This is a genomic window from Priestia sp. FSL H7-0729 (assembly GCF_038005685.1).
Taxonomy (GTDB): domain Bacteria; phylum Bacillota; class Bacilli; order Paenibacillales; family Paenibacillaceae; genus Paenibacillus.
This window is the reverse complement of sequence record NZ_JBBOTQ010000002.1, coordinates 517,963-569,698: the sequence shown is the minus strand read 5'-3', so window position 1 is coordinate 569,698 and position 51,736 is coordinate 517,963. Positions and strand designations below refer to the sequence as shown.

At 45.5% G+C, this 51,736-nt stretch carries 47 protein-coding genes (1 of these 47 cut by a window edge); 18 read left to right on the top strand and 29 right to left on the bottom strand.

Going from position 1 to position 51,736, the window contains the following annotated elements:
• A partial coding sequence (locus tag MHH93_RS09065) for a DNA polymerase III subunit alpha (protein ID WP_500053752.1) occupies positions 1 to 3,522 on the bottom strand: 3,522 nt, incomplete at its 3' end.
• 231 nt (positions 3,523 to 3,753) lie between these two features.
• Between MHH93_RS09065 and MHH93_RS09060 the strand changes: the two genes are divergently transcribed.
• The 3 genes from MHH93_RS09060 to MHH93_RS09050 all read left to right on the top strand — a co-directional run bounded on the left by MHH93_RS09060 (position 3,754) and on the right by MHH93_RS09050 (position 5,017).
• Entirely contained in the window at positions 3,754 to 4,083 is a 330-nt protein-coding gene (locus MHH93_RS09060) for a YtrH family sporulation protein (protein ID WP_026081169.1), read from the top strand.
• Positions 4,084 to 4,104: 21 nt separating this feature from the next.
• Entirely contained in the window at positions 4,105 to 4,593 is a 489-nt protein-coding gene (locus tag MHH93_RS09055; RefSeq protein WP_017689500.1) for a sporulation membrane protein YtrI, read from the top strand.
• An 82-nt stretch (positions 4,594 to 4,675) separates the two neighbouring features.
• Positions 4,676 to 5,017, top strand: coding sequence for a YtpI family protein (locus MHH93_RS09050; protein WP_500053751.1), 342 nt, complete (start codon positions 4,676 to 4,678; stop codon positions 5,015 to 5,017).
• A gap of 144 nt (positions 5,018 to 5,161) precedes the next feature.
• Here the strand turns inward: MHH93_RS09050 and MHH93_RS09045 are convergent, their stop codons facing one another.
• The 3 genes from MHH93_RS09045 to MHH93_RS09035 form a co-directional block, all read right to left on the bottom strand.
• On the bottom strand, positions 5,162 to 6,496 hold the full coding sequence (locus tag MHH93_RS09045; protein ID WP_500053750.1) for a DRTGG domain-containing protein: 1,335 nt from the start codon (positions 6,494 to 6,496) through the stop codon (positions 5,162 to 5,164).
• 245 nt (positions 6,497 to 6,741) lie between these two features.
• Positions 6,742 to 7,026, bottom strand: coding sequence for a hypothetical protein (locus MHH93_RS09040; protein WP_278299293.1), 285 nt, complete (start codon positions 7,024 to 7,026; stop codon positions 6,742 to 6,744).
• Positions 7,027 to 7,177: 151 nt separating this feature from the next.
• Positions 7,178 to 7,525 carry a YlbF/YmcA family competence regulator gene (locus MHH93_RS09035; RefSeq protein ID WP_036609862.1) on the bottom strand — a complete coding sequence of 116 codons (348 nt, stop codon included), beginning with the start codon at positions 7,523 to 7,525 and terminating at the stop codon, positions 7,178 to 7,180.
• A 237-nt stretch (positions 7,526 to 7,762) separates the two neighbouring features.
• On the opposite strand from MHH93_RS09035, the gene MHH93_RS09030 reads away from it, so the two are divergent.
• The 5 genes from MHH93_RS09030 to MHH93_RS09010 are packed head-to-tail and all read left to right on the top strand — an operon-like array spanning position 7,763 to position 14,107.
• Positions 7,763 to 9,130, top strand: a complete 1,368-nt coding sequence (locus MHH93_RS09030) for a YheC/YheD family endospore coat-associated protein (RefSeq protein WP_500053749.1) — start codon at positions 7,763 to 7,765, stop codon at positions 9,128 to 9,130.
• A gap of 32 nt (positions 9,131 to 9,162) precedes the next feature.
• Entirely contained in the window at positions 9,163 to 10,353 is a 1,191-nt protein-coding gene (locus tag MHH93_RS09025) for a YheC/YheD family endospore coat-associated protein (RefSeq protein WP_500053748.1), read from the top strand.
• A gap of 60 nt (positions 10,354 to 10,413) precedes the next feature.
• Complete coding sequence (locus tag MHH93_RS09020) at positions 10,414 to 11,787, top strand: YheC/YheD family endospore coat-associated protein (protein ID WP_500053747.1); 1,374 nt, start codon at positions 10,414 to 10,416, stop codon at positions 11,785 to 11,787.
• Positions 11,787 to 12,893 carry a YheC/YheD family endospore coat-associated protein gene (locus MHH93_RS09015; RefSeq protein ID WP_500053746.1) on the top strand — a complete coding sequence of 369 codons (1,107 nt, stop codon included), beginning with the start codon at positions 11,787 to 11,789 and terminating at the stop codon, positions 12,891 to 12,893. The genes MHH93_RS09020 and MHH93_RS09015 overlap by 1 nt, the downstream gene beginning before the upstream one ends.
• A gap of 35 nt (positions 12,894 to 12,928) precedes the next feature.
• On the top strand, positions 12,929 to 14,107 hold the full coding sequence (locus MHH93_RS09010; RefSeq protein WP_500053745.1) for a YheC/YheD family endospore coat-associated protein: 1,179 nt from the start codon (positions 12,929 to 12,931) through the stop codon (positions 14,105 to 14,107).
• Positions 14,108 to 14,201: 94 nt separating this feature from the next.
• On the opposite strand, the gene MHH93_RS09005 is transcribed toward MHH93_RS09010, so the two are convergent.
• A complete protein-coding gene (locus tag MHH93_RS09005) occupies positions 14,202 to 14,888 on the bottom strand; it encodes an HAD family hydrolase (protein ID WP_341072819.1) in 687 nt (228 codons plus the stop codon).
• Positions 14,889 to 15,180: 292 nt separating this feature from the next.
• Between MHH93_RS09005 and MHH93_RS09000 the strand changes: the two genes are divergently transcribed.
• On the top strand, positions 15,181 to 16,899 hold the full coding sequence (locus MHH93_RS09000; protein ID WP_500053744.1) for a methyl-accepting chemotaxis protein: 1,719 nt from the start codon (positions 15,181 to 15,183) through the stop codon (positions 16,897 to 16,899).
• Between the two features lie 149 nt (positions 16,900 to 17,048).
• Here MHH93_RS09000 and MHH93_RS08995 read toward each other — a convergent pair whose 3' ends face one another.
• Both MHH93_RS08995 and MHH93_RS08990 read right to left on the bottom strand, forming a co-directional pair.
• On the bottom strand, positions 17,049 to 17,507 hold the full coding sequence (locus tag MHH93_RS08995; RefSeq protein WP_500053743.1) for a hypothetical protein: 459 nt from the start codon (positions 17,505 to 17,507) through the stop codon (positions 17,049 to 17,051).
• Positions 17,508 to 17,612: 105 nt separating this feature from the next.
• On the bottom strand, positions 17,613 to 18,581 hold the full coding sequence (locus MHH93_RS08990) for a Gfo/Idh/MocA family protein (protein WP_500053742.1): 969 nt from the start codon (positions 18,579 to 18,581) through the stop codon (positions 17,613 to 17,615).
• A 412-nt stretch (positions 18,582 to 18,993) separates the two neighbouring features.
• On the opposite strand from MHH93_RS08990, the gene MHH93_RS08985 reads away from it, so the two are divergent.
• From MHH93_RS08985 to MHH93_RS08965, 5 genes are all read left to right on the top strand, one after another.
• Entirely contained in the window at positions 18,994 to 20,625 is a 1,632-nt protein-coding gene (locus MHH93_RS08985; protein ID WP_500053741.1) for a thiamine pyrophosphate-binding protein, read from the top strand.
• A gap of 12 nt (positions 20,626 to 20,637) precedes the next feature.
• A complete protein-coding gene (locus tag MHH93_RS08980) occupies positions 20,638 to 21,006 on the top strand; it encodes a carboxymuconolactone decarboxylase family protein (protein WP_017689521.1) in 369 nt (122 codons plus the stop codon).
• 187 nt (positions 21,007 to 21,193) lie between these two features.
• Positions 21,194 to 21,544 carry a hypothetical protein gene (locus MHH93_RS08975; protein WP_500053740.1) on the top strand — a complete coding sequence of 117 codons (351 nt, stop codon included), beginning with the start codon at positions 21,194 to 21,196 and terminating at the stop codon, positions 21,542 to 21,544.
• 54 nt (positions 21,545 to 21,598) lie between these two features.
• On the top strand, positions 21,599 to 22,591 hold the full coding sequence (locus MHH93_RS08970; protein ID WP_500053739.1) for a 3-oxoacyl-[acyl-carrier-protein] synthase III C-terminal domain-containing protein: 993 nt from the start codon (positions 21,599 to 21,601) through the stop codon (positions 22,589 to 22,591).
• Positions 22,592 to 22,854: 263 nt separating this feature from the next.
• Positions 22,855 to 23,916, top strand: a complete 1,062-nt coding sequence (locus MHH93_RS08965; RefSeq protein WP_500053738.1) for a hypothetical protein — start codon at positions 22,855 to 22,857, stop codon at positions 23,914 to 23,916.
• 150 nt (positions 23,917 to 24,066) lie between these two features.
• On the opposite strand, the gene MHH93_RS08960 is transcribed toward MHH93_RS08965, so the two are convergent.
• The 7 genes from MHH93_RS08960 to MHH93_RS08930 form a co-directional block, all read right to left on the bottom strand.
• Entirely contained in the window at positions 24,067 to 24,636 is a 570-nt protein-coding gene (locus MHH93_RS08960; protein ID WP_433752356.1) for a manganese catalase family protein, read from the bottom strand.
• A 22-nt stretch (positions 24,637 to 24,658) separates the two neighbouring features.
• Positions 24,659 to 24,934: a spore coat protein CotJB gene (locus tag MHH93_RS08955; RefSeq protein WP_076209123.1), complete on the bottom strand. Its 276-nt coding sequence runs from the start codon at positions 24,932 to 24,934 to the stop codon at positions 24,659 to 24,661.
• Entirely contained in the window at positions 24,924 to 25,163 is a 240-nt protein-coding gene (locus MHH93_RS08950) for a spore coat associated protein CotJA (protein ID WP_500053737.1), read from the bottom strand. Before MHH93_RS08950 ends, MHH93_RS08955 begins: the two co-directional genes overlap by 11 nt.
• A 265-nt stretch (positions 25,164 to 25,428) precedes the next feature.
• Positions 25,429 to 26,781, bottom strand: a complete 1,353-nt coding sequence (locus MHH93_RS08945; protein ID WP_500053736.1) for a hemolysin family protein — start codon at positions 26,779 to 26,781, stop codon at positions 25,429 to 25,431.
• 46 nt (positions 26,782 to 26,827) lie between these two features.
• Positions 26,828 to 27,964 carry a radical SAM/CxCxxxxC motif protein YfkAB gene (yfkAB, locus tag MHH93_RS08940; RefSeq protein WP_500053735.1) on the bottom strand — a complete coding sequence of 379 codons (1,137 nt, stop codon included), beginning with the start codon at positions 27,962 to 27,964 and terminating at the stop codon, positions 26,828 to 26,830.
• A gap of 220 nt (positions 27,965 to 28,184) precedes the next feature.
• Positions 28,185 to 29,306, bottom strand: coding sequence for an HD-GYP domain-containing protein (locus tag MHH93_RS08935; RefSeq protein WP_500053734.1), 1,122 nt, complete (start codon positions 29,304 to 29,306; stop codon positions 28,185 to 28,187).
• Positions 29,307 to 29,379: 73 nt separating this feature from the next.
• A complete protein-coding gene (locus MHH93_RS08930; protein WP_500053733.1) occupies positions 29,380 to 30,810 on the bottom strand; it encodes a bifunctional metallophosphatase/5'-nucleotidase in 1,431 nt (476 codons plus the stop codon).
• Positions 30,811 to 30,930: 120 nt separating this feature from the next.
• Here MHH93_RS08930 and MHH93_RS08925 point away from each other — a divergent pair, with 120 nt between their 5' ends.
• Together MHH93_RS08925 and MHH93_RS08920 are read left to right on the top strand one after the other, a co-directional pair.
• Entirely contained in the window at positions 30,931 to 31,677 is a 747-nt protein-coding gene (locus MHH93_RS08925; RefSeq protein ID WP_500053732.1) for a molybdenum cofactor biosynthesis protein, read from the top strand.
• A 125-nt stretch (positions 31,678 to 31,802) separates the two neighbouring features.
• The gene (locus MHH93_RS08920; protein ID WP_500053731.1) at positions 31,803 to 32,852 is read left to right on the top strand and encodes an HD-GYP domain-containing protein; all 1,050 of its coding nucleotides are present in this window, start codon (positions 31,803 to 31,805) and stop codon (positions 32,850 to 32,852) included.
• A gap of 132 nt (positions 32,853 to 32,984) precedes the next feature.
• Here the strand turns inward: MHH93_RS08920 and MHH93_RS08915 are convergent, their stop codons facing one another.
• The 9 genes from MHH93_RS08915 to MHH93_RS08875 form a co-directional block, all read right to left on the bottom strand.
• Positions 32,985 to 33,125: a hypothetical protein gene (locus MHH93_RS08915; protein ID WP_017689533.1), complete on the bottom strand. Its 141-nt coding sequence runs from the start codon at positions 33,123 to 33,125 to the stop codon at positions 32,985 to 32,987.
• Positions 33,126 to 33,276: 151 nt separating this feature from the next.
• Positions 33,277 to 33,996, bottom strand: a complete 720-nt coding sequence (locus MHH93_RS08910; RefSeq protein WP_500053730.1) for a M23 family metallopeptidase — start codon at positions 33,994 to 33,996, stop codon at positions 33,277 to 33,279.
• A gap of 318 nt (positions 33,997 to 34,314) precedes the next feature.
• Complete coding sequence (gene sufB / locus MHH93_RS08905; protein WP_091032622.1) at positions 34,315 to 35,712, bottom strand: Fe-S cluster assembly protein SufB; 1,398 nt, start codon at positions 35,710 to 35,712, stop codon at positions 34,315 to 34,317.
• Between the two features lie 20 nt (positions 35,713 to 35,732).
• The gene (sufU, locus tag MHH93_RS08900) at positions 35,733 to 36,164 is read right to left on the bottom strand and encodes a Fe-S cluster assembly sulfur transfer protein SufU (RefSeq protein ID WP_017689537.1); all 432 of its coding nucleotides are present in this window, start codon (positions 36,162 to 36,164) and stop codon (positions 35,733 to 35,735) included.
• On the bottom strand, positions 36,154 to 37,374 hold the full coding sequence (locus MHH93_RS08895) for a cysteine desulfurase (protein ID WP_500053729.1): 1,221 nt from the start codon (positions 37,372 to 37,374) through the stop codon (positions 36,154 to 36,156). The genes sufU and MHH93_RS08895 overlap by 11 nt, the downstream gene beginning before the upstream one ends.
• Positions 37,371 to 38,675 (bottom strand): Fe-S cluster assembly protein SufD, encoded by a 1,305-nt coding sequence (gene sufD, locus MHH93_RS08890; RefSeq protein ID WP_500053728.1) that lies wholly within the window; start codon positions 38,673 to 38,675, stop codon positions 37,371 to 37,373. Before sufD ends, MHH93_RS08895 begins: the two co-directional genes overlap by 4 nt.
• A gap of 25 nt (positions 38,676 to 38,700) precedes the next feature.
• Positions 38,701 to 39,483, bottom strand: a complete 783-nt coding sequence (sufC, locus tag MHH93_RS08885) for a Fe-S cluster assembly ATPase SufC (protein WP_062833524.1) — start codon at positions 39,481 to 39,483, stop codon at positions 38,701 to 38,703.
• Positions 39,484 to 39,852: 369 nt separating this feature from the next.
• The gene (locus MHH93_RS08880) at positions 39,853 to 40,428 is read right to left on the bottom strand and encodes a DUF1802 family protein (RefSeq protein WP_500053727.1); all 576 of its coding nucleotides are present in this window, start codon (positions 40,426 to 40,428) and stop codon (positions 39,853 to 39,855) included.
• A 124-nt stretch (positions 40,429 to 40,552) separates the two neighbouring features.
• Positions 40,553 to 41,014 carry a Dps family protein gene (locus MHH93_RS08875; protein WP_017689542.1) on the bottom strand — a complete coding sequence of 154 codons (462 nt, stop codon included), beginning with the start codon at positions 41,012 to 41,014 and terminating at the stop codon, positions 40,553 to 40,555.
• A 298-nt stretch (positions 41,015 to 41,312) separates the two neighbouring features.
• Between MHH93_RS08875 and mtnK the strand changes: the two genes are divergently transcribed.
• Both mtnK and mtnA read left to right on the top strand, forming a co-directional pair.
• Positions 41,313 to 42,530, top strand: a complete 1,218-nt coding sequence (mtnK, locus tag MHH93_RS08870; protein ID WP_500053726.1) for an S-methyl-5-thioribose kinase — start codon at positions 41,313 to 41,315, stop codon at positions 42,528 to 42,530.
• A 23-nt stretch (positions 42,531 to 42,553) separates the two neighbouring features.
• Complete coding sequence (mtnA, locus tag MHH93_RS08865) at positions 42,554 to 43,627, top strand: S-methyl-5-thioribose-1-phosphate isomerase (RefSeq protein WP_500053725.1); 1,074 nt, start codon at positions 42,554 to 42,556, stop codon at positions 43,625 to 43,627.
• Positions 43,628 to 43,747: 120 nt separating this feature from the next.
• Here mtnA and MHH93_RS08860 read toward each other — a convergent pair whose 3' ends face one another.
• From MHH93_RS08860 to MHH93_RS08835, 6 genes are all read right to left on the bottom strand, one after another.
• Positions 43,748 to 44,050, bottom strand: a complete 303-nt coding sequence (locus MHH93_RS08860; protein WP_017689545.1) for a YunC family protein — start codon at positions 44,048 to 44,050, stop codon at positions 43,748 to 43,750.
• 734 nt (positions 44,051 to 44,784) lie between these two features.
• Positions 44,785 to 46,731 carry a CBM96 family carbohydrate-binding protein gene (locus MHH93_RS08855; RefSeq protein WP_500053724.1) on the bottom strand — a complete coding sequence of 649 codons (1,947 nt, stop codon included), beginning with the start codon at positions 46,729 to 46,731 and terminating at the stop codon, positions 44,785 to 44,787.
• A 23-nt stretch (positions 46,732 to 46,754) separates the two neighbouring features.
• Positions 46,755 to 48,785 carry a hypothetical protein gene (locus MHH93_RS08850; RefSeq protein ID WP_500053723.1) on the bottom strand — a complete coding sequence of 677 codons (2,031 nt, stop codon included), beginning with the start codon at positions 48,783 to 48,785 and terminating at the stop codon, positions 46,755 to 46,757.
• 48 nt (positions 48,786 to 48,833) lie between these two features.
• Entirely contained in the window at positions 48,834 to 49,949 is a 1,116-nt protein-coding gene (locus MHH93_RS08845) for a discoidin domain-containing protein (protein WP_500053722.1), read from the bottom strand.
• A 135-nt stretch (positions 49,950 to 50,084) separates the two neighbouring features.
• On the bottom strand, positions 50,085 to 51,317 hold the full coding sequence (locus MHH93_RS08840; RefSeq protein WP_500053721.1) for an SPRY domain-containing protein: 1,233 nt from the start codon (positions 51,315 to 51,317) through the stop codon (positions 50,085 to 50,087).
• 69 nt (positions 51,318 to 51,386) lie between these two features.
• Positions 51,387 to 51,736: the 3' end of a discoidin domain-containing protein gene (locus tag MHH93_RS08835; RefSeq protein WP_500053720.1), read on the bottom strand. The gene runs 1,825 nt beyond the window's last position; 350 of the gene's 2,175 nt are visible here — the last part of the coding sequence; the start codon falls outside the window, past its right edge — the gene reads right to left on this strand; it ends in the stop codon at positions 51,387 to 51,389.

Sequence of the window (51,736 nt, the reverse complement as noted above, 5' to 3'; positions counted from 1 at the left end):
GCTGCGCAGCTGCTGCTCCAGTGCCGCCGGTGACAACGGCAACACTTCCTCAGCCAGCAGCTTAAACCCTTCGTCCTGCTGCTGCACTTTGGCACGCACGACGAGCAGTTCACCTTTCCCGACATGCTGCTGGCTACGCCGCCATACCTCGGGAAAGAGAACCACTTCGCAGCGTTCGATCTGGTCTTCCAGCTCCATGAACGCCATCGCCTTGCCCTGTTTCGTCGTAATTGACTTCACAGACACCACCATACCCGCGGCGACCGTCATCGTGTCGTCTGCCGCCTCGGTCAGCTCCATGATCCGGTCAGCCCCACTCGATTCCAGCACATCTTCATAGTCATCCAGCGGATGCCCGGAGAGATACAAGCCTAACAACTCTCGCTCCAGTTCCAGCTGCTGCCCTGAAGAATAAGGAGGAATCTCCGGGTATTCAATCTCCCAGTTTGGCGTCTCCACAAAGTCGAACAATTGAATCTGCAGATCCTCACGTTCTTTGCGCCATTTCAGGGCCGCTTCAACGGTCTCATCCAGCATCGCCAGCAATTGGGCCCGGTGTCCAGGTAATGTGTCAAAAGCTCCAGCTTGGATCAACGATTCAATCACACGTTTGTTGCATACGCGCAAATCCACACGACGACAAAAATCGAGCAGACTGTCGAATGGTCTCTCCTGTCGTACGATCATAATGCTTTCCATCGCCTGGGTACCGACATTTTTCACAGCAGCCAGACCGAATCGGATTGCCCCCTTTGAAGCAGCCGTCACCAATCCCGGTTCCTTCCGGTTGTCGGATGCCTCAGGCATGGATGTTGCGGCTTGCCACTCATATCCGCCACTGTCCTCATCCGGTCCAGGACCAGGTTCATCCGGCAAAGGGGCTTCACCATATTCAGCTTGTCCTGAATGCCCATCATGCTCATGAACGCGATCTTCCATGAAGGAACTTCCGTTACCATTCGCGGCATGTTCTTCGGCTGCGCTTCCGGTGTCACTCTCTGCATCTGCTCCCGCAGTCTGCTGTGATGCGCTGCTCTGATCCCCGGCTCCTGCGCTGCCGGACGGCACAAATACAGGTGTAAACAGAATACCGCTCTCATTCACATCCGGTGGAAGCACCTCCATATCCATACGCCGACATTCCACCACGTATTCTGCCACTTTCCGATGACTTCCCATTACAGCTGTTAACATGGAAGCCATAAAATGAACCGGATAGTGTGCCTTCAAATACGCGGTCTGGAACGCAAGCACACCGTATGCTGCGGCATGCGCACGCGGGAATCCATAGTTGGCAAACTTGACGATCATATCATAGACCAAGTCTGCCTCTTCCTCGCTATACCCTTGTTTCAGACTGCCTTGTACAAAGTGTCCACGCTCCAGATCCAGCACTTCCCGTTTCTTCTTGGAGACCGCTCTGCGAAGCAAATCTGCCTCACCCAGCGAGAAACCCGCCATCCGGGAGGCAATCTGCATGATCTGCTCCTGATACACAATGATGCCATACGTATCTTTGAGAATAGGCTCCAGATCCACGTGCGGGTAATCCACTTCGATCTGTCCATGCTTACCCTGAATGTATTTGGATATGAACTCCATCGGACCCGGACGATACAAGGCAAGTACAGAGATCACATCTTCAAATACGCTGGGCTTCATCTCTTTCAGCACACGGCGTACACCGGCAGATTCCAGTTGGAATATGCCCATCGTGTCACCACGGCCAAGCATCTCATACGTTAATGCATCATCGTCAGGAATAACACGGAAGTCCGGAACTTCTCCATGTTCCCCAATCCAGCGTACACACCGCTCAATGATTGAGAGGGTACGCAGACCCAGAAAGTCCATCTTAAGCAGCCCAATTGATTCCAGATTTTCCATGGAATATTGGGTTAACGCTGTCCCTTCACTGCCCTCCTGAAGCGGTACCGCATCGGTCAGCGGATCACGGGAGATAACCACTCCCGCTGCATGCGTGGAAGCATGACGCGGCATACCCTCGACCTTCATCGCCATATCCAGCAGTTCACGCGTTTTTGGTTTGGTCTCATACAGAGCCTTCAATTCAGGTGTCGCTTCCATGGCCCGCTCGATGTTAATGCCGAGCTGCGCCGGAATCAGTTTTGCAGCCTTGTCCACTTCTCCATAAGGCACATTCAGTGCCCTCCCGACATCACGTACGGCTGCACGGGCAGCCATCGTTCCAAAGGTAATGATTTGAGCAACATGGGCTTTGCCATATTTATGAGCGACATAATCAATGACCTCATCCCGCCGTTCATCGCTGAAGTCAATATCGATATCCGGCATGGAGATCCGCTCGGGATTCAGGAACCTTTCGAAGAGCAGATTGTATTTCATCGGATCAACATCCGTGATGTGCAACGTGTATGCCACCAGACTACCTGCCGAGGAGCCTCGGCCTGGTCCAGTAACAATGCCTTGTTTATGCGCATAGGCGATAAAATCCCAGACAATCAGGAAATAATCCGAGAAGCCCATGCTGTCGATTACACCCAGTTCATACGACAAGCGTTCTTCAAGTTCGGATCGAAGCTCCGCATCAGTCCAACGTGTGGACTGCGCATAACGTTCCTCCATGCCTTCTTCGCACAGTTGACGCAGATACGCGGAAGGGCTGAGTCCATCCGGAAGCGGTCTGTATTCCGGCAAAATCGATTTGCCGAATTCCAGCTCCAATTCACAGGATTCCGCAATACGGACGGTATTCGCCAGAGCTTCCGGTACATGAGGAAACAACCGGGCCATCTCTTCTTCACTTTTCAGATAGAGCTGGTTGGTTGCAATTCGGAGCCGATTCTCATCATCTACGGTCTTGCCCGTTCCGATACAGATCAGCACATCCTGAAGTTCGGCATCCCCTTCCGCCAGATAGTGAGCATCATTCGTCGCTACAAGCGGAATCTCAAGTTCAGCGGCCAGTTTAATCAACTGCGGATTCACCCTTTTTTGCTCGGAAAGCCCATGATCCTGTAGTTCCAGATAGAAGTCGGCACCAAAGATATTTTTGTAGCGTAACGCCGCACGTCGCGCTTCTTCTTCTCGTCCATGCAACAGATGCTGTGGTACTTCACCACCCAGACACGCACTGAGGCAGATAATGCCCTCGTGATGGGCAGCCAGACTTTCCATATCTACACGTGGTTTGTAATGAAAACCTTCGAGATGTCCAATCGAGCACAATTTCATCAAATTACGGTAACCTGTCATATTTTTGGCCAGCAAAATCAAATGATGAATCGGTTGATCCTTGCGGCTTCCCCGCTCTTTGCGGGACCCTGCTGTCATGTATGCCTCGCAACCTATAATCGGCTTGATACCTCGTTCAACACATGCTTTATAAAAAGGAATTGCACCATACATCACGCCATGGTCGGTCAGCGCAAGTGTCGTCATTCCGAGATCTGCAGCCTTATTCACGAGATCCGGAATACGCGCAGCGCCGTCCAGCAAACTGTATTCGCTGTGAACGTGCAAATGCACAAAAGAACTCATGTTTTTTTCTCCCTTTCGCCGCAGATAGTCGCAGCATCGATCTTCTGATCCGTCTGCTAACCTATCTATCTCATATATATGAATTAAATAAATAAAAAATGGAGTCTCTTTATTATTCTATTTTATCATAACGTTCGGGGGCACGCCCATACAATAGAAGTACAAGCCGCTCCCCCCTGTGACAGACCGAAGACAGGAGGTGTGCTGCTAGGTCTGAAAGGGGTGTTGCCAGTGAGCACATTTTTGTCCAAAGCCATTCTTGATTTCTTCATTGCGTTTGGAATCGTGCTGGGCGGCGCGATGATTGGAGGTATTGGAGCCGTGATTTCTCTTCAGCCTCCGACACAGACGATGCTCGACATTTCCGGGAAAATAAAGATATGGGCACTCGCAGCCGCTGTTGGCGGCACCATTGATCCCATGCGTGTCATCGAGAGCAATTTTCTGGATGGCAACCTCTCTCCGGCGGTCAAACAAATCCTGTATCTGATCTCTGCTTTTATGGGCGCGCATATGGGAACCGAACTGGTGAAGTGGGTGTGCGGCGGAGGCCGCAGCTAATATGACACGGGAACAGCGTTCATGAGAATTCCGCCATTCTCCCGTTACCGCCCGCTGATGCGAATGACCGCTGTATTTGTTCTGGGAATGATCGCTGGATGCGTCGTCTACAACGGTGTATTCCACCTGAGTTACAATGCGTTGTGGCTGAACAATCAGGAGCTGCAGCTTCAGCTGCATCAGAATGAGGAGGATATCAAAACGCTGAAAAAATACAGTAAACGCCAAACCGTTATCAAGGAAATCAAGGTCCGTGCAGAAGAGTCGGATAAGGGGCCAGACGAGGCTTCTCTGAAAGTGATGTTACAGAAGCTCGGAGATGAACTTGAGGTGCTTCGGGGCAGAGATGTATTCAACATCGACGAGTATAGCAAAATGACGCGCATCATGCTGAATCAGAAAGTGTACTCAGTCAGGGAAAAGGAGTACACCGTTCAGGTCAAAACGATGTTGGTTATGGAAGGCGTACTGCAAGTTTGGGTACAGATTCGCATGCACGTTCCTGCGTAACAGCAAAAAACTGCCCTTGTCTGCATCTCTCCATGGTACAATAAGGGCAGTAAATGCTTTCCAGAAAAGGAGCTGCGTCTTTGTGTTCATTGATGTACTCAAATATGCTCTAATCGCCATCTTTGCTGTTGCCATGATTTTGGCAGCGTTGAACAGCATTCGTTCACACAGAAGCTCGGATGCAACCAGCGCCGGTCTGTACCGTTCATGGACGAATATTTGGATGGGTGGCATGCTTGTCGTGCTTGCACTGATCCTGATGTTTGTCTTCACGGGTTCCACCCTATCGGTGGTTGTGGAAGCGCTATTTCTGATTATGGGTGCATACAACGTATTTGCCGGAATACGTAACCGCAGTTATTATGCCCGGCTTCAACAACGGTCCAGTAATGGATCAGGTAAAACCTCCGGACAATCTGCATGATTCGTTGAAGCGCAGTTGTTGTGACTTCAAAAAGAGAGTACTTCCCTTCACGAAGCGAAGCCAGAACAGCGTGTCAACGCAACCCGGCAGAGCTTCCAGATCAGGGAGTACTCTCTTTGTCTGTGCCCAAAGCATATCACCCTGCTAGGCATGATCAATCGACTGCAATGTCATTACTGCTTTGCATACCACACTGCCTTCACGGGTAACCACAATGTCCATTTTGCACGTTCGACGGCTGGTTTCCAGAATCACCGGTCGAACCATAATCTGATCCTCAATCTGTACCGGTCGAACAAAATAAGTCGTTACATTATCCACCACATGGTCGTTCCCTGTAACATCCCACGCCGCCCGTCGGCCAGCCTGGGTCATCACATTCAACAGAACACCTTCGGAGATCGTACCCAGATCCGTCGCCATCTGAGGAATGATGAATCCGTGAAATAAAAGTTCGTTCTGTTCTCCCCGCTCCTCGGCAAACCCGTTCCAGATCAGATGATCAAACGTCTCTCCCAGTTGTGGCTGCTTCTGTGCATCCCGCATAGCCTGAAGCACTTCCTTGCGTGTGACGGACGCAATCAGTTTGCGGTTCCGATCCACGATCGGCAGAAAGTCGATTCCTTCCCAGGTCATAATCTGGGCAGCAGAAGCAAGAGATGTCTGCAATGAGGCCGTAATCGGGCGGCGTACCACGCATTTCTCAATACTCTGATCTGCCGTAAGTTCACTGACATCCTTCAAACTCACAATTCCGATGACCCGGTTCCATTCATCTACGACCGGGAAGCGATGTTCCCCCGTCTCCGACACCAACATGTGGAAATCCGCGGCTGAACTGGTGACCTTCAATACCTGCAGGCGTGGTTTCTGACCAATGATATCTTCAACAAGCATAATCTTTTTCTTAATCAGCCGGTCGAAGATCGCACGGTTAATCATGGAAGCCACTGTGAATGTATCATGTCTGGATGAAATAATCGGTAGCCCAAGCTCGTCCGCCATAATTCTTACTTCACGGCTAGTTCCAAACCCACCCGTAATCAACACACCCGCTCCTTGTTCGAGGGCAAGTGAGTGAGCATCTTCCCGGTTACCTACAATCAGCAGACTCCCAGCGTCAATATAACGGGCCATTGCCTGTTCTTTCATCGCACCAATCACATATTTGTGCAGCGGTTTGGCAAGACCTTCGTTACCACCCAACACATGGCCCTCGACAATGGTTACAACATCAGCAAAGGTCAACTGTTCCGACATGCCCCGAGGTCTCTTCTCAATCCGCACCGTTCCAATTCGTTCCTTGGTCACGACCAACCCGAAGTTCTCCGCCTCTTTCACCGCCCGATAAGCTGTCCCTTCACTTACGCCCAGCTCCCGCGCAAGTCCACGTACCGATATTTTACTGCCAACCTTCAGTTGTTCAATGTGTTGAAGTAACTGTTCATGCTTCGTAACGTTCTCTTCCTGACCGTCCAACTGTACCACCCCCGAAGATGCATCTGTACTATACTGTATCTATTATAACACGTCGTTAGGAAAATAACCCCATATCCCATCCCGCTCTCAAGGGAATGGCACCGAATGAGTTCACTCTTCCATGTTGTACGCTAATCCGTTATATACCAAAAAGACCGGACCCCTTATGCGCAAGGTAATCCGGTCTTATTCCAGAGGCAGAACCAACGCTGTTGGCCCTGACGTGCAGAATGTAATTCCACACCTTATACAGACTCGCTCCGCTCCTGCTTGTCCAGCAGTTTCATCTCCCATTGCCGCAGCTTCGCCCGGCGAATGGCTTCCAGTGCACGTTTCTTCTCTTCATCCACACCGAGAATAAAATGCAGATGTGCACCAACGATTAATAAAGAGAACAGCACCCATACGATGCCAAAAATATTAACCCAGTCCATTCCTCCAGCAAAGGAAATCCGCGGTAGTGCAATGACCAGCATCGACAACGCAATAAGCAGATAGATCACATGTTTTGCTTTTTTCAACCTCTTCACCATTCACAGCTCCTTCGTTCTTGATCGACTCTATATGTCTAGTCTATGAACGATAAGGAGCTAATATGAAAGGTTCAGGTAAAAAAACAAGACAACCTTTTGGTACGTGTTCATCCTTCGTAATCAAAAGTGGACTTTTTGAACTACCTTTTTACGCTTCAGCGCCACCGTAAAGATGACCCAGACTATCAGCAATAATTTTGTTCACGTCTTCAATGATGACACTGAGGCGACGCTCTGCATCAAACAAACGACGAATATTTAGATTCAAGCTCAGTACTTCAAACAGTTTCTCCATTTTCTCCATCTCATCCGGAGCTGGCATATCCCCGCTCATCATACGTTGTTGCAATTCCATTTGTTGATCACGGAAGTTATCGAGCATTGCTTTTGCATCCGGATCAGCTTCAATCAGCTTCATCGCGGAAGTAATCTCTTCCACCTCGCTGCTTTCTCTCAGTGCTTTGGCCAAATCATTGGCTTTGTCATAAATGTTCACTATTATTCCTCCTCAGATTGGTTTGTTCATCCGTGTTAATACACGCTTTGCTCTCCTGTCAAACAAGGACGATCTGAAACAGGCCATCAATAACCTGCCTCGAAATCAAATGCATTTAATCCATATAGGTCAATCACCAAGGGTTATATGTCCTCATATGATGAAGCACATGCCATGTTCAGATGCCGTTCAACTTCGAGATCAGACATCAAGTTGCCGCCCGGAAGGAGATCCGTGATGTCCACTAAAAAAGTAACGATTCAGGTTACCGGCTCGGGCATCCTGCAGGACGACGTCATCATGCTGGGCGAAGGGGTGCTCAAGGCGCTTAAAATCCCTTCAGGAAGGCCGCTTCAGCTGCAATTTGGCTCTTTCCGCCGCGAAGTCACTGTCATTCCGGTACCAAGGTATGACGGGCTGCGCATCAATCAGACAGTTGCCAGTAAGACCGGTCTCGTTCCACGTTCGGTCCTGAGGGTATCCTATCGTTCAGCCAGCCGTACGCTTCGCCTTGGACCCTACATCAGTGTACTGGTTAGCCAGGATTATCCCGATCAGCCCGATCGGCCCTTTGGCTCCATCACGATGTTCTGTCAAGAACTGGTGAACGCCTGCCGTAAGCAAGGCGCCTATGTATCCTTTTTCACACCGGAGGATATTGGAGCGGTAACGGGTTATATGAAAGGCTGGGTGTATGATGACGGCTGGAAAAAGACTGTTCTGCCTGTAGCAGACGTCGTCAATAACCGGCTAACGTCCCGCAAGCTTGAGAACAAACCTAGCGTACAGCATTTTATGAAAGAAGTAAAATCGCTCTACGGCACGCAAACCTTCAATGAAAAGTTTCTGGACAAAAACGAAGTGTTTGACGCACTCAAGTCCATTTCAACGCTTAAACGGGTTCTTCCCGAGTCTCATTTGCTCAAGACGTCCGCCATGCTCAAGACGATGTGCAACCGACATCCGGTTGTATTTCTGAAGCCTGTACGCGGTTCTTTGGGTAAAGGGATCATCCGTGTCTCACGTCAGACGGACGGAAGTTTCCTGACTCTGGCAACGGGCGTCGGGGGGACCCGGAAACAAACGTATGCTTCTCTGGATAAACTGTATGCCAGTATGACTGGGAAAATGAAAACAACGCGTTATCAGATCCAACAAGGGCTGACTCTCATTGACAACAGTGGCAGACCCGTGGATTTCCGTGCGCTCGTGCAAAAGAACCGTACAGGTAAATGGAGTGTAACCTCCATCGTCGCACGGATTGCGGGCGGGAGTCACTATGTATCCAATCTGGCACGAGGTGGAAGCCTCAGTACCGTCAAGGATGCGGTTGCCAAAACGCAGTTGTCTGGATCAGCCAAAGCTTCCGCATATGCAGGATTACACACCGCAGCACTGGATATCGCAAAAGGGATCGAGAGTGCCATCCCTGCTCATTTTGGTGAACTTGGTATTGATCTAGCTCTGGACACCACTGGGCGCGTATGGCTGCTCGAAGTCAACTCCAAACCATCCAAAAATGATAACACCCCACTGAGTGAGAGCAAGATTCGCCCTTCCGTCAAAGCCATGCTCGAATACTCTACTTACCTGGCAGGTTTTTGAAAAGTCATTCTACAAGGGAGAGGTGCAGCGAAATGTTTCCATCATCTCAGATCAAAACACTAGCCATTCTGGTACGTGCAACCGAAGGCTCACCTCCCTTCACGGATGAACTTTTCTGCCGTCGTCTCAGTTTGGGGAGTATGAAATACGCCCTGCAGGTTATTGTGATCCCGATATCGATTGATGTAGCCCATCTCCCTCTTCAATGGGGATATGTCTATCATCAAGGGAAGTGGAACTCGGTACCTGTTCCTGCAGTTGACCTCATTATGGATCGTTGTCTTCGCCCTCTCCCAAGGAGCGTCAGACAGCAGCTTATGGAACAGATACGGACGAAGGGCTCCGGTCAACACCGGTATTGGTCGGCTTCTCTTCCAGGAAAATGGGAGGTACATCGTCTGTTGTCCCAAAATCCTGAATTGCGGTCACAACTTGCCCCCACCACCCGGATCGGATCGCATATTCCTTGGGAATCATGGCTGGACCGTTGGCCCAAAGGATTATTCTTCAAACCGATATCCGGGACTCATGGCAAAAATACCTTTCGCCTGTCTCGGGGATTAACTCCATCCACATGGATCGCGGAGGGGCGTAACGAACACAATGAACCCTTTTTCCTTACATTCAACCGTACTCAGGCTGTATCTTCCTGGCTAGCATTACAACAGGCTGAGCATAAGATGATCGTTCAGCCATATCTGGAGCTTAGCCATCAAGGAAGAGCATTCGACATACGGGCACTAATGCAAAAGAATGGGCACGGTCGCTGGAAGCTTACCGGATGTATGGTACGAGAAGGAGCCGAGGGTTCACTCACATCCAATCTTCACGGTGGGGGCAGAGCCTATCCGGCCCATGCATATCTGCTCCAGCGATATGGAACGACCCGTGCAGAAACTCTGCTAAAGAACATTCGGCAGACAGCTACTCTTATCCCCACCCTGCTGGAGAGCCGTTTCGGCAGGTTAGCCGAATTGGGGCTTGATTTCGGAGCAGATGCAGAGGGCCAACTCTGGCTAATTGAAGTCAACTCCAAACCAGGCCGCACCTCATTCGCAGAAGCGGGCGACCGACGCATGCATATCCTGACTTATACCCGGCCGCTTGCCTATGCCCGTTATCTGTTGCAACAACATGTTCTCACGGACGTCATTCGTCCAATGAAATTGCCGAATACATCCAGCAAAGCTGGCCTGAAACCCATCCCGATTCACGGCGGCTGAGGCCCGCAGCGCCCGCTTGCCATGGAGCCCAAGGATCTTTTCAGGATAGGAGGATAAATCATGAGTTTGACCTTTTGCAATCTGCATTTCACCAAGCAACCGGATAAAGTGGTTTATGTATCCAACGCTTTAATGAAGAGCCTCAACCTGTCCGGCAAAAAAACGGTGAATCTTCGCTTCGGGCGTGACCGGGTACCTGCAACGATCAAACCAATCAAAAAAGCAGGAAAACATCTGTATCTCGCTTCAGGTATCCGTAATATGATGAACGTTCCCAAACGGGGAAGTATTTATCTCCGGAATTTGCAAAATGATGAGGTCCAGTTAGGTCCACTGATCGGCGTACTCTCTGATGGGCCTGCAACGAGCACGAATCCATTCGGTTCTCGTACTGGTTTCATCAAACAGTTACTCCGTGAAGGCAGCCGAAAATCCTATATTTATGCCTTTACTCCCCGGGATATTAATTGGCAGAATGAGACGGTATCCGGTTTTTTTCTGAATGATAACGGAAGCTTCACACGCAAAACGGTACCTCTGCCCGATGTCGTCTACAACCGGTTACCGAGCCGTCGTTCCGATTTTTCACCCGCCATCAACCAACTGCGGGAACGATTTGTTCGTCGGAAAATTCCATTCTTCAACTGGAGCTTTTTCAACAAATCAGATATCTATACATTGCTGGAGAATGAACCGGTAGCAGGACGTTATATTCCAGAATCCATTACCAATCCATCCGTTGAACAGATGAAGGAAATGTTGGAACGCCATCAGTTCGTCTACTATAAGCCTACTGCAGGAAGTCTGGGGAACGGGATCTACCGCCTGACTTATTCGCCCAAACGCGGATACTTCGCACGTTATCGCAAAAAAGGCGGTAATGCACTCCTGCGTTTTGGGTCCTTCAACAGTCTGATGCGCATGCTTCAGGGAAGACATGGCAAACAACTTCGCGGATACGTTGTTCAGCAGGGAATACGTCTAATCGAGATTGATGAATGTCCAATTGATTTTCGATTTCACATGCACAAAAATGGTAACAATCAATGGGTTGTTGTCGGGATTGGAGCCAAAAAGGCAGGACGTGGCAGCGTCACAACACACATCAAAAATGGCGGCTCCCTCATGACTCCTGAGCAGGCGCTCAGTCGCAACTTCGGCGATCGTGCGGGAGAAGTTCTTCAGCATGCCAAATCCGTCGCTATTACACTGGCCCAGGCGATTGAAACCCAGCACCAGCATCTGATTGGTGAGATTGGCTTTGATCTGGGCATTGATCAGGAGGAACATGTATGGATGTTCGAAGCGAACGCCAAACCCGGGCGCTCCATTTTCCGTCACCCTTCACTCCGGGTGGAGGGAAAATCGTCGGTGGAGCACATCTTGGAACACTGCCTGTATTTGAGCAAGTTCCGGAAGAAGGAAGAAATTTGATGAGTCTTCATGATGATTTCAAACCTGTCATTGCTGTTTTGACCATGCATGATAATCAGCGCATGTTCAGGGGAAATCATCAAAATTTTCAAGATATTCTGCAGACAGGCGAGAGCATGGGATACGTCGTGTACATTGTGACTGTGCGGGATCTGAACGTGAGTGGTCCTACCGTGAAAGGCTATACGTACAACAAGGGGAGTGGAAAGTGGGTTTCACAACCCTTCCCCCTTCCCCATGTTCTGTACAATCGTATTCCCAATCGGGAAGACGAAGGCAAACCTTCCGTTCAGCGCAAAATTGATGAATGCATGCAATCAGGAATTGAGCTGTATAACCCCTTCTTTTTCAACAAATGGGATCTGTTCGAATGGCTTAAAAAGTCCAAATCAACTCAACAATTGATCCCTTATACCCGACGGATGCGAAGTGCTTCTTCGCTGGGGGCCGTTCTACGGACGTATCCTTATCTGTACCTTAAACCTGAGAGCGGCAAAGCTGGCAAAGGAATCATGATGCTTAAATATCAGGAAAAAGAACGTCTTCCGTATCGACTTAAAATCCAAACTACACGTAAAAGCACGACCTATAAAGCTGCTACACTTGCCAAGTTATGGGCACGAATTCGCAAAGAAACCGGACATACGCCCTATATCATACAGCAAGGCATTGAACTGGCATCCTCTCGTAAACGCCCCTTCGATCTGCGTGTTCTTGTACAAAAGAACAGCAAGGGTCAATGGAGCGTGACCGGTGTAGGTGCAAGACTTGCTGGCTACCGCAGCATTACCACTCATGTGCCGCGCGGCGGGAGCGTAGAAGACCCTGAGAAGCTGCTGACCGAGCTTTTTGGCGAAGAAATGACAACGACCCTGATGAAACGTGTGAAATCCACTTCATTAATGATCGCAAGACAGGTAGAACGGGGATCGGGTTACACGCTCGGAGAAATGTCCATGGATCTGGGCATTGATGACCTGGGGGAACTCTGGTTCTTTGAAGCCAATGCAAAGCCTATGAAGTTCGATGAACCACAGATCAGACGGCGTTCATTGGAACGTATATTTCACTACAGCGCTTATCTTGCCCGTCAGTCCAAACGATGATAGACAGGAATACTGCAAAAAGAAGGTGATTGTTTGTGTCCTCACCTGTTCTGGGCATTATGACGTTGTACTTAAATGAACATCGCGCTCTTGAAGAACGCACCATCTATCGCAGAATGATTGTTGAAGGGCGCAAGCGGGGACTCGATATCTATGTATTCACACCAGCCGACGTACACCCTGGCGGCAAACAGATTGAAGCCATGGTTTTTCATGAGGGAAAAGGCTGGTCCAGGGAGTGGCGATCATTCCCTGACCTGATCTTTGATCGCTGCCGGATTCAGCGGAACCGCAGGTTCCAGCAATTGCTTGCTTTTCGTGAAAAATATGGGCATCTGCTCTTTCTGAACAGACCTCTGCGCAATAAATGGACCATCCACCAGACCTTGTTGCAAAAAGCCAACTTTCGGGAGCACCTGCCGGAAACCACATTATTTCAGGATATGTCCGATGTAAATCGAATGCTCAAAGTTTCTTCTCTGGTCTATCTCAAACCCATTAATGGAACAGGCGGACGTGGTATTCTGCGCATTGAACGTGGCAGTAACGAGGCGAATACGGTACTTGTTCAGGGACGGGATCAGAAACGTCGTATCATCACTCCGCGTAAAGTTCATTTATCACGACTTGGCTCGTTGCTCCAGCACTGGAACATGAAAGACAAGTATCTTGTACAAAAGGGGATTCAACTTCAGCTTCCGAATGGACGTGTGCATGATTACCGCATGCTGGTTCAGAAGAATGGTGAAGGACAATGGGAGCTTACCGGATGTGCCGGACGCATGGGTGCTGAAAAAAGCGTAACCTCCAATCTACATGGCGGCGGGCAGGCAATAGCGATGAACCGACTCATGAAGCAATGGATCGAAGATGACGACCTGCGAGCAGAAATTAACACGACTGCAGAGAAGTTTGGCATTGAAGTTGCTACATTTCTGGAAGATACGTATGGGGACTTATGTGAGTTGGCACTGGATTTGGCGATTGACAGAAGCGGACGTATCTACCTGCTTGAAGTCAACCCCAAACCTGCCCGTGAAGTATTCGCTCGCATCGGTGAGCGGGACATCTATTATAAAGCCATCACGCAACCGCTGGAGTATGCCCTATGGGTATATCGCAACCAAGCGAGTCGTCCGGTCAAATCAATAAGAACCACCCGGCTTGCAAGCAACAGACCATCTGCACTGAAGAAAGCACGCAAAAAGAGATGATCAGTTGATCACCAATAAAAGAGCGCCCAACCCGTGAAATAACTTGGGTTGGGCGCTTTCATATGTTTACTGAGATTTTTAATCGGTGACTGCCTTACTCTGCTTCATCATACAGACGCAGCAGTTCTGTAAAATCAGAGATGAGCACATCTGAGCCCGCAAGCTCCTCATCACGGCCGAAACCGGCATAGGCACAGCCGATGACCGCCTGACCGTTCATTTTACCAGCCTCCACATCAGAAGAGCGATCCCCTACCATCCATGCGTCCTGAATACGATGTTTCTCAAGCAGGATCTGCACCAGATTAATCTTGGAGGGTGTCTTGTACTGGCCCGCACTGTATACCCCTTCAAAGAAAGGCATAATCTCGTGTGCAAACGCAACACCCTTCACATAGTCCTCCAGCCCATTACTAGCGACAAAAAGACGCACTCCTTGTTGTTTTAGTGCTTGCAGCGTTTCTTTCACACCCGGATACAATTGGGAACTTCCTTGATCAAGCCCCTCAATCTCCAGTTGGAGCAGCAGTTCGTCTGCACGGCGATGCGCCGCTTCCGATGCCTCGGGCATAACCACTTTCCATATATCTTCGAGCAACATGCCCAAGCTTCCCAGCATGCGTTCCTCGGGTGGAGTTTCTCCTTCAAAATGCCCTTCGGCACGCAATGTATCAAATAGTTGCTGGTAAGCTGGCAACAACAGGGTCTCTGTCTGGAATAGCGTACCATCCATGTCAAAAATCATCGCTTCCGGTTTGAGCAATATCTTCTCTTTAGTCATGTCCAATGTTCCTTTCGGATTGGGATATGTATGTGTAATTTGAATCGTTCCCTTCCCATGATAAACATAACGTTTGAACGTGTAAACCAACGATTGTAAACATTATTAACTCTAACCTTATACACAGTAGGCCAAACGTTATATAATAGTTAAACAAACTATATACAAAATAACTTTCTTTACGTATAATACTAAAAAATAGTGCTTTAGACACCTAATCTAAAGACCTAACATTATGACATTTCTGCTTTTTTCGACAACTACATATACCCCATAGAGAGGAATAACAAACATGAAAAAGCGTAAGACCTTCAAGATTTTCTATAAGATCGGATTAGGATATCTACTCGTGCTGGCTGTACTGGCTGGTTGCATCCTGCTGATTCAGAACAGCACAAGCCAGCTTCAACGGGAGCTGGATTTTCTGGTTGATCACGATATGAGAGTACACGCCCTGACCTATGAACTCGAAAGAAACATGGTAGATATGGAAACAGGTCAACGTGGATACATCATCACGGGTCAGGACAGTTACCTTGATCCCTACACCAAAGGAAAAGAAGAGCTGGGTACTCTCAAAGATGAACTTGCGTTATTAATTTCGGACAACCCCGCCCAAACCGCACTCTTGGAAGACATACATAGTAATATGGAGAACTGGATTCAGATCGCTGGTGAACCTGTGGTCACCCTTCGCCAAGCGAATAATACGCAAGCCATTCTAGATTTCTTTGCCGATGACCCAGGTAAACGAGACATGGACCAAATACGCTCCGCCCTTGATACGTTTCGAACCAATGAACATACGTTAACCGAAAACCGTACAGAAGCGCTGAAGCAAAAAAATGCACTCCTGAACCTGGAACTGTATGGGGCACTTGTCGTTGTGGCCATCATCTCGTTCATCACTGCATTGTTCCTGTCACGTGCCATTGTTAAGAACATCCGTACGGTGAAGCAAGCATTGAATGACATCGGTTCTTCCAATGGTGACCTGACACTGAGAATCGCTACGCCAATGAAAGATGAAACTCGTGAACTTGCGGAGGCAGCCAATACAATGCTCGCTGGTTTGCAGCAAATGATGCTGGACGTTCAGAGCAATGCCATGATTCTGAGTACAGCTTCGGATCGATTGGATAAAGGGGTTGCCGATAGCCATCTTGCCGGAAAAGAGGTTGCCACTGCCATGGAACGTGTCGCTGAAGGGGCTGATGAACAGGTTGCTCTTACGCAAACCATGGTAGCTGCGATGCAGCAATCCCTCACCGGGCTTAAGCGTGTCGCCACCTCGGCAGGTGACGTAGCAGAACGTGCTGTACGTACGGAATCCATTGCCGTGGATGGGCAACAGCGCATTGATAATGCTGTAGGCAAAATGAGCTCCATTGAGCAATCCTTCCTCTCTGTACAGGAAGCCATTAATGAAATTTCGAAAATGTCTGATCAAGTGATCAACATTGCAGACTCCATGTCGGGTATTGCGAGACAAACGAATCTGCTTGCACTTAACGCCGGAATCGAAGCGGCCCGCGCTGGGGAGAATGGACGTGGCTTTGCTGTCGTGGCTTCGGAAATCCGTAATCTTGCAGACCAAAGTGCAACATCAGCCAAAGAGATTACAAGTATCTTAGAGACTGTCGTAGCAGGTGTTCAAAGTACAGTTCAGGTCGTTGATGTGAGCACTCAACATGTAAATGAAGGGTTGCGAACCATTGAGGATGCAGGTAATGCTTTTTCAACCATTACTCAGCATATCCATAACCTCAGTGGTGAAGTTCTGGAGGTATCTGCTGTTGTCGAGGAGTTAACTTCCGGAAGTGAGGACGTGATGAGGTCCATTAATGAAGTATCGGCTGTTGTGGAGGATACCGCTTCAGCTACAGAAGAAGTATCTGCGATGACGGAGGAACAATTGGCTTCTCTGCAGGAAATGTCTGACACGTCCAAGCAGTTGAATGAAATGTCCGATGCACTTGATCAGCTGGTTAACCGATTCAAACTTGAGTAAACTCTTACTGAAACAGCTGAGCTGAAGAAAAGATGTTTTTGTATTTATAGAAATCATCTTTTTTTGATTCCATTTCAGAGGCATATACAAAACACCCTCAGAGTGAAAGTTACTCTGAGGGTGTTTTGTATATAGTTACTGGTTATATTTTATTTTTGCAGAACAAGAAAATCATTAAGCTTGTTATTCGTGCCTGAATCTGCAGGCTTCGTAATCCACTCCGACAACAATCCCTGTAAAGTTTCTACCTCTGACGCAGTCAACTTATGCTGGTAGCGTGGGTAATCTCTAAAAAATCGTTCAAGATTCATAGAAACATTACTTATTAACGGCTGCTCATGGTAAAAAGTTGTTCCTGTAGCTACTGCATTTAATTTGGAAGCTGCCGCTTGATACTGGTAGATCTCTTCCTCCAAACCCCGTTCAGCATTTTTTCGTAAATTATCCTGAATATTCTCCGCATACGTTATGAAAGATTGATTCATTTTGTCCTGAAGTCGATTATACTGAGTGTTCGAATTCCAGAGCATAGAGGTTACAGCCAAATTTGAGAGAATGAGTAGGATGATGATATAGAAAGGCCATTTTTTTGCCGCAATCTGCTTCACTCCCTTGAAAGTATATTATTTATATTGTAGTTGAGCGAAACTATCCACTTCTGAAAACTTATCTTGGTGCCTATAGTATCCTAAAGTATCATAAAAGGAGTTTGGTCACTTTATTTCCGTGTTCCGCAACGCTTCCAGTACCAATTGCGCCTGATACCCGTCGTTAAAATTATATATCTTGGCTGGTTGGCCTTGTATACGGGCAATGACATGTTTAAGAACAGGCAATTCACTGGCGGATTCAAGCACTTCCACTGGAGAAAGTGACTGTCCCACTAGGCCACTCTTCAATTCATCCCAATTTTCCAAGGCAATTGTACCTTCCGTACCGTACACCACCATGGATACACGTTCTTCTCCCGCAAATTGAGACATGCCGTTTAGCTGAATTCGAGTCCCGTCTTCCAGTTCCAGTGCAGCCTGTACTTCAAGTTCACACTCTCCATTCTCAGGATATTGAACCTGAGTGCTCACTACCCGGATGGCACCGAACACCTTTTGAATCATATGAATCCAGTGAATCCCCACTTCAAGAATAAACCCACCCTGTTCCCGGCTCGTAATCCATGCATTCTGTTGCCATGATCGTGGCCACTGCGGGAATTGCAGAATGAGATCTATTTTGCGAATCGCCCCCACCGTACGCTGCTCGATCATTTCTTGCAACTTCAGCACGGAAGGTTCATGCGGCATAGAGAAATGGATGGCATGAACAACGCCCGCCTGCTCCGCTGCATCAAGCATCTCTTTGGCTTCTTCTACACTATTGGCAAGCGGTTTCTCGCAGAACACATGAATTTTGCGCTCCAGTGCTTCCATGACAACCGGATAATGATATTTCGGTGGAACTGCAATATATAGTAGATCAATCTGATGCTCATTCATCAATTGCTTGTAATCCGTATACGTATGAACCCCAGGACGAGAAGCTGCAAAAGACGCCAAACCTTCCTCATTCGCATCACACACCGCTACAATCTCAATTTTTGTGTCCATCTTCATATTATCGATTTGATGAACCATATGTAATCCCATTTTACCCAAACCAATCAGAGCCATCTTGATGACTACCATTCTATCCCCTCCCAATTCCTTTCCAGTATAGCAGATAGCAAAGAACTGCGAATGTGATGCATTGATACGAAAAAGAAATAAAACGCTAGCTTTCAAGTCGCTGGTTGAACCTGAAATTCATCATGGTTAGTCATATTTTTACATTATTTGTAACCAAGTATCGATCGGGTAATTCGTTGCAGGGATATATAACCATTTATTTTTACTTTATCCATCAACACGTAAAGCGTTACCAACTTAAGAATCAGGAATTTAGACTCATAAAAACAAGTTGACAAAAAACCACAAAAAAAGATACTCTTCCTAATAACAAAGAATATTTCCTCTTACAACCTTAGACATTGACTTGCATTCAACAAATGGAATATGCGTATGGTTCTATTAACCTATTTCATGAAGCGAGGTGTCCCGCGTGAGAACAGTTGCGGACTATTTGGCAGAAACTCTGCGTAATCTAGGCGTTACTCATGTCTTTGGTATTATTGGTAAATCCATCTGTCCTGCTGTCCTGAAGATGGTGGATTACGGATTAGAGCTCATTCCAGGCCGTCATGAATCCAGCTCAGGTTTTGCCGCATCCGGTTATGCATTACAGACGGGTAAACTCGGCGTTGCCTTTGCCACATCCGGTCCAGGCGGAACCAATCTGATTACTGCTGCAGCCCATGCAAAGGCCAATAATCTGCCCGTACTGTTTATTACGGGTCATCAATCCATTCAGGAACTGGGGCTCCCCCAGTGTCAGGACTCCTCTTCCTATCTGGCTGATCTGGCCGAGATGTTCAGGCCTGCTACGCTATTCAGCAAACTGGTTGAGCGTGGAGATCACTTCGGCACACTGCTGAATCATGCCCTTTCCATTGCACTCGGCCCCAACAAAGGCCCCGTTCACCTCTGTCTTCCTTTTGACGTACAGACCGAGTTGTTATCTCAATGCCGGATTGTCATTCCTGAATCGGAACCTCTCATTAGTGTATCTAACCTAAATCGCATTCTTCCTCTCATTAAACAAGCTAACCGCCCTTTAATTATTGCTGGTAAAGGTGTAAGTCGCGCCCGAGCCCATGATGAATTACTTCATTTGGCCGAATCGTTCAACATTCCCGTCATTACTACTCCTGGTGGAAAAGGAGCAATTGTGTGGGACCATCCCCTGTACCATGGACCTTGTGGTGTTGGTGGTTTCCCACATGCAGACGACATGCTGAACCAAAGTGACCTTTATATCGTCCTTGGTTCACGTCTAAGTGACATGACCATCTGCAATCTGAAGCCTGAACATCATCCGGCACACCTCATTCAATTTGATGCTGATCCTACATTTGTGGGCAAGATCCTGAGCGCTCAAACCTTACATATCACCGGTGATTTAAAGGACAATCTGCAATATTTCCTGGGCATATTAGAAGACCTCCCTACTCCTGTGAGAACCACGCCACCCATGGATTACACAATCCCTTTACCAGATCTCCCCCGACTATCTCTAGCTTCTGTACTGGACGGGATGAGTGAAATGCTTCCGTACGATCATACACTGTTTGTCGATGATGGCAGCCATGGATTTCACGCAGTCCAGCGATATAAAGTCAAGAAACCAGGCAGCTTTGTGTTTGACGCGTACTTTGCATGCATGGGTAATGCCATTGGTATGGCAATAGGTGCAAAGGCCGCCTCACCTGAAGAGACTATCGTATGTATCACCGGAGATGGATGTTTCATGATGCTGGGAACGGAGATCAATACCGCGGTATGCAACAATCTGAATGTCATTTTCATTGTCGTTAATAACAAACAGCTGGACATGGCACTCAAAGGAATGGAAAAAACAACGGGCAGAATTGATGGCACAGTATATGAAGTTCCTATGGATGCAGCCAAATTTGCCGAATCTCTCGGTGCGGTTGCGTTTCGAGCAGAGACCCTTGCTGAATTCTCATCTGCGCTGAACACAGCCCAGACGTTGAACCGGGTGACTGTTATAGAGCTTCTGACCGATCGAGATGAAATTCCACCCACGGCTCACCGTACCGTAACTTTGAATTAGGAGGAGTATTTCATGAGTGAACATGTAGCTCAGGGGCTCGACCGTTTTGCTAAACTTTCTGGGGAGTACGGTGCAAGAGCCCTCGCCCCCATCAAAGAACATTTTCCCGAGTTGTCGGAATTTATTATGGGGACGGCATACGGGGATATTTTTCAACGCACCACGATTACGGATCAATGGAAGGAAGTTGCTATTATCTCTTCGTTAATCACCCAAGGACAGTATGAACAATTGGGAGTACATTACACCATGGCGCTGAGTGTGGGAGTGACGGTGGATCAGCTCAAAGGAATATTGCTACATCTGGCACCATGTGTGGGTGCTCCGCGCATTATCAGTGCATTTAATATTTTGCTTGCCACCTTGGACGAAATACAGTAATTCACTTTTCTACATTTTTATACATGATTCGACTTTTTTATTGATCTTTTTACATTCCTACCTTTATAATATGGTTAAATTATCCTTCGAATCAGCTCTCATCTTAGAAGCTTTCAGCAGAGACTCTATGGAGCTGTGTATCCATTAGCAGGATAGCCTTAACTCATTTAAAGGAGAGAGATCAAGCATGGGAAATTTCATTCTTAAGACTGACGTTCCGAACAAGGTGTTAAACATTGAACTGGAGGGTTCTTTCTCTCAAGAAGACGGTTTTCGTTCCATCTCGGCCTATCAGGATACGATCGCTCCTATTAACACCAAGGAGTATGACCTGAACATCGATTGCAAAAAGTTGAATGTTACTGCTCCGGAGATTGTTCCTCTTTTGGAAGGCTGCCTTCAAATGTTTAAAAAAGATGAATATAAAAAAGTCGTGTTGACCCTCGAGAACAACGCGATTCTAAAAATGCAATTGTCCCGACTTGGTCGGTCTGTTGGCCTGGACAATCTCGAAATCATATCTACCGTTACCACTTAATAAACCAGGCGGACAAGCTGTGAATTCACCCTTCCGCTCAAGAGGAGAATGAAGATGGCCGGAATTCGTATTGTAGATATCGATATCTATCACCCAGCAACCAAGGTGCACAATGATTTTTATATTGAACATTTTGATGCAAGAGGTGTAGATATTCGTGGATTGTTAAAGGCACTTGGTCGTGATACACGTTATAAAATTGACAACGATGACGAAAATTCGCTAAGCATGGCCTTTGAGGCAACCAGTAATCTACTGGAAAAAACCGGACTCACCGGTGCAGATATTGATCTGATTGCTTATGCAAGCCAAACGCCAGAATACATCTTCCCTACGAATTCCCTGATGATTCATCGCCTGATTAACGGAGCTTCCCACACGATCTGTATTGACAGTAACGCCAACTGTGCAGGCATGACTGCTGCTTTCGAACAGGTTAGCCGGCAGATGCTGGGCAATCCTCGGATTCGCCGGGCTTTAATCATTGGCTCGGATTACGTAGCTCCTCACGCCAGTCCCGATGATCCTGTATACTTCGCCAATTTCGGTGATGCGGCAGCGGTGGTTATGATAGAGCGAGATGAGCATGCTGTCGGTTTTATTGATTCAATCTATCAGACGGATACCTGTGTGTATGGTAACTCACTCTTTCCAGCAGAAGGCCTGGCAAAACTGGGCAAAACGGGTGTAGATGCAGGGGCTTTTCATGTGAAATTCATCCCATTCGATGATTCCATCTGCGTGGATGCCGCTTCGGAATCCATTCGTACCTTGCTGACACGCAACGAGATTAAACCAGATGAGATCAGAGCAGCTTGCTTCTCCCAGCTATCCATTAGTAACATTCGGGCAGTATCCGAGAACGTCGGCATCGGTGATGATATTGCTGTCTATATCGGAGATGAGTTCGGATATACATCAACCAGCAGTCCGTTCATCGCATTGCATCGAGCGGTTACAACCGGGCAGATTCAGCGTGGCGACAAAGTGTTGTTCTGGACCGTTGGAGCCGGATGGCAAAATGTTGCCATGGTGGTTGAATACTAGCCAAACACTTTAAATCCAATAAAACCATCTCTGGTACCACTACTGGGGATGGTTTTTTGTCTCTCCATTTTCCACCTATAACGTTCATTTAAGATTTATTACCTTCCATTGTGAAAATAGTCACTTACATATTATTACACAAAAGATATGATTTAGTAGTAATTAACATCCATAAAAGGAGATGTTTATGTTCAAGTACGATCTACCATTATCCTGAGTTGCTGCATTCAACACACATTCCATTTGAGAGAGGAGTTTTTAGATTGAAGATAAGAAAATCGCTAACTTCATTATTATCCTTAGCTTTGTTATTAACTCCATTCAATCTTGTATTCGCAGATGGTACTATGGACACGATCACCATGAACAACGAACTTAAAAAAAGTATCGAAGTCAATATCGATTCATCAATCACAGGAAATGAGCGAGAAGTAATTGCTGACGTGATGGCCCGGCTCGACGAAGAAGATCGAGAAAATGTCATCTATGTCGCAGAAGACGGTGCCATTTACTCCAACAAGACGGAACTCAAAGAGACGACAGAAGTATATGATCTGGTTGAGAACAATATCTATGAAAGTGCATCCGGAAAAGAACTTGTCGGTCCCGGAGTACCCACGAATGATTTTTCAGCATCTGCCGTTAAAGATGACACACAAATTTCTCCCGCTGCCGAAGTACCTAATCCAAGCGGAGGTTCCGGTCCTTATCGAAGAGTTTTCTCAAATAATGGATACAACTGGTTAAGTACGTATGTAACCATCCCAGGTGCCCCATACGTAAAAGGTAATGTTTCGACAGATGTTCCTTATGTATACTTGGGAGGTTGGGGATCTAACGGAAATGGGATAGATGCCGGTTTACAATACAGCACAGCGTTTGATAATTGGGCCCCTACAACGTTAGCAAATGGAGCGATGGTTCCCAGTACTACTCGCTATCGTTCAAATCAGGACATTTATATGAAATTTTATGTGACTAATCCCAATGAATGTACGTTGGCAGTATCAGGAATCACAACGACTGGCGAACAATTGACAACAACAATTGTAAGAAGCGGGGTAAGTGGCTGGGATAAAAGCGGTTCAGGGATGAGAGTAAAACGAATGACCACCATTGGTCAAAAACCCGAGAATATGAATACAGGTTCAAGCATTAAAAATGTGCGCTGGCATGATATTACTGTAGGGTATTATTCAGGAAGCAATCTTATATATAGCAGTTGGGGCAGTGGACAAACCGGAGGATATCACTCTGTGCCTTCCAATAAAGTAAGTGTTAATTATGTAAGCCCTGGTGAAGAAACCGTGAGCATACAACTGTAGTATCTATTAAATTGATGTAGTATTTATTTAACTGAAAAAGATGTATTATAGATATTCTAATGAAAAGTAGCAGTTCCAAGATTATTCAATCTTGAGAACTGCTACTTTTCAAATTTTATAAAATCAGACTCCTGCCGCGATATCAAATATTCAGAATATTTTCTTTGTATCCCGGTCGTCTTTCAGAATTTCCACAGCCTCCCTGAAACGTAAGGAATGCACGATCTCCCGTTCCCGCAGAAACTTCAGACTATCCTGGAGATCCACGTCATCGGTCAGGTCGATTAACCATTGATATGTAGCCCGGGCTTTCTCTTCTGCCGCAATATCCTCGTACAAATCTGCAATAGGGTCACCTTTGGCTTGAATATACGTAGCGGTAAAAGGTACGCCTGCTGCATTATTGTAAAAAAGGGCCTTATCGTGATTAACGTAGTGAGCAGACAGCCCGGCCTGCTCCAACTGTTCCACTGTAGCATCTTTGGTGAGCTTATAGATCATGGTTGCAATCATCTCTAAATGAGCAAACTCTTCTGTTCCGATATCATTGAGCAGACCAATAATTTTGTCCGGGATCGTATAACGCTGATTAAGATAACGCAAGGCTGCCGCCAATTCGCCATCTGCTCCGCCATACTGTTCCATCAGCAATTTGGCCATGTGAGGGTCACATTTGCTCACACGAACGGGATATTGCAGTTTCTTCTCGTAGACCCACATTCCACGACTCCCCCTTTAATTTTTATACTTGCCATGGCCAAGGTGTCTGGGACCACTCCCAAGGATACTTCGAGAAGGCATGACCAAAATTCATTAACGGTCCATACAACTGTTGAAACTCATGGGCTACTCGCATTCGCTCTTGGCTAAACTTGTTGTACTGTTCAATGCTTTGAAAGTCACCTGGATGGGTATCCAGGTACAGATTTAGCTCCACTAATACGAAGTCCAGCGCCTGAAGTTCTTCCAGCAACTCGTAGTATTTTGCATCACAGGCTTTCGGTGCTTCAGGTTCCATCCGCCTCCACCTTCCTCTCCTTTGACTTCTTGGATGTATAAGGGCTGTATAATGCAGGCCATAATGTTCCCAGTCTTAGCGCTTCTGCCGGACTGTATTGCGGCCAACCCATGGGCTGGAAAGGTATAAACAACTGCGGCGGAACAAGATACGTACGTATTTCTATCGGTTTACAAGGATCAAACGGCCCCACAAAAGGAGCATAGGCCCGAAGCTGTGGATCCTTCATTCGAAACGCCTCCTTCGACAATGTTTACGTGCATCCCCGTACATCTCAAACCACTGCTTCCCGTCTCCCTATGTATATGTTTCAGCTCTACAGGTTAATCCCTATTCGGCACAAATTCATAAAGTAATTCCCAGGCCTTCTTCTCTTGAACCAAAAAAAGACCTTTGGAAGCACCTCTACGGCAGTTCCAAAAGTCTGTTTTTCGTAAAATGGAGAAATATGTTGACCTCTTGTTCGTCACACTCATCATCTGACTACAACAAATCTATTCTCTCGTTGTTTCTTCCGAATTCATGTCTTGAGGGACAGATTGTTTGTACACTCGAACCCGGGTAATACGCAAGCGTGTAGCTTCTTCCACTTCAAAAACGTACCCATTTAACTCCTGCGTTTTGCCCTTGGCAGGACTGCCCCCAAGCTCTTTAAACAACCATCCACCAATCGTATCTACTTCCTCATCCTCAATGATGGCTCCAGTCCACTTATGAACTTCTTCAATAAGGGATCGACCATCAATGGAAAATGAATCGCCGGTACGTTCCATATGCGGACGTTCATCCTCAAACTCGTCATACAAATCTCCAACAATCTCTTCCAAAATCTCTTCGGCAGTCAGCAATCCCGCTGTACCGCCATATTCATCCACAACCAGGGTCATCTGAGAATGTTTCTTCTGCATCATGCGCAGCACATGGCTGATCTCCATTGATTCAGGAACGTTCAAGATGGGACGGACAAGCGAAGCCAGATCATGTTGCTGCTCCGGGTCAGCCAGCAGCAGGTCTGTGATATGGATAAACCCAATGATCTCATCCTTGTCTTCTACTGCTACGGGATACCGGGAATGTTTGGTTGCATTAATAATCTCCAGATTTTCTTCCAAAGACATATGGGTATACAAACAATCCATATCGGTACGTGGCAGCATGACTTCACGTGCCAGCATATCAGAGAAATCAAAAATGTTATCCATCAGTTTGATCTCATCCTTATCGATGACCCCACTCTTGGCACTCTGCTTCATCAGAATACGAAGCTCATCTTCCGAGTGAGCTTCTCCTTCACTGGCAGGTTCGATACCCGCCAGACGCAGCAATGCATTGGCCGATACATTCAATACCCAGATGAACGGGAAGAAGATTTTGTAGAACAACAGCAAGGGTGCAGATAAGAACAAAGCCACTCCGTCTGTTTTTTGAATTGCCAATGATTTTGGCGCAAGCTCACCCAGCACGATATGCAGAAACGTAATGATACAGAAACCGATAATGACAGATACCGTCGATATAAGTCCTGTATCTCCTACACCAAGCTTAAACATCAGTGGCTCAACGAGCAATTCAGAGATGGCCGGCTCTCCCAGCCACCCCAGTCCAAGCGATGTCAATGTAATCCCGAACTGCGTTGCCGATAGATAGGAATCCAGTTTACTATTCACCTTCAGTGCGTAACCAGCCATACGGTTTCCTTCACTCTGCAGTTGAGTTAAGCGTGTCTGCCTTACTTTCACAAGGGAAAATTCTGCTGCAACAAATACGCCATTCAAAAATACGAGCAAAAAGACACAGACCAGATTAAATACCAGCTGTCCAAGATGAAATTCGGTATGAATATCCAAGTTGAAACTCCCCTTTTCTATCTATTTCAGGAATACACCTGGAATATCAACGTGTGATTGCCTTTCTGGATTTGAAATCCACACCTTTGTAGTACATATCTGCCACCAGCAGGTTAGGTCCGCAACAGGAAGCCATATCGCAATGGCAATTAACCGTCTGATTGAGCGGATGTTCCGCTGACCACTCATGGAACACTTCATCCAGCTTACGATCTCGAATATTACCAAATGCCGGGATATCCGCAAAATCCGTTACATATACATTGCCCGTAAACATGTTGACGTTCACGCGGTTGCGTCCGTCCGGATCGTTACGCACCGTCACATTTGGCTCGCTGTGCAGTCGGTTAATCAATTCCCGATCCTGTTCTGCTGCACTGCACGCGAAAAATGGCAATGTTCCAAAAAGCATCCACATATCCTTGTCACGCACATCAAGCAAACGATGGATCGCTGCTCTCATATGGTCCAGTGATAACACGGGCAACGACGAAGCAAAGTTTGAGTTATACATCGGATGTACTTCATGACGAACACAGCCCATCTCACGAATCAGTTGGTGAATACCATCCAGCTTGTCATGCGTACGGAAGTTAATCATGGACTCCGCAGATATAAACATACCTTGTTCACTCAATTTGCGGGAATTCTCAATCATTTTCTCATACATCTTCACTGCTACTTCACGTTTCACAGGTCTGCCACTATTCGCAAATCCAACTTGATGGAAATCGTCAGCATTCAGATAGTTAAATGAGATATGCATAACGTCCAGATAAGGTAAAAGTTGCTCATACCGGCTGATATCCAGTGTTAAATTCGAGTTGATCTGGGAACGAATTCCACGTTCCTTGGCATATTTGAGCAGTGGGATAATCATTTCATCCACTGTTTTCTGGCTAAAGCTTGGTTCGCCACCCGTCAGACTAATCGTCTGCAGATGCTCCACTTCATCCAAACGTTTCAGCATCAGAGGCAGCGGAAGAGCTGGCGCTTCACGCATCGTAAGCATATCACCCACAGCACAATGCTCACACCTCATGTTGCACAGATGTGTCACAGTCATTTCTACACTGGTCAGCACATGGCGTCCATATGTACGCAGAGAGCCGATTGGATCCCACGGATCATTGGTCGGCGATAAAGGCATCGGTTGTACCGATCCTGAGTTTAGCATGGTCATTGTTCTTCACCTTATTCCTTTTATTAACCTAAAAAGTTTTATTTACATCATACCTTGTGTTTCTCTTTTTGGAGTTATCTTTTATCATAGCACAATTTTGAATGCTCCGGCACACGTAGGCCCTGTCCATTACATGACAAAAAACGCTCAGGCAACTCTGGACCGAATCACGAAACGGCCCTGATGTTACGACATGAGCGCTAGTCATCTTTCAAGTTGTTCAGCTTTCCACCTGCAAACTTTGGGCCGCTGATGGTGTATCCTCCACACCCTCTACACCTGTAATCATCACAGACAGGGCTGTCAGCAGGTTAATTTCATAAGGAGAAGATAAAGTCTGGCCGTCCGCATCTTTTAGAACACGAATAAGCGGCCGTTGGGGTACACGTGAATGAATGGATGCAACTACCCCAACCTCTCCTGTACTGAGCTTGACTGAAAGACCTACTGGGTATATCGCTACACAATCCCTGAATTTCTCCAGCATCCGTTGTTCGTACAAGGTCCCCGAACCAGTGTACAGTACCTCGACAGCCTGATGTGGCAATAAAGCTTGCTTGTACACGCGATTCGTGGTCATGGCATCATAAGAATCAGCAAGCGCAATCCATTTGGCATATTCATGAATCTCCTTGTCTTTCAACCCAAAGGGATATCCGCTACCATCAATTCGTTCATGGTGCTGCAACGCACAATGCGCAGATAGAAGCGGTATGCCCGGTTCATCTTTGAGAATACGGTGTCCATATGTAGTGTGCTGCTGAATAATTTTAAATTCCTCGTCACTCAATCTGGAGGGTTTGTTCAGGATCTCAGGTGCAATCTGTGTCTTGCCGATATCATGCAACAAAGCGCCAAGACCAATTTCCATTAATTGCTGGCGTGTGTATCCCGAAGCGACACCAAGAACCAATGTGTACACACATACATTCAGAGAATGATTATAAAGGTCAAAATCGCTGGAATTCATGTCCATCAGCATAATCATGGCTTCCTTCTGACTACCGATGTCTTCCAGAATGGCATTCATCACACCACTAAGCGCTTTACCAAAATGAGGAATCTGATTTTTTGTTTTCAATCCTGACATACTCTGAAATTGCTGTTTGATCTCAACCAGTGCTTTCCTCTTGGTCTCTTCCTGCAACATATCAGGAACAATGATATCCTCTGTCGCAGCATCTTTAATATACACATAACCAACCCCGAGATCTTTGAGCCGCCCAATCAATCGAGTGGTTAACTCTACATCCTCACTAAGTAATACCAGGCCTTCTTCACTATAAATACGTTTCCCCAGCTTCATGCCAGGCTGCAATAAGTTTATGTGTACTAAACGCACAGCCTATCCTCTCCCGCTCCGTAGATGTAATTTCCACTAGCCGCCGCTTCAGCAGAAGGCAACTACTTTTAATTTAGCTTTGACGCCATCGGGCTCGCAGGCTGTCGTCCAGAGCCCCTGGTCGTTTTATTTCCGTTTCCAGCAAATCGCGTATGAATTCCGGAAGATGATAAAGTGTATCGGTTCCGTGACCCAGAGGAGGATATCCTACATTAAACGTAAACATATCCAGTGTTCCAACAATATACTCCCCCTGTTCATCCATAGGTTCCCCATTAATGTAAATGGTCTGGATCTTCTCATAGGCAGGCGCATGTGGATTGTATTGAACTTCCATTCCGTCCATGCATAACGTACCTAGAATTTGACCCCGAAAACCAAATCCCACAATGGGCTTACCTGAAAAATCGTCCAACAAGGACTGCTCAAGTGCTTCACGAATATGAGTTCCACTCAAGCATATTGTACAAGCATTTATAGGAGATGGACATAGGGAATGCAACATTCCTTTTGTAATATTACCTTGTGGAAGATCTACGAGAAGCTGACCTGCATTCACCAGAGACAGCTGAGCCCCCGTGAAATGACGAACAGCTTGTGCAAGCAATGTTGCAAAAGGGGATTCCCGGTCATACGCGATGGGCAACACCCGGTCTGTTATCACTGCCGTCTGATTAAGAGTCCTTTCGGCTTCCGTTCGATTCGTAGCGATTGCCAGCGCGACCTGATCATCCAGTAATATGCTCTTGGCAGTCATACAGCCGCTACTTACCAGCTGCAAAGGTTCTCCCACGCTTGTTCGTTCCAGGACCACTTTACCAAGCCATTGGCCAAATTTCCCAGCTGCGCCCAGCACGGTCTGACCAATGACTAATGGTTCTTCGAGAACATGATGGGTATGTCCACCGAGAATAACATCAATTCCAGTAATCTGCTCCGCCAGCCTCCGATCTGTTGAGAGTCCCAGGTGCGAAAGGATAACCACCACATCCACTTCATCACGCAATGCTTCCACCTGAGCTCTTAGTGAATCCACAGGGTCCAGAACATCCCATCCGAGCAGTTCGTAAAACGTGGTAAAAGGGGCGGTTGCCCCCAGAAGGCCAACGCGAAAGGGACCTTTCTCCACAATCAGAGAAGGTTTCATCCACACTGGCGGAAGACCCGTATCTTGCTCTACAACATTGCCACATACCACAGGACACATAAGTCCAGCATAGGTTTGCGAGAGCTGATCTGGCGTAAATGTCAGTCCCTCGTTGTTACCAATTGTAATGGCATCGTAGCCAGTCAGGTTAATTACATCAACATTAGCCGTACCCAGTGTTCCCTCTGTTTCAACGGCCATCCGGTCCATATGATCGCCGATATCCAATACAAGGAAGTTGCCACCTTGTCCACGTTCCTCATTGATCATAGCGGCGATGGTGCTCATGGAGCCGAAGTGGCTGTGAATGTCATTGGTGTGCAGAATCGTCAACTTTTGCTTCTCCCTGGTGCTCATCACACCGCCTCCCCTTCTCTTCAATAAACGTTCATTCTTCTAATGGATAAGCATAACATTTTCCGCGTCGTTATGATATATTTAAAGGGTTTAGAGATCAAAAAGAGGTGAGTTATATCTATGAAATTGACAATTCAACTATTTGCAGGCATTGCAGAACACTTAAATACATCCCTTTTGGAGTTTGAGTACATTGGAGACATTCCAACCGCTGCCGATTTAAAAGAGAAACTGAGTCTGGCCTACCCGGAGGCAGCTTCTCAGATAAAAACATCCTTTTTGGCCGTTAACCAACAGTACGCTCCTGCCGATACTATACTTAGCTCGGAAGATGAACTTGCGTTGATTCCTCCTGTCTCTGGAGGCGATGGTACGGATATATCCGATAAGAAACATCGTTCTACCTCCCTTGAACATCGGACTGAAGATGGCTTATTTCTGATTACAGAATCCACTTTGTCTGTTGAGGCAACAACGGCGCTAGTGATAACCCCGAATCACGGGGCAGCTCTTACTTTTGTAGGTACGACTCGTGAAATGACGGGTGAACAGCGTACCGTCCATCTTGAATACGAGGCCTACGTGCCGATGGCTCTTTCCCAGATGGCAGCCATTGGTGTGGAAATCTCCGATCGCTGGCCTGGTGTATTATGTGCGATCAGTCACCGAATTGGCAAAGTGGATGTGGCAGAGATTAGTGTAGTCATTGCCGTTTCCTCACCTCATCGCAACGACTGTTATGATGCAAGCCGCTACGCTATAGAGAGACTCAAACAGACCGTTCCAATCTGGAAAAAGGAAATCTGGGAAGATGGGTCTGAATGGAAAGGTCATCAATTAGGACCATGGAACCCCATGGAGAAGTAAGCAATGAGCCTTTACACCTTCTACGACACAGTGACTTATTAGTAAATAAGTCGTTGTCAACCCATTTTTTTCTTGTTATTATAATGATATATGTCGATATTAGTCGAGGAAAAGGTGGTTTATACGTGAGAGTGCATGTTACTGATCTCAAACCTGGCGACCTGTTAAAAAATGATGTATACAACAGTTCGGGTCTCCACATCCTGATGAAAGGTTCCACCCTCAGTGAAGATGACCTATCCAAGCTGCTGCAACATGGAATCGATTACGCAGATGTAGAACATACAACATCCGACCTACACTCTGATGCACAAACCTTACCTTCCGATCAAACCACTCTGTTAACTAACTTGTTTAACGATACGATCAAAGGTACTGAATCTCTATTTCAACAAGCGATGGAGAAGGGTTTTATTGATGAGACACAAGTCGATGAGATTTTGATTACCCTAACAGGACAGCTGGAAAAACAGAAAGATGTTGTCTCCTTATTGCTTATGCTGGACGGGGATAGCGATTATACCTATAACCATTCATTGCAAGTTGGGATGCTCGCTTTTTACATTGCCGGCTGGATGGGTTATAACCCCGAGGAATGTCTAACGGTAGCCAAAGCAGGATATCTTCATGATATTGGCAAGTCCAAGATTCCTTCTGAAATCTTACATAAACCGGGTAAATTGACCACGGAAGAATTTGATGAAATGAAGAAACACACATTCTATGGGTACGATATCATTAAAGAATCCACGCAAGATGAAATTCTGGCAATGGTTGCACTCCAGCATCATGAGCGCGAGGATGGGAGTGGTTATCCTCATGGACTTCGAAGAGAAGAGATTCATCCATATGCCCGTATAACAGCTGTAGCGGACGTTTACAGCGCCATGACGACTAATCGGGTGTACCAGACCAAACAGGAACTGATCTCCGTTCTGTGTGAACTGTATAGCCTTAGCTTCGGTCAGTTAAATGGTGAAGCCACGCAGGAACTGATCAAGCACATGCTACCTAATTTTATCGGTAAAAGGGTTCTGCTCACCACAGGTCAGACGGGACTAATCGTCATGAATAATCCTGCTGATTATTTCCGCCCACTCGTTCAGACCTCTACGGCCTTTATCGATTTAGCGAAAGAAAGAGATATTGCTATCGTTGAGATCTATGTACAGTAGCTGTTCATTTTGCGTAGCCATGCCTACGAAGGACCAAAAACTAGCTTAAATAGCAAACGTAATATGTTGAATATGACAAAAGGGAAGCCGTAATCGGCTTCCCTTTGTTTATTTCGATTCAATTATATTGGATTATACACAGAATGCTTTTGTGATGATAACCAACAGAATGAACAGTACCAAGATTGCACCAGTGTTTGTAAACATATTGTATCCACCAACGCCGCCTACTCCGCCTACGTTGCCCCCACAGCCATATCCTACTTCGCTCATGTGATTGCCTCCTCTTCATCAGGTATACCCTAACATATGACGTTCACCGATCTAATGAACCGGGCGAAGTGGCAACATTCGATAAATGGTTGTCTGCCTGCATCTACCTGAGTGGATTAACCTTTTGCTTCTCCCTGTTCTTTGCGGGAAGTTATATGTCGGAATCCGAATGAACCTGGATACCTTTTTCCTTGCGGTACATAATGACGAGTGATCGCCAAAAATCATAACTGCCCTTGTCATTCATAATATACGGTCGATAATAATCAAATGCTTGTTGCGCCCATGTGGGACAATCCATATTGGCAAGTTGCTGCTGTTGCTGAATCCATCCCCCTTGAATCTCCAGCGTTTTCTGCATGGCTTCAAATATTTTCTTCTGCTCAGCGGTCATCGGCAGAGCCTCCTGTTCCTGAGATGCAGTTCCGTATTCGGCCTCCAGATATGCGCCTGGCTCCGTCACACCATCTTCACTAGCTGTATAGCCATAAGATGGTGCACTTATTTTACGAATCTCATAATGTACATGCGGCCCAGTACTCTGACCCGTGCTTCCCTGATTACCAATAAGCTGGCCTCGTTTCACCTGCTGCCCAACGGTTACGGCAATACGTGAAAGGTGAGCGTAACAATGCAAATAGCCACGATGATCTTGAAGGGCGACTGTAAGCCCATAACCGCCGAATCCGGAGCCTGTAACTCCTTCAGAAGCAAAACGTACCTTACCCTCCATAAAAGCATAGACAGGGCCATTCCAGGGCTCTGTCACGAGATCGATTCCGCGGTGAAACGTCTGTCCACCATGAATGGGATGAATGCGATAGCCGAATGAACTTGTAATCCGATATCCCTCGAAAGGGTTCACGCTCATACAATCACATCCTTTTCTATCATTAGATGCTTAAATCTATGAAATGGCTTGTGCTATTGGTCTTATTTTATTCCACAAAAATACCGCTCAGACTAGGATTAAGTATAGCAGAATGCTTTTTTAGTCAAATTATTTTCCCTTGTATTTCTTCCTGAACTAGAATCTAATCATTCATATGTACAATAAATGAACAGAACAATATAAAAGAAAAAGACCGAGGAAATCACCTCGATCTTTTTCAGTATTACTTGATTCAATTTAGGTCGGATTCAGGACGCGAACGTCCCGATCTGCTGAATAATCCTTTTTTTAAAAGGGTTATCCAATAGAGCCTTCCATTTCGAACTTGATCAATCTATTCATCTCAACAGCATATTCCATTGGCAATTCCTTCGTGAATGGCTCAATGAAGCCCATGATGATCATCTGTGTAGCTTCTGCATCCGTCAGACCACGGCTCATCAGATAGAAGAGTTGATCCTCGGACACTTTGGATACCGTAGCTTCATGCTCCAGCATGATGTTATCATTCATGATTTCATTGTACGGAATTGTATCTGATGTAGACTCATTATCGAGAATGAGTGTATCACACTTGATATTGGATTTCGCGCCCTCCGCTTGACGTCCAAAGGAAGCCAAACCACGGTACGTTACTTTACCACCATGTTTACTGATGGATTTGGATACGATCGTAGATGTTGTATCCGGAGCCAAGTGGATCATTTTCGCACCTGCATCTTGGTGCTGGTTTTTACCAGCAACAGCGATGGAGAGTACGGAGCCTTTAGCTCCACGGCCTTTCAGTACAACCGCTGGATATTTCATCGTCAGTTTGGAACCGATGTTACCATCGACCCATTCCATTGTTGCATTCTCTTCTGCAACTGCACGTTTCGTAACGAGGTTGTAGATGTTTGGTGCCCAGTTTTGAATTGTAGTGTAACGAACACGGGCATTTTTCTTACAAATGATCTCAACGACCGCACTGTGCAGTGAGTTTGTGCTGTAGATTGGAGCTGTACAGCCTTCCACATAGTGAACAAAGCTGTCTTCGTCCGCAATGATGAGTGTACGCTCAAATTGTCCCATATTCTCGGAGTTAATCCGGAAGTAGGCTTGCAGAGGCACTTCACATTTAACGCCTTTAGGCACGTAGATGAAGCTTCCTCCGGACCATACCGCACTATTCAAAGCAGCAAATTTGTTATCTGCTGGTGGAATAACTGTTGCAAAATATTCACGCAGGATTTCCGGATGCTCTCTGAGAGCCGTATCCGTATCCATGAAGATTACACCTTGGTCTTCCAATTCCTTTTGCATGTTGTGGTATACAACCTCAGACTCATACTGAGCTGATACCCCTGCAAGGAACTTTTGCTCTGCTTCAGGGATACCCAATTTATCAAAGGTTTCCTTGATTTCAGAAGGAACCTCTTCCCATGTTTTCCCTTGTTTTTCAGAAGCACGCACATAATACTGAATATCGTTGAAATCCAATCCGTCGAGATCTCCGCCCCATTTCGGCATTGGCATCTTTTCGAATTGTTTCAGGGATTTCAAGCGGAATTCCAACATCCATTCCGGTTCGTTCTTAATCTTGGAAATTTCGGTAACCACTTCTGCAGTCAGACCTTTACCGGTTTGAAAGATGGATTTGTGCTCGTCGCGAAAACCATATTTGTACTCTTCCATTTCTGGTGCTTTTTTAGCCATCTTGCTCTACCTCCCTATCGTTATTGTACTTTGTTCTCTTCGTCAATCCCTTTGCGTAATGCATTCCAGGCCAGAGTGGCACATTTGATGCGTGCAGGGAACTTGTTCACACCGGATAGGGCTTCGAGATCTTCATAATCGTCGAAATCGACTTCTTCACCTTTCATCAGTGAGGAAAAACGGTTAGCGATATCGAGTGCCTGTTCCATCGTTTTGCCTTTGACAGCCTCTGTCATCATCGATGCAGAGGACATGCTGATGGAGCAACCTTCACCCGTATATTTGGCTTCCTGAACGATTCCGTCTTTCAGCAAAATTTGCAGTGAAATCCGGTCGCCGCACGTTGGATTGTTCAAATTCACCGTGACAGCGTCATTATCAAATGTTCCGCGGTTACGCGGGTTTTTGTAGTGGTCCATTATAACACGTCTGTACAGATCATCAAGTTGCATCGCCAAAGTACTCCTTTGTCTGGATTAAGGCGCTGACAAGCCGATCTACATCTTGTTCGTTATTGTATAGATAGAAACTGGCACGAGCTGTTGAACTAACTTCAAGCCAGCGCATTAATGGTTGACAGCAGTGGTGTCCGGCACGAATGGCCACGCCACTCGCATCCAGCACAGTTGCCACATCATGCGGATGAACATCTCCCAGATTAAAGGTAACCACACCCACATGCCGCTTTGCAGGGCCATAGATGGTTAAGCCATCTATCTCGGACAGACGCTCCGTTGCATAAGCTGCCAGCACACTCTCATGATGTGCAATCTCATCCATACCAATCTGTTCCAGAAAATCAATGGCAGCTCCCAATCCTACCGCACCTGCGATAATCGGGGTTCCACCTTCGAACTTCCAGGGAAGCTCTTTCCAGTTGGATTCGTATAGACCCACATCATCGATCATTTCACCGCCGAACTCAATAGGTTCCATGGACTCCAGCAGCGCCTTTTTGCCGTAGAGTGCACCGATTCCGGTTGGTCCGCACATTTTATGACCGGATAATGCATAGAAATCACAGTCCAGATCCTGCACGTCCACCTTCATGTGAGGTGTGCTTTGTGCGCCATCAACAACGATGACAGCACCATTGCGGTGTGCAATTTCAGCAATTTGTTTCACCGGATGGATCAGACCCATCACATTGGATACATAAGCGATCGCTACAATTTTAGTATTGTTCGTAATCGTCTTCTCCACGTCAGCCAATTCAATGTGACCGTCAGGCTGAAGCGGGATGTATTTCAATGTTGCACCTGTCTCCTTGGCAACCTGCTGCCAAGGAATCAGATTACTATGGTGCTCCATTTGCGTGATAACAATTTCATCGCCTTCTTTGCAATTGGCGCGAGCATACGATGAAGCCACCAAATTCAGGGCTGTCGTTGTCCCGCGAGTGAAGATAATCTCCTGTGTACGGCGGGCATTGATAAACTTGGCTACCTTCTCACGCGCGCCTTCGTAAGCGTCGGTTGCACGGCTTCCAAGGGTATGAACACCACGATGTACGTTGGAGTTCTCATACTCATAATAATGTTTGACTGCTTCAATCACAGCACGAGGCTTCTGTGAAGTTGCAGCACTATCTAAATATACGAGCGGATGTCCGTTGATTTCCTGGTGGAGGATCGGGAACTGCTCGCGAATCGATGGGTTCATTGTCCCAGCTTCTTCTCAATCAGGGACTGCAATTGGGTGCGCAGTGCTTCCAGAGGAATATCCGCCACCACCGGAGCCAGGAAGCCATAGATGATCAGGCGTTCAGCATCCGTACGGTTAATTCCGCGCGACATCAAGTAATGAATCTGCTCGGCATTGACTTGACCAACAGAAGCCGCGTGACCTGCTGTTACATCATCCTCATCAATCAGAAGGATTGGGTTGGCGTCTCCACGTGCTTTAGGGCTAAGCATCAACACTTTCTCTGTCTGCTGTCCATCAGCTTTGGTAGCGCCTTTCTCAATCTTCGTGATCCCGTTGATGATTGCAGAAGCTTCTTCACGCATAACTGCACGTGTAATCATCTGACTTGGCGTATTTTTGCCGAAGTGACGAGCTTCTGTGGTGTAGTTAATTTTCTGGGAACCGGAACCCACAGCGATAACTTTGGAGTCGGAACTTGATCCATTGCCTTTAAGCACAGTCATCGTGTTACTCGCTGTATCGCCATTGTTCATTTCACCAACGATCCACTCGATCGAAGCATCATTCTCCAAAACTGCACGACGGAATGAAACATCAGTTACATTCACACTCAGTTGATGAACCGATGCAAAGCGTACTTTAGCACCAGATTTTGCGAATACTTCAACAACACCATTATGGAAAACAGGTGCGGACAGTTCGCCGGATACATAGTTATCCACATAAGTTACTGAACTGTTTGCTTCTGCAACCACAAGCACGTGAGGTGCAAACGTTGCAGATGCATCATCCGTAAGCAACACTGCTTGCAGTGGTACTTCGATTTCAACATTCTTCGGAACATACAGGAACACCCCGCCGTTCCAAAGTGCCGCATGCAGTGCAGCAAGGGAATGCTCATCTGCTTTCACTGCTGTGTTCAGATATGGTTTTACCAAATCACTGTGTTCGCGAACCGCAGTAGCCAGATCCGTGAAGATAACTCCTTTTGCCGCCAGTTCAGCAGACACTTTAGAATATACCGCACCGGAATTGCGCTGGATAACCAGACTGCCTTCAGCTTGATCCTGAACCAGATCTTTGATAGAAGCAGGTACTTCTGTCAAAGAAGAAATAGCTTCACTTGCTTTATATGTTCCGTACTCGCTGACATTCCAGCGTTCGATTTTTTGTTTTTCCAGTTTAGGAAGCGCAAGCCCACTCGCAAGCTTCAAAGCTTCGAGTCGCTGTTCGGTCAACCAGCCGGGTTCATTGTTGCTTTCCGACAAGGCGCGAAGCGCTTCAGATTCAACCGGAAGAATTGTTTGTGTAGTCATTAATTAATCCTCCTCCGTTTTGTCTTTACGCTTCTTGACCTACAGTTTCGTCTGTAATTCCCAGCTCTTCCTTAACCCAGTCATATCCTTCAGCTTCCAGACGGTGTGCCAGTTCAGGTCCGCCGGATTTCACAATACGACCTTGCATCATAACGTGTACGTAGTCAGGAGTAATGTAGTTAAGCAGGCGTTGATAGTGCGTGATGATCAAGAAACCACGATCTTCGCTCTTCATTGCATTTACACCGTTTGCCACGATTTTCAGAGCATCGATGTCCAGACCGGAGTCAATCTCATCGAGTACTACGATTTTCGGATCGAGCAGCATCATTTGCAGAATCTCGTTACGTTTTTTCTCACCACCGGAGAAACCTTCATTCAGGTAACGGTGAGCGAACTCAGGGTTCATGTCGAGTTCTTTCATTTTACCTTCCATTTGACGAATGAACTTGATCAGGGAGATCTCGTTACCTTCGCCACGACGTGCGTTAATTGCACTACGCAAGAAGTCGGAGTTAGTAACACCAGCGATTTCACTTGGATATTGCATAGCCAGGAAGAGACCTGCACGTGCACGCTCATCTACTGCCATATCCAATACATCTTCACCATCAAGTGTAATTGTACCGTCAGTTACTTCATATTTCGGATGGCCCATCAATGCAGAAGCCAGAGTGGATTTACCTGTTCCGTTCGGACCCATGATTGCGTGGATTTCTCCACCTTTCATTTCCAGGTTGATGCCTTTCAGGATTTCCTTACCTTCGATCGTCGCTTTCAGACCTTCAATGACGAAATTCGTAGCCATGTGTATTGTTTCCCTCCATTGATTAAATTGATGTTTACTGTCGAAAACGAAAAAGCGCCTATTATATCTGAACAGGGCTTCCCCTGAATTTCTCTTGTACTCGAATCTTCAAAGCAAGAACACTTTAGAATAATTCTAAACTGATTCTCATTGATAATCAAGCTATTTCCTAAGAGTGTATATTCCTTGAAGGAAACATTATTCTTTCTGATTCTATAATAAATACCAGATTGAATCAAATGAGAAAACATCTTCTGTCGAGATGGACAGTGAGAAAAATCACAGAAAATCAAGCTTTTATCATATCTGTTACACACTAATCTAAAAAGGACTTATCCATATTATGGACAAGCCCCTTCATTAATAATATTACAATTTGAGCATCTCGTTAATCTTCTGTACCTGTTCGTCAAAATCCGCAACGTCCACCACTGGCGTCATTTCGCGCGGCACCGGACCATTCGGAATAGAAATCCATGAGCGACAGCCATTATATTCAGGCAATACGGGGATTTCCATCGGTTCTTTCAAAAGGTACACACGTAAAATCAATACATGGAGCGGATCTTTCCGTTTCCATTTCAAACGGTCTTCGGCAAAATCCGCTGTCCACATATGAAAGTCAAGAAGTCGATCCAGCATCTCCTGATCTCGTATCTCCAGATCCTGCGTTACTTCGGCATATGCAGTAATGCGGATTGTCGAAGCTTCGTGCACCCATTCGGCCAATGATTCTTCAACATAGGATTGATCCGAGGACTTAATCAGTTCTTTACGCTGATGTTCATAAGTCGGATACAGGTAAAACGCCGGACTTTTCAGCTCAAAATGTCGGGTTTCCTCTACAATCCCACCTTTGCGCATCACCATAATTTGGCGACCCGTTTCCAGTGCTTTGATTGCTGAGGCCCATTCTTTTAAAGCCGGTATCGTTGGTTCTAACATAAGCTGTTCCTCCCCCATCGTTCTTGTCAGCAGTATAGACGCTCAGGGCGTTTCTGACAACATGATCGGGGATCAGAAAGCTTACGAAAGAAACATATTTGTATTAGGTTGAATCTTGCCTGTATTAACCCAGGAAAGAGCGAAGCATCCACATGTGTTTCTCAAGGTCTGCCTTGAAGCCTGTCAGCATATCGGATGTCGGTTGATCCTCAGCTGCATCTGCAACCTCGATACCTTCCTGATATTCATTCGAAAGTGTAGCGAAGTCCTCGATCAGGTTTTGCACCATTGTCTTCGCGTCTTCACCACCTGCCGCTTCCTGGATAGAGGAAAGTTCCAAATACTCTTTCATTGTAGCTGCTGGGCTACCTTTTAGCGTAAGAATACGCTCTGCAATTTCATCCATTTGCACGGTAACTTCGTTGTAGAACTCTTCAAATTTTACATGCAACGTGAAGAAGTTAGGTCCTTTAACGTACCAGTGATAGTTATGAATTTTGACATACAATACGTTCAGGTTAGCTACCTGACGATTAAGTACTTGTTCCACCGATTTTGCTTGATCTGTTTTGTTTTTTGTAGCCATATTAATCCCATCCTTTTATTTAAAATTAGTCTGTCATGCCGTGATAAGCAGGTTGTCCCGCAGTGCATAACAGAGAGTTAACAATGTGTCACCGCTTGGTAGCGGAGAGGCTTATGAACAATGTTTTTATCAACTGTCCGGCCTATTTGTTTTTACCCTTGAACAGGAATTTCGAATCAGAATCAACTTGGCTTGTCTCAAAAAAAAGTTCAAAAACCTCGCTATTTCCGATATACTGACATATACCAAGCAAAGAAGTGGGTTTTCCTGTTTCTTCATATATATGGAGGTGGCACCTTTGTCCCAATATCGCCCTTTAACACCCCAGGATGCAATTGAACTGGCCAAAACATTACCGGGTCCATTTGCGGCAGATGCAAATCTGGATTGTCACGAGATCGGCGACGGCAATCTGAATTTGGTATTCCACATCACGGATCAGAACTCCGATAAAAGTATCATTATCAAACAGGCGCTTCCTTATGCGAAAGTGGTTGGCGAATCATGGCCGCTCTCTCTCGTACGTGCCCGCATCGAACGTGAAATTCTGCAAGAAGAATATCGTCTGTGTCCAGGGATGGTACCGGAAGTGTATCATTACGATGATGACCTCGCGCTGACGGTTATGGAAGATCTGAGTGATCATGTAATTATGCGCAAAGGCCTGATCGACGGTGTTACCTATCCTCTTTTTGCACAGCATATTGGGGAATTCATGGCAAGAACGTTGTTCTTCACATCAGACTTGGGCATGAATCAGCAATTGAAGAAGGAACAACAGGGCAGATTCATTAATCCGGACCAATGCAAGATAACGGAAGATCTGATCTTTGATGAACCCTACCGGATCGCTGAAAAAAATAATTATGATGCTTCCATTGAAGATGAAGCTGAAGCCCTTCGCACGGATGGAAAGCTTCACCTTGAAGTCGCCTTGTTGCGGGAAAAATTCCTGACACATGGACAGGCACTGCTTCATGGAGATCTGCATACAGGCAGTATTTTTGTTACACCTGAATCGACCAAAGTCATCGATCCCGAATTTGCATTTTACGGTCCCATGGGATTCGATGTAGGTGCAGTTCTTGCGAACCTGCTCTTGAATTACGCCTCCCTGCCAGGATGGATTCAGGATGAGACTGCTTTGCGTGAGCGTGAAACGCTTTTGCTAAATATGGTTCGTGATGTATGGACTGAATTCGAATCTCGTTTCCGTGCCCTCTGGACTAATGATCTGGTGGATCCAATGGCTAAAGTGCCAGGGTATCAGGAGCTGTATATGCAGCAATTGTTTAGAGATTCAATCGGCTTCGCAGGTGCCAAAATGATTCGTCGTATCGTGGGACTCGCACACGTGGCGGATATAGATACCATTTCGAATGCAACTGAACGTGAACATGCTCAGCGTAAATCATTGGCCATTGGTAAAACGTTACTCAAAAACAATCGTCGCTTGAATACCATCGGTGAAGTGCTGGATATTGTATCTACAGCTGTTACTACGACTAAGGCTTAACATATGGAACGGAGGAACCACCCATGACAACCCCTGAATATCAGCCTCTGTCCTCTCTGATCTGGAAAAAGGACAAACTTGAAATGCTTGACCAGCGTCTGTTGCCCGAAACTATTCTTATGCTGAAGCTCTATACACCCGAGGAAGTATGGGAATCGATCCACTCCATGAAAGTACGCGGTGCTCCAGCGATTGGTATTGCTGCTGCATTTGGTGTTGTATTAGGTGCCAAATCATACGACGGAACAACCATTCAAGGCTGGCTGGATCATGTAAAATCCATATGTGCACATCTGGCTACTTCCCGTCCAACAGCAGTCAACCTGTTCTGGGCACTGGATCGCATGATGCAAAGAGCAAATATGGCCGTTGAATCCGGCTTGAGCCTGGAAGAGGGCAATGATGCACTTGAAGTAGAAGCTTTGTTGATTCAGAAGGAAGACGAAGAAGTATGCCGCATGATCGGCGAGAATGCACTGCCTTTGTTCGAAGATGGTATGGGTGTCCTCACCCACTGTAATGCAGGCGGACTGGCTACAGCGAAATACGGTACGGCAACCGCTCCAATGTATCTCGCGCAGGAACGCGGTATTCACCTGAAAGTATTTGCTGACGAGACTCGTCCTGTACTTCAAGGTGCACGCCTGACTGCATTTGAGCTACAACAAGCCGGCATTGACGTTACACTGCTCTGTGATAATATGGCAGGCATGGTGATGTCCAAAGGTTGGATTCAAGCCGTTATCGTCGGAACAGACCGGGTTGCAGCGAACGGTGACGTAGCTAACAAAATCGGAACCTACAGTGTGGCCGTTCTTGCCAAGGCTCACAATATTCCGTTCTATGTTGCCAGCCCATTGTCGACGATCGACTTGTCTACCCCATCCGGAGATCTTATTCCGATTGAGGAACGAGCTGCCGAGGAAGTCACCGAAGGATTTGGCAAACGTACAGCACCGCAAGGTGTTAAAGTATTTAATCCTGCATTTGACGTAACGCCTAATGAATATGTAACAGCTATTATCACGGAAAAAGGCGTGGTTCGCGCTCCTTTCAAGGAAAACTTGGCTGCTTTATTTGCCAAGGAAGAAGCTTAATTTAATAAGCGTGTTCGAAAAGTGAATTCGTGTATAGGGTTGCTAGCTACAACGTGCTCTAGACTTTGAATTAAGATGCTAAAGAAGGGCTTCCCATACGGGGAGCCCTTTTGTTAGTGTTTAGATCATTTTCAACAAAGCCTCTACACCCGTCATGCCAACCGTAATGCCCATGGCTTCGGCTTCTGTTGTCACCGATTCCATTGGTGCATGCAACAACTGCTCCAGTGTACGCACACCAACCGCCCGAGCCGCAATAATTTTGCGATCCCCGAGCTTCTCATTAAGTAATCCCACATCGAGTGCTCCGCACATGATATATCCTTTGGATGTATTAATCGTCAACAACGTTGTTTTGGGCAGCTTGACTTCTACCCCGACCAATACATGCTCTCCAACTACAATGGGCTCCATCGTCACCATAATTTCCCGATCCACCTCCTCTTCCACAGGTCACGATAATTGTATGCCTCATTCTGGATTGTCGTGTGGACACCTGCCGTGATTGAGAAAATGTAGGTACTTATCGTTCGAATATTTTGTTGGTAATTCTTCTCGCAGACTTAGATATATAAATATTCTTTTTCTTTGAAATATTAAAAAAAGCCACCTCAGAAATGAGGCAGCTCTCGTAATAAACATTAATATTTTTAAGTGTCTAAAAGTTTATCTTGGAGTGTTTGATAACATCTAATCAGCTTCTCGAGTTAAGAAGACAAGTTAATTTAACTGGTCAAAGTGGACCTAACCTTAAAACGTATGCTCATCATTCTTTAATTTCCTTATCTCCGTTAACTCTCTTCTAATTCCCAGTACACGTCTATGAAGTACACTCCGACCTATTGATTCAGCTACTGACTTTTTGAACTGAACATCCATATCGCTTAATTGCTCCTGAGCTAGTTTCTTTTTATGTATTGGTTTGACTTGAAGATTATCAGTTCCAGACTTGATCGGCCTCAATCTCTTCTGCTTCATAATTTGTTCAAATACGCTGTCCTCTTGACGCATGGTCTTCAGTCCTTAATATGTGATGAACACATTGTATCATAACGAGAAGAGGACTGTTACATAATAAAGTACAGATGCTTAGAGTTGGACATGATCCTAAACGCAAAAAAAAGAGGGCCAATGCCCCCTTATATAATTAATTTATTTTATAAAATGTAAAAATACGCTTGATTCCCTGGACTCTTCACAATTAATGTGGTCACTAAGTCACTGGCATCCCGTTTACGGATACTTGTGATCGAATCCAACTCTTCATTCGCAATAACTCTTGGTAGGACATAAGCTGCCAGATCAGGCTTGGAAATTGTCATTTCAGTAGCCATATCCACAATCTGTCTCACATCTACCGTAGACTGCATATCCTTCCACTCTCGCACCTGAAGATAGCCATCCAAGTATTCTCTTTCCTTGATACTAATGTGGCCATCCAAAACATCCATATACTTGACCTCAATGCTGGAAAGTACATCAGGTCTGGAGATATATAATTGCCCAGGCTGTTCTTCCAAATATGGAATCTCAAGACTGGCGGCCCTCTCATCATGATCTAATGCTCTGACTTGAAGAACACTATTCAGATCAGGCTTATTAACCATAATCTTCGAAATAACAGTCGAATCATCTTCGTACATGACCGTTAGCAAAGCCTCAAACGTTGAAGTTGCTTTGGTATAATTGGAGACTTCCAGTGAAGCATGAAGATCAGGTATGGATACAATTAAACTCGTATCCCGTCCATCATTGAACAACTGTGAAATCGTTAACGTACTGACCAGAGACATTTGTCTATCTACCGTAATAACTGAAGGTAGGTCAGGATAAGACACTGCGATTTCTACAATTTTTTCGTCGTCTAGACCAGTTCTAACCGCAAGATTACCGTCTGTATCCTTAGTTGTTCGTATAGCAGTAATGAACTGCGAATGAAGCTCGGGTTTAGAAACAGCAACCCATGTTGCCTTCTCTTCTGTTCTACTTTCAACAATAGAAATGTTCGAATTCAGTTCCGCATCTATACGTTTAGCTATTATCAGATCTACATCCAGGTCCGGACGGCTGACTGCGATGACTTGAGGTATATCATAATGTATGTGATCCTCATAACGGTGGACGTACAACTGAGATTTGAGCCAGTCCAGCCCAATATCACTGTGTACAACTAACGTTGAAGCTATATCCTTGCGACCTGCACCATAAATAAAAATTTCACTTTCAATTTCGGTTCGACCGATGGAATAGATCTGGGAAGTGATATATTTAATCTGCAAAACAGGTGGTTTGGAAGACTCACGAGTGTTGAAATAAATCGGTGTGTTACCGCTAGACTGAATAATCATTCCAACATTCGAAAGTATGCCGTCTCTCCACATGTGAAGTAATGCCATCATATCAAACTCAACATAACGTTCAGTCGTATCTATAATATAACTAGACGATAAGAGCTGAATGGACTGTGGTCTGTTCGCATAAGTAATTCCGTACTCCCGCCACAGTGTATCCGGCTGATGAAGCTCAATGTGTGCTCCTGGTGCCAGAGTTCCTGTGTAATATAACCTCAATTTAGCTTCTTCCAGATACAACAGATCAGGTATTCTGGTATCCAAATCACCGAAATGTATAAACGATTCGAATTGCTCCATCTCGTCGCTGCCGATCATCATATGCTGTGTATCACCAAAGTTGAGCGTCTGCAGGTGAGTTTGACTTCGTGTGGTTGCATCAGCAACAGGCTTTAGGTCAACAGTCACACGAGGTGCTTCCAGTAATTCGTATTTGCCGTGTGCACGGTTATGTGGCCGAACGTATAGCATGCCTTCAAGATCAACTTTGGATGCCGCTTGGATGGTTGCGCTCAGATCTCCTTGCGACCTGTACATCACAGATAACGAATTGCTCAATTCCTCTGACCTTCTGACACGTACGGATACAGTAGAGACGTTCTCGGATACTTTTCTTGTAGCAGCTATTAGGGTCGAAGACAGTTCTTCATCGACTTGATTGTATAGGATATACTTTGCTGCAAAACGATTTTCCGGACTTTTAATATGTATAACACTATCTAATGGAGTCTCCTCGTTATTAATTTCACTCACTTCCTGTCTCATTGTATTGAGAGCTATACACGGTCTGCTGTGACCTTCATTTCAAAATTGCCATTCGGGTTCGGCTTGGCATGAATATCCGTTGCGATGCGAATATAAAAATCGATGCTATCCTCCGGTTGAATAAGGCCATAGGTCAGATAATCGATCGGAAGAAACGGGTCGGCCTGTCTGGATAATTGGACTTCAACACCATTCGTTTCGAATTTCTTATCCATCTCCAGGTAAACATGATCCACAGCATATCCAAGCAAGTTTTTGATTCTGACTTTCTTCGTTAACGTCGTCTGTCCGGCAATAATCACCCCATAATCGAGTTGTTTCAAAATACCGCCAAAGGTATCTGAAAGGAAATCTCCAGACTCATCCATAAACATTAATCCTGAATACGATCCGATAAACTGGGTTTCCCAGTAATCTACGGCACCCCAATAGTCCTGAAATTCAACCTTCAAGGTATTCTCTACGCCAAAATGTACATTTCTCTCGTCAATATTGAGTTCAATATCGAATGGAGAAGCTGCTAGGCGTGTAAAATTGCCATCCGCCGGATAATACGTTTTACCGTTCAACAACACGCGGTACTTAACCTTGCCCTGATCTGCATCATCCAGCACCCCTGTTAGCTTGTTACCTGAGAAGGTCAGATTGATTGTGGCTGTGGTGTTTAACAGTTGCAATGACATATCTCTGAACTCCACTGCGTTACGCGGTGCATCAACGACCATCTTCACTTCGTCAAGCGAATAGCTGTTTTCATAATGCTTACTGCTATCGAAGTAATAGGCGATTCGAGTTAAAGCTATAAGATCCTTTTCAGGGATGGCGTTGAGTGTGTCCAGATTCATTCCTTTTCTTTTGAACAACGTAGCATCCTGTATATCCATGTTGAACCACTTGTTGAAACGGTATGTCTTCCATGTGAGCCCTGAGTCGAACGAAGCAGCCATTCTTAATATACCTTCCGGACTGTTCTCTGTTACTTTCGTAGCGACAACCTTTTTCACGTCTCCATATAACGCTATGTCTGTTGGTTGCACAATTAATTGCCCAAACGGCAGCGCGTCATACGTCAGCATCATATCCCGATTTCCGGCGATTACCTCTTCATCATTCGTCCACGTAACCACGTCAAAATCTCCCTCAAGTTCATCCAATGGGGAGTAGTTAGCCGTGATATTCAGTTCCGCTGACGTTTTAGAGGGATCGTCTGTGTAGTATAGAACATCCACACTATCACCCAACTCATCGTAGAGGGTAAACGGTTCGGTTTCCATTGTAATCGTTGATTCGGTTTGATTCGGGTCATCGGTGTATTCGATGATTTTGATCTCTTTATCTTCCCATTCTTCAGCTAGGGTGAAGGGCTCGGTTTCGATGTTGAAGGATGCTTCTGTTTTGGTTGGGTCGTCGGTGTAGTAGCATAGTTCCACTTCGCCTTGAAGTTGTGCCCATGCAGATTCAGGTATGATGGAGATGTCGTCCATTCCAAAGTTTAAATAATCCTGTTCGGTGGGTGAACCTGAAATTACTTGCCATTGTCCGCTTGCGTAATACTTGTAGGTTGAGCTGTCTTCGACTAAATATTTATGGTCATAGACCCAATCCATGAATTCAATCTCATGAATATTGATTACCTCAGAAGTGTTGTTTCTTGTCACCCGTACTCTATAGTTGAGATAGGCTTTATTGGGAGCGATATTAAAAGTGACTTTTCTATTGTTTGCCCATGATACGACTACATAATCATTTCTTGTGTCAATTAGATCCCATGTAACTGCATCATTACTTGCTTCTAGAACCCAAGATCGGGGTGGTGAGTTGTTTTCCAAGCAATACATGGAGTACCCTGCCAATTTTACAGAGGTTGGAAACCGGTAAGAAACCCATGTATTAGTGACACGATAGGTTCCATAGAATGTACCTTGACTTCTATCAAATGCTTTATAAGCGTAGTATGCACCATTTTGACCATTATAGCTTACTACGCCTGAAGGTGAAGTATAAGATGTCATAGGTGGTACGATATTCACAAGCTTTGCCATAATCCCATCTCCTTTCTAGAATAAATAGAACAATTTCATTTTACCTACTTATGTGATCGATACTTTTTCGATTGGTACTTTAGTTGTGTCTATTTTTTGCTTAAAAACTCTACCAGTCCCCAAAGTTTCAGGGCTATTCACAATAGTTGAAACTTCTTTCACAGACGATTGAAGATCAACAACATCATTCTTATTCATTCCATACTCAATAAACCATTCATCGTATAAATTAGGAATATATGTAATAATATGTGATTTTGGTTGGTAAATCTTCATTTCGCCTATACATATAAAAGTTGCGTCTCCATTATTTGCAGTTATAATAATTCTGTAGTATAAATAACTATCTTGGTTTGTGGTTGAGAATGTTTTAAACGCATTATCTGACCATCCATTCACATTGGACTGCGTATCCAACACAATCCAACTAACCCCATCGTTTGATGCTTCAAATGTCCAGTCTTTTGGACTTCTTAATGGAGAACCATACTGCCCTGTCAGTTCATACTTATAAATGGGACATTTTTTATGGAGTTGTATAGCGACCCACTGAGGTTCTGCTTTTGTAGGAACTTTTGGGGCGGCCCAACAGGAAGTAGCTACATTGGTTATACCATCAAAAGCTTTCCATCCATTGTAAGTTCCTGTATGTATTAAACTTTCAGTTACAGTAAATCCGTTCACTGTTCCAGCGGTCATTTGTGGCATAGGATTTGATTCAGGTAACTGAGATACACTTACTCCATCTGTACCTGAAGAAATCAAAATTTTTTCATAATAAACCAACTCAAACATATCAATCTCACTTAATTGAATCCTTTCGGAGTCATTGTTTGTGGTCGTAATATTGAGCCTATAAAACTTATATTTAATGGTGTTCGAAAATATATAATCCTGAATCAAGCCTGATGTCCAATTTGTTATGTTTGTTCGACTATCTAAAACAATCCAATTCTGATCGTCGCTACTCCCTTCAAAAGTCCATTGTTTTGGAGCACCATTAATCGTCCCTGTAGCTCTTAAAGAATATTTAGATATAATAATAGGTAAATCAAACTCAAATTTAGCCCAACCACCCTTAGCTTGTGCTTGCCAATAGGTTCCAGTATTTTTATCAAACGCTCTGTAGGCAAGATGTAAGTAATTATCAGCAAATGTGCTCACACTAGCTCTTCCATTTGACCCTGTGTTAGATGTCATTGATAAAGGGAGCGCACTACTATCTTTTATATACCCTTTACAACCATCTCCTTTCGAAATAAAATAGAACACACCATTTAGGTGCGTTCTGTGTTAAATTTAGCCAAGCGTAATTTTATCTACTCGGCGTTTTGACATATCAACTGTGTGTTCAAAGATCTTGCCTGAGCCTAAAGCACCTTTTATTTTTTCCACAGACACCTTTTTTACGTAGGGACTATTTAACTTAATTTGATCTACTCCATATTTAATGAAAGTTTCTTCATCGCTACTAGGCAAGGAGTACATGAATCCTTTGATATACTCATACATTTCAAGCTTACCGACAGCTAAATATGTCCCTGAATGTATAAATGTAACTGACAGACGATAGTACAGATATGCTGTTTCGTTTATAAAGTTAAAACTTCTTGGCTCAACACTTGTCCATGCTGGATTATTCTCTATTCGATCTAGCAATATCCAATTCCCCCCATCAACTGATCCTTCGAATGTCCAACTTTTGGGGGTATTATCGTAGACAGTTCCATTGTTTCGGTTGGTTATAACGTATTTCGAAATAACTTTCGGAATATTAAACTTGTATTGCAACCATCCATCTGCTTGACCATTCGTTGTTACCCAACAATCCCCCGCTCCTGTATTGGTTTGATTAAATGCAAAATAAGGATAGTAAGTGGTTGTAGTATATTGTGAACTTGCACTAACTTCCCCCGAAGGAGAAGTATTAGAAGTCATTGGAGGAATAGCGTTTTCAGTTGAGATAATGTCTTGTGAAGCTGAATAGACTCTACCGCCAGATGAAAGTAAGATTTTATGTTTAATGTCATACTGTAAATATCCCTGTGGCACTTGATAAGAGAATGCTTTACTTTCAAATCTAGTAGTTGCGGTTGAAGGTACACTAGTCCCTGTTGGATTTCCGTAAAAAGGGTATACAGTTCCAAGAGGTTTAATGTCAGTGAATGCTACTCCTTGTGTTACACCGTTCTTCCAAAACTCAATTGTTCCAGCTTCCATATCCAATAGTACACTTATAACATCTCCTAAACCAAAAGTGGCTCCATAAGAAGTACCCGAAGTTCCTCCCCACTTTGCCGCGCCACTAAAGTAACCTCTATGATTCACAGTATTCCATATCTGTCCACCTGTTGTGGTGCTAGTTACACCTACTATTGCACCCGCGCTTTGAACTATTACTTCCCAGTACCATTTGCCCGAAGACACTCCATTACCTGTTGCTATGGTAGATTGTAAATGCGTGGGAAGTGTAGCGGTTAATTCATTGTTACTCAAGGATACGCCATTAAATGATCTCCATGATATACTCATATCTTTATTCATCTCCCTTCTAAGTGGAATCACTATTAAAAAAACAAAAAGAAGTAGAGCATTCAAACCCTACTTCACACTTACACTTGTTATTTCGAAATACTTTTTCAGATCAACACTTCCTTTGAACAACTTGCCTGATCCTAACGATCCATTGGCAGTCATGGTCTGAACGAAAACTTCGTTTTTTCTATCTAATACAGATAGATCATTTATTCCGTCATTAATAAAAGTGTCTTCTGATGGTAAAGTTGCTGAAATCGTATTCCAAGTTAAAACTCCAGTTTGGTATTTCTTATACGCTCCATCATGATGGATGAAAGATCTACTAATTGGAAGAATTTCAATTTCAAGTAATGGTCTGAATCCAGTAGCAGTTGCCGCCGCAATATAAGAGGTTGGATTATATCCACTTGCTC

Excerpts from the sequence above, each read along its gene's own strand:
- MHH93_RS09055 (WP_017689500.1), top strand. The coding sequence starts at position 4,105 with ATGAGAATTCCGCCATTCTCCCGTTACCGCCCGCTGATGCGAATGACC.
- MHH93_RS09030 (WP_500053749.1), top strand. The coding sequence starts at position 7,763 with ATGTCCACTAAAAAAGTAACGATTCAGGTTACCGGCTCGGGCATCCTG.
- MHH93_RS09025 (WP_500053748.1), top strand. The coding sequence starts at position 9,163 with ATGTTTCCATCATCTCAGATCAAAACACTAGCCATTCTGGTACGTGCA.
- MHH93_RS09020 (WP_500053747.1), top strand. The coding sequence starts at position 10,414 with ATGAGTTTGACCTTTTGCAATCTGCATTTCACCAAGCAACCGGATAAA.
- MHH93_RS09015 (WP_500053746.1), top strand. The coding sequence starts at position 11,787 with ATGAGTCTTCATGATGATTTCAAACCTGTCATTGCTGTTTTGACCATG.
- MHH93_RS09005 (WP_341072819.1), bottom strand. The coding sequence starts at position 14,888 with ATGACTAAAGAGAAGATATTGCTCAAACCGGAAGCGATGATTTTTGAC.
- MHH93_RS09000 (WP_500053744.1), top strand. The coding sequence starts at position 15,181 with ATGAAAAAGCGTAAGACCTTCAAGATTTTCTATAAGATCGGATTAGGA.
- MHH93_RS08990 (WP_500053742.1), bottom strand. The coding sequence starts at position 18,581 with ATGGTAGTCATCAAGATGGCTCTGATTGGTTTGGGTAAAATGGGATTA.
- MHH93_RS08980 (WP_017689521.1), top strand. The coding sequence starts at position 20,638 with ATGAGTGAACATGTAGCTCAGGGGCTCGACCGTTTTGCTAAACTTTCT.
- MHH93_RS08975 (WP_500053740.1), top strand. The coding sequence starts at position 21,194 with ATGGGAAATTTCATTCTTAAGACTGACGTTCCGAACAAGGTGTTAAAC.
- MHH93_RS08970 (WP_500053739.1), top strand. The coding sequence starts at position 21,599 with ATGGCCGGAATTCGTATTGTAGATATCGATATCTATCACCCAGCAACC.
- MHH93_RS08960 (WP_433752356.1), bottom strand. The coding sequence starts at position 24,636 with ATGTGGGTCTACGAGAAGAAACTGCAATATCCCGTTCGTGTGAGCAAA.
- MHH93_RS08955 (WP_076209123.1), bottom strand. The coding sequence starts at position 24,934 with ATGGAACCTGAAGCACCGAAAGCCTGTGATGCAAAATACTACGAGTTG.
- MHH93_RS08950 (WP_500053737.1), bottom strand. The coding sequence starts at position 25,163 with ATGAAGGATCCACAGCTTCGGGCCTATGCTCCTTTTGTGGGGCCGTTT.
- yfkAB (WP_500053735.1), bottom strand. The coding sequence starts at position 27,964 with ATGACCATGCTAAACTCAGGATCGGTACAACCGATGCCTTTATCGCCG.
- MHH93_RS08930 (WP_500053733.1), bottom strand. The coding sequence starts at position 30,810 with ATGAGCACCAGGGAGAAGCAAAAGTTGACGATTCTGCACACCAATGAC.
- MHH93_RS08925 (WP_500053732.1), top strand. The coding sequence starts at position 30,931 with ATGAAATTGACAATTCAACTATTTGCAGGCATTGCAGAACACTTAAAT.
- MHH93_RS08915 (WP_017689533.1), bottom strand. The coding sequence starts at position 33,125 with ATGAGCGAAGTAGGATATGGCTGTGGGGGCAACGTAGGCGGAGTAGGC.
- MHH93_RS08910 (WP_500053730.1), bottom strand. The coding sequence starts at position 33,996 with ATGAGCGTGAACCCTTTCGAGGGATATCGGATTACAAGTTCATTCGGC.
- sufB (WP_091032622.1), bottom strand. The coding sequence starts at position 35,712 with ATGGCTAAAAAAGCACCAGAAATGGAAGAGTACAAATATGGTTTTCGC.
- sufU (WP_017689537.1), bottom strand. The coding sequence starts at position 36,164 with ATGCAACTTGATGATCTGTACAGACGTGTTATAATGGACCACTACAAA.
- MHH93_RS08895 (WP_500053729.1), bottom strand. The coding sequence starts at position 37,374 with ATGAACCCATCGATTCGCGAGCAGTTCCCGATCCTCCACCAGGAAATC.
- sufD (WP_500053728.1), bottom strand. The coding sequence starts at position 38,675 with ATGACTACACAAACAATTCTTCCGGTTGAATCTGAAGCGCTTCGCGCC.
- sufC (WP_062833524.1), bottom strand. The coding sequence starts at position 39,483 with ATGGCTACGAATTTCGTCATTGAAGGTCTGAAAGCGACGATCGAAGGT.
- MHH93_RS08880 (WP_500053727.1), bottom strand. The coding sequence starts at position 40,428 with ATGTTAGAACCAACGATACCGGCTTTAAAAGAATGGGCCTCAGCAATC.
- MHH93_RS08875 (WP_017689542.1), bottom strand. The coding sequence starts at position 41,014 with ATGGCTACAAAAAACAAAACAGATCAAGCAAAATCGGTGGAACAAGTA.
- mtnA (WP_500053725.1), top strand. The coding sequence starts at position 42,554 with ATGACAACCCCTGAATATCAGCCTCTGTCCTCTCTGATCTGGAAAAAG.
- MHH93_RS08860 (WP_017689545.1), bottom strand. The coding sequence starts at position 44,050 with ATGGTGACGATGGAGCCCATTGTAGTTGGAGAGCATGTATTGGTCGGG.
- MHH93_RS08850 (WP_500053723.1), bottom strand. The coding sequence starts at position 48,785 with ATGGCAAAGCTTGTGAATATCGTACCACCTATGACATCTTATACTTCA.
- MHH93_RS08840 (WP_500053721.1), bottom strand. The coding sequence starts at position 51,317 with ATGAGTATATCATGGAGATCATTTAATGGCGTATCCTTGAGTAACAAT.